General features: G+C 69.3%; 58 protein-coding genes (1 of these 58 only partly in view). 13 read left to right on the top strand and 45 right to left on the bottom strand.

What is annotated here, in order from left to right:
- Positions 1 to 1,065, bottom strand: partial view of a tyrosine--tRNA ligase gene (tyrS, locus tag ASE44_RS16805; protein WP_056012013.1) — the 5' portion only. The gene continues 246 nt to the left of window position 1, outside the view; only the first 1,065 of its 1,311 coding nucleotides appear in the window; the start codon lies at positions 1,063 to 1,065; its stop codon lies beyond the left edge, outside the window.
- A gap of 166 nt (positions 1,066 to 1,231) precedes the next feature.
- Between tyrS and ASE44_RS16800 the strand changes: the two genes are divergently transcribed.
- Together ASE44_RS16800 and ASE44_RS16795 are read left to right on the top strand one after the other, a co-directional pair.
- Positions 1,232 to 1,864, top strand: a complete 633-nt coding sequence (locus ASE44_RS16800) for a hypothetical protein (RefSeq protein ID WP_056781953.1) — start codon at positions 1,232 to 1,234, stop codon at positions 1,862 to 1,864.
- Positions 1,861 to 2,460, top strand: coding sequence for a hypothetical protein (locus ASE44_RS16795; protein WP_056781951.1), 600 nt, complete (start codon positions 1,861 to 1,863; stop codon positions 2,458 to 2,460). The genes ASE44_RS16800 and ASE44_RS16795 overlap by 4 nt, the downstream gene beginning before the upstream one ends.
- Before the next feature lie 8 nt (positions 2,461 to 2,468).
- Here the strand turns inward: ASE44_RS16795 and ASE44_RS16790 are convergent, their stop codons facing one another.
- The 9 genes from ASE44_RS16790 to ASE44_RS16750 form a co-directional block, all read right to left on the bottom strand.
- Positions 2,469 to 3,086 carry a DNA-3-methyladenine glycosylase gene (locus ASE44_RS16790; RefSeq protein ID WP_056012021.1) on the bottom strand — a complete coding sequence of 206 codons (618 nt, stop codon included), beginning with the start codon at positions 3,084 to 3,086 and terminating at the stop codon, positions 2,469 to 2,471.
- Between the two features lie 15 nt (positions 3,087 to 3,101).
- Complete coding sequence (argH, locus tag ASE44_RS16785; RefSeq protein WP_056781949.1) at positions 3,102 to 4,532, bottom strand: argininosuccinate lyase; 1,431 nt, start codon at positions 4,530 to 4,532, stop codon at positions 3,102 to 3,104.
- Positions 4,533 to 4,601: 69 nt separating this feature from the next.
- A complete protein-coding gene (gene argF, locus ASE44_RS16780) occupies positions 4,602 to 5,543 on the bottom strand; it encodes an ornithine carbamoyltransferase (protein ID WP_056781948.1) in 942 nt (313 codons plus the stop codon).
- Positions 5,544 to 5,578: 35 nt separating this feature from the next.
- Positions 5,579 to 6,763 carry an acetylornithine transaminase gene (locus ASE44_RS16775; RefSeq protein ID WP_056781946.1) on the bottom strand — a complete coding sequence of 395 codons (1,185 nt, stop codon included), beginning with the start codon at positions 6,761 to 6,763 and terminating at the stop codon, positions 5,579 to 5,581.
- Positions 6,760 to 7,665 (bottom strand): acetylglutamate kinase, encoded by a 906-nt coding sequence (gene argB, locus ASE44_RS16770; RefSeq protein ID WP_056012032.1) that lies wholly within the window; start codon positions 7,663 to 7,665, stop codon positions 6,760 to 6,762. Before argB ends, ASE44_RS16775 begins: the two co-directional genes overlap by 4 nt.
- Before the next feature lie 2 nt (positions 7,666 to 7,667).
- Positions 7,668 to 8,840 (bottom strand): bifunctional glutamate N-acetyltransferase/amino-acid acetyltransferase ArgJ, encoded by a 1,173-nt coding sequence (gene argJ / locus ASE44_RS16765; RefSeq protein ID WP_056781944.1) that lies wholly within the window; start codon positions 8,838 to 8,840, stop codon positions 7,668 to 7,670.
- Positions 8,837 to 9,880, bottom strand: coding sequence for an N-acetyl-gamma-glutamyl-phosphate reductase (argC, locus tag ASE44_RS16760; protein WP_056012038.1), 1,044 nt, complete (start codon positions 9,878 to 9,880; stop codon positions 8,837 to 8,839). The genes argJ and argC overlap by 4 nt, the downstream gene beginning before the upstream one ends.
- Before the next feature lie 201 nt (positions 9,881 to 10,081).
- On the bottom strand, positions 10,082 to 10,771 hold the full coding sequence (locus tag ASE44_RS16755; RefSeq protein WP_056782047.1) for a response regulator transcription factor: 690 nt from the start codon (positions 10,769 to 10,771) through the stop codon (positions 10,082 to 10,084).
- Positions 10,768 to 12,021 carry a sensor histidine kinase gene (locus ASE44_RS16750; RefSeq protein WP_056012041.1) on the bottom strand — a complete coding sequence of 418 codons (1,254 nt, stop codon included), beginning with the start codon at positions 12,019 to 12,021 and terminating at the stop codon, positions 10,768 to 10,770. Before ASE44_RS16750 ends, ASE44_RS16755 begins: the two co-directional genes overlap by 4 nt.
- Positions 12,022 to 12,192: 171 nt before the next feature.
- Here ASE44_RS16750 and ASE44_RS16745 point away from each other — a divergent pair, with 171 nt between their 5' ends.
- Complete coding sequence (locus ASE44_RS16745; RefSeq protein ID WP_200921139.1) at positions 12,193 to 12,837, top strand: hypothetical protein; 645 nt, start codon at positions 12,193 to 12,195, stop codon at positions 12,835 to 12,837.
- Positions 12,838 to 12,876: 39 nt separating this feature from the next.
- Positions 12,877 to 14,436 (top strand): UDP-N-acetylglucosamine 1-carboxyvinyltransferase, encoded by a 1,560-nt coding sequence (locus ASE44_RS16740; protein ID WP_056781942.1) that lies wholly within the window; start codon positions 12,877 to 12,879, stop codon positions 14,434 to 14,436.
- Positions 14,437 to 14,506: 70 nt separating this feature from the next.
- Here ASE44_RS16740 and pheT read toward each other — a convergent pair whose 3' ends face one another.
- From pheT to infC, 10 genes are all read right to left on the bottom strand, one after another.
- Complete coding sequence (gene pheT, locus ASE44_RS16735; protein WP_056781940.1) at positions 14,507 to 17,020, bottom strand: phenylalanine--tRNA ligase subunit beta; 2,514 nt, start codon at positions 17,018 to 17,020, stop codon at positions 14,507 to 14,509.
- A 2-nt stretch (positions 17,021 to 17,022) separates the two neighbouring features.
- Entirely contained in the window at positions 17,023 to 18,063 is a 1,041-nt protein-coding gene (gene pheS / locus ASE44_RS16730; protein WP_056781939.1) for a phenylalanine--tRNA ligase subunit alpha, read from the bottom strand.
- Positions 18,064 to 18,130: 67 nt separating this feature from the next.
- Entirely contained in the window at positions 18,131 to 19,030 is a 900-nt protein-coding gene (locus ASE44_RS16725; RefSeq protein ID WP_056782043.1) for an amino acid ABC transporter permease, read from the bottom strand.
- A complete protein-coding gene (locus ASE44_RS16720; RefSeq protein ID WP_056013357.1) occupies positions 19,027 to 19,674 on the bottom strand; it encodes an amino acid ABC transporter permease in 648 nt (215 codons plus the stop codon). Before ASE44_RS16720 ends, ASE44_RS16725 begins: the two co-directional genes overlap by 4 nt.
- Positions 19,675 to 19,781: 107 nt before the next feature.
- Positions 19,782 to 20,678: a glutamate ABC transporter substrate-binding protein gene (locus tag ASE44_RS16715; protein WP_056012056.1), complete on the bottom strand. Its 897-nt coding sequence runs from the start codon at positions 20,676 to 20,678 to the stop codon at positions 19,782 to 19,784.
- A 91-nt stretch (positions 20,679 to 20,769) separates the two neighbouring features.
- A complete protein-coding gene (locus tag ASE44_RS16710) occupies positions 20,770 to 21,489 on the bottom strand; it encodes an amino acid ABC transporter ATP-binding protein (protein WP_056781937.1) in 720 nt (239 codons plus the stop codon).
- A 221-nt stretch (positions 21,490 to 21,710) separates the two neighbouring features.
- A complete protein-coding gene (locus ASE44_RS16705) occupies positions 21,711 to 22,511 on the bottom strand; it encodes an RNA methyltransferase (protein ID WP_056012062.1) in 801 nt (266 codons plus the stop codon).
- A 101-nt stretch (positions 22,512 to 22,612) separates the two neighbouring features.
- Positions 22,613 to 22,999, bottom strand: coding sequence for a 50S ribosomal protein L20 (gene rplT / locus ASE44_RS16700; protein WP_056012066.1), 387 nt, complete (start codon positions 22,997 to 22,999; stop codon positions 22,613 to 22,615).
- 27 nt (positions 23,000 to 23,026) lie between these two features.
- Entirely contained in the window at positions 23,027 to 23,221 is a 195-nt protein-coding gene (gene rpmI, locus ASE44_RS16695; RefSeq protein ID WP_056012069.1) for a 50S ribosomal protein L35, read from the bottom strand.
- 15 nt (positions 23,222 to 23,236) lie between these two features.
- A complete protein-coding gene (gene infC / locus ASE44_RS16690) occupies positions 23,237 to 23,863 on the bottom strand; it encodes a translation initiation factor IF-3 (RefSeq protein WP_157580040.1) in 627 nt (208 codons plus the stop codon).
- A gap of 271 nt (positions 23,864 to 24,134) precedes the next feature.
- Between infC and ASE44_RS16685 the strand changes: the two genes are divergently transcribed.
- Positions 24,135 to 24,506, top strand: coding sequence for a DUF1844 domain-containing protein (locus tag ASE44_RS16685; RefSeq protein WP_056781934.1), 372 nt, complete (start codon positions 24,135 to 24,137; stop codon positions 24,504 to 24,506).
- A gap of 47 nt (positions 24,507 to 24,553) precedes the next feature.
- Here ASE44_RS16685 and ASE44_RS16680 read toward each other — a convergent pair whose 3' ends face one another.
- From ASE44_RS16680 to hisB, 4 genes are all read right to left on the bottom strand, one after another.
- A complete protein-coding gene (locus tag ASE44_RS16680; RefSeq protein ID WP_056781932.1) occupies positions 24,554 to 25,363 on the bottom strand; it encodes an SseB family protein in 810 nt (269 codons plus the stop codon).
- Positions 25,347 to 26,093 (bottom strand): bifunctional 1-(5-phosphoribosyl)-5-((5-phosphoribosylamino)methylideneamino)imidazole-4-carboxamide isomerase/phosphoribosylanthranilate isomerase PriA, encoded by a 747-nt coding sequence (priA, locus tag ASE44_RS16675; RefSeq protein ID WP_056781931.1) that lies wholly within the window; start codon positions 26,091 to 26,093, stop codon positions 25,347 to 25,349. Before priA ends, ASE44_RS16680 begins: the two co-directional genes overlap by 17 nt.
- An 86-nt stretch (positions 26,094 to 26,179) precedes the next feature.
- Complete coding sequence (hisH, locus tag ASE44_RS16670) at positions 26,180 to 26,815, bottom strand: imidazole glycerol phosphate synthase subunit HisH (protein WP_056012079.1); 636 nt, start codon at positions 26,813 to 26,815, stop codon at positions 26,180 to 26,182.
- Complete coding sequence (hisB, locus tag ASE44_RS16665) at positions 26,812 to 27,420, bottom strand: imidazoleglycerol-phosphate dehydratase HisB (RefSeq protein ID WP_056012082.1); 609 nt, start codon at positions 27,418 to 27,420, stop codon at positions 26,812 to 26,814. The genes hisH and hisB overlap by 4 nt, the downstream gene beginning before the upstream one ends.
- A gap of 110 nt (positions 27,421 to 27,530) precedes the next feature.
- On the opposite strand from hisB, the gene ASE44_RS16660 reads away from it, so the two are divergent.
- On the top strand, positions 27,531 to 28,838 hold the full coding sequence (locus tag ASE44_RS16660) for a SufS family cysteine desulfurase (protein ID WP_056781930.1): 1,308 nt from the start codon (positions 27,531 to 27,533) through the stop codon (positions 28,836 to 28,838).
- The gene (gene sufU, locus ASE44_RS16655) at positions 28,835 to 29,272 is read left to right on the top strand and encodes a Fe-S cluster assembly sulfur transfer protein SufU (RefSeq protein WP_056012088.1); all 438 of its coding nucleotides are present in this window, start codon (positions 28,835 to 28,837) and stop codon (positions 29,270 to 29,272) included. Before ASE44_RS16660 ends, sufU begins: the two co-directional genes overlap by 4 nt.
- Before the next feature lie 42 nt (positions 29,273 to 29,314).
- Here sufU and ASE44_RS16650 read toward each other — a convergent pair whose 3' ends face one another.
- Both ASE44_RS16650 and ASE44_RS16645 read right to left on the bottom strand, forming a co-directional pair.
- Positions 29,315 to 30,394: a histidinol-phosphate transaminase gene (locus ASE44_RS16650; RefSeq protein WP_056781929.1), complete on the bottom strand. Its 1,080-nt coding sequence runs from the start codon at positions 30,392 to 30,394 to the stop codon at positions 29,315 to 29,317.
- A gap of 71 nt (positions 30,395 to 30,465) precedes the next feature.
- Positions 30,466 to 30,858, bottom strand: a complete 393-nt coding sequence (locus ASE44_RS16645) for a LysM peptidoglycan-binding domain-containing protein (protein ID WP_056781928.1) — start codon at positions 30,856 to 30,858, stop codon at positions 30,466 to 30,468.
- A 271-nt stretch (positions 30,859 to 31,129) separates the two neighbouring features.
- On the opposite strand from ASE44_RS16645, the gene lexA reads away from it, so the two are divergent.
- Both lexA and ASE44_RS16635 read left to right on the top strand, forming a co-directional pair.
- Entirely contained in the window at positions 31,130 to 31,828 is a 699-nt protein-coding gene (gene lexA / locus ASE44_RS16640) for a transcriptional repressor LexA (RefSeq protein WP_056012094.1), read from the top strand.
- 160 nt (positions 31,829 to 31,988) lie between these two features.
- On the top strand, positions 31,989 to 32,897 hold the full coding sequence (locus tag ASE44_RS16635) for a hypothetical protein (RefSeq protein ID WP_056781926.1): 909 nt from the start codon (positions 31,989 to 31,991) through the stop codon (positions 32,895 to 32,897).
- 30 nt (positions 32,898 to 32,927) lie between these two features.
- Here ASE44_RS16635 and hflX read toward each other — a convergent pair whose 3' ends face one another.
- Complete coding sequence (hflX, locus tag ASE44_RS16630; protein ID WP_235522672.1) at positions 32,928 to 34,532, bottom strand: GTPase HflX; 1,605 nt, start codon at positions 34,530 to 34,532, stop codon at positions 32,928 to 32,930.
- Between the two features lie 41 nt (positions 34,533 to 34,573).
- Here hflX and ASE44_RS16625 point away from each other — a divergent pair, with 41 nt between their 5' ends.
- A complete protein-coding gene (locus ASE44_RS16625; protein WP_056781924.1) occupies positions 34,574 to 35,191 on the top strand; it encodes a class I SAM-dependent methyltransferase in 618 nt (205 codons plus the stop codon).
- 9 nt (positions 35,192 to 35,200) lie between these two features.
- Here ASE44_RS16625 and dapF read toward each other — a convergent pair whose 3' ends face one another.
- The 16 genes from dapF to dapA all read right to left on the bottom strand — a co-directional run bounded on the left by dapF (position 35,201) and on the right by dapA (position 52,205).
- Positions 35,201 to 36,082, bottom strand: a complete 882-nt coding sequence (dapF, locus tag ASE44_RS16620) for a diaminopimelate epimerase (RefSeq protein ID WP_056781922.1) — start codon at positions 36,080 to 36,082, stop codon at positions 35,201 to 35,203.
- 9 nt (positions 36,083 to 36,091) lie between these two features.
- Positions 36,092 to 37,006 carry a tRNA (adenosine(37)-N6)-dimethylallyltransferase MiaA gene (gene miaA, locus ASE44_RS16615; protein WP_056781920.1) on the bottom strand — a complete coding sequence of 305 codons (915 nt, stop codon included), beginning with the start codon at positions 37,004 to 37,006 and terminating at the stop codon, positions 36,092 to 36,094.
- Positions 37,003 to 38,604: a tRNA (N6-isopentenyl adenosine(37)-C2)-methylthiotransferase MiaB gene (miaB, locus tag ASE44_RS16610; protein ID WP_056781917.1), complete on the bottom strand. Its 1,602-nt coding sequence runs from the start codon at positions 38,602 to 38,604 to the stop codon at positions 37,003 to 37,005. Before miaB ends, miaA begins: the two co-directional genes overlap by 4 nt.
- A 35-nt stretch (positions 38,605 to 38,639) precedes the next feature.
- Positions 38,640 to 39,506: a regulatory protein RecX gene (locus tag ASE44_RS16605; RefSeq protein WP_056781915.1), complete on the bottom strand. Its 867-nt coding sequence runs from the start codon at positions 39,504 to 39,506 to the stop codon at positions 38,640 to 38,642.
- A gap of 24 nt (positions 39,507 to 39,530) precedes the next feature.
- Positions 39,531 to 40,673 (bottom strand): recombinase RecA, encoded by a 1,143-nt coding sequence (gene recA, locus ASE44_RS16600; protein ID WP_082456166.1) that lies wholly within the window; start codon positions 40,671 to 40,673, stop codon positions 39,531 to 39,533.
- Positions 40,674 to 40,972: 299 nt separating this feature from the next.
- The gene (locus tag ASE44_RS16595; protein ID WP_056781914.1) at positions 40,973 to 41,197 is read right to left on the bottom strand and encodes a DUF3046 domain-containing protein; all 225 of its coding nucleotides are present in this window, start codon (positions 41,195 to 41,197) and stop codon (positions 40,973 to 40,975) included.
- Between the two features lie 85 nt (positions 41,198 to 41,282).
- Complete coding sequence (locus ASE44_RS16590) at positions 41,283 to 41,591, bottom strand: helix-turn-helix domain-containing protein (protein ID WP_056012120.1); 309 nt, start codon at positions 41,589 to 41,591, stop codon at positions 41,283 to 41,285.
- 219 nt (positions 41,592 to 41,810) lie between these two features.
- The gene (locus ASE44_RS16585; RefSeq protein ID WP_056781912.1) at positions 41,811 to 42,326 is read right to left on the bottom strand and encodes a CinA family protein; all 516 of its coding nucleotides are present in this window, start codon (positions 42,324 to 42,326) and stop codon (positions 41,811 to 41,813) included.
- Positions 42,323 to 42,931 carry a CDP-diacylglycerol--glycerol-3-phosphate 3-phosphatidyltransferase gene (gene pgsA, locus ASE44_RS16580; RefSeq protein ID WP_056012127.1) on the bottom strand — a complete coding sequence of 203 codons (609 nt, stop codon included), beginning with the start codon at positions 42,929 to 42,931 and terminating at the stop codon, positions 42,323 to 42,325. Before pgsA ends, ASE44_RS16585 begins: the two co-directional genes overlap by 4 nt.
- A gap of 2 nt (positions 42,932 to 42,933) precedes the next feature.
- Positions 42,934 to 45,828, bottom strand: a complete 2,895-nt coding sequence (locus ASE44_RS16575) for a DNA translocase FtsK (RefSeq protein ID WP_056781910.1) — start codon at positions 45,826 to 45,828, stop codon at positions 42,934 to 42,936.
- A 77-nt stretch (positions 45,829 to 45,905) separates the two neighbouring features.
- On the bottom strand, positions 45,906 to 46,397 hold the full coding sequence (locus tag ASE44_RS16570) for a GNAT family N-acetyltransferase (RefSeq protein WP_056782039.1): 492 nt from the start codon (positions 46,395 to 46,397) through the stop codon (positions 45,906 to 45,908).
- Between the two features lie 61 nt (positions 46,398 to 46,458).
- On the bottom strand, positions 46,459 to 47,697 hold the full coding sequence (locus ASE44_RS16565; RefSeq protein ID WP_056781908.1) for an ABC transporter permease: 1,239 nt from the start codon (positions 47,695 to 47,697) through the stop codon (positions 46,459 to 46,461).
- Positions 47,690 to 48,394, bottom strand: a complete 705-nt coding sequence (locus tag ASE44_RS16560; RefSeq protein WP_056781906.1) for an ABC transporter ATP-binding protein — start codon at positions 48,392 to 48,394, stop codon at positions 47,690 to 47,692. The genes ASE44_RS16565 and ASE44_RS16560 overlap by 8 nt, the downstream gene beginning before the upstream one ends.
- Positions 48,391 to 49,383 (bottom strand): efflux RND transporter periplasmic adaptor subunit, encoded by a 993-nt coding sequence (locus tag ASE44_RS16555; RefSeq protein WP_056781904.1) that lies wholly within the window; start codon positions 49,381 to 49,383, stop codon positions 48,391 to 48,393. The genes ASE44_RS16560 and ASE44_RS16555 overlap by 4 nt, the downstream gene beginning before the upstream one ends.
- A gap of 147 nt (positions 49,384 to 49,530) precedes the next feature.
- Positions 49,531 to 51,207: a ribonuclease J gene (locus ASE44_RS16550; protein ID WP_056012144.1), complete on the bottom strand. Its 1,677-nt coding sequence runs from the start codon at positions 51,205 to 51,207 to the stop codon at positions 49,531 to 49,533.
- Between the two features lie 20 nt (positions 51,208 to 51,227).
- Complete coding sequence (dapA, locus tag ASE44_RS16545; protein WP_056012147.1) at positions 51,228 to 52,205, bottom strand: 4-hydroxy-tetrahydrodipicolinate synthase; 978 nt, start codon at positions 52,203 to 52,205, stop codon at positions 51,228 to 51,230.
- 183 nt (positions 52,206 to 52,388) lie between these two features.
- Here dapA and ASE44_RS16540 point away from each other — a divergent pair, with 183 nt between their 5' ends.
- Positions 52,389 to 52,814, top strand: coding sequence for an OsmC family peroxiredoxin (locus ASE44_RS16540; protein WP_056781902.1), 426 nt, complete (start codon positions 52,389 to 52,391; stop codon positions 52,812 to 52,814).
- A 38-nt stretch (positions 52,815 to 52,852) separates the two neighbouring features.
- A complete protein-coding gene (locus ASE44_RS16535) occupies positions 52,853 to 53,743 on the top strand; it encodes a TIGR01777 family oxidoreductase (protein WP_056012153.1) in 891 nt (296 codons plus the stop codon).
- A 6-nt stretch (positions 53,744 to 53,749) separates the two neighbouring features.
- On the opposite strand, the gene ASE44_RS16530 is transcribed toward ASE44_RS16535, so the two are convergent.
- Positions 53,750 to 54,172 (bottom strand): hypothetical protein, encoded by a 423-nt coding sequence (locus tag ASE44_RS16530; RefSeq protein WP_369796507.1) that lies wholly within the window; start codon positions 54,170 to 54,172, stop codon positions 53,750 to 53,752.
- Positions 54,173 to 54,183: 11 nt separating this feature from the next.
- Positions 54,184 to 55,002 (bottom strand): 4-hydroxy-tetrahydrodipicolinate reductase, encoded by an 819-nt coding sequence (gene dapB, locus ASE44_RS16525; RefSeq protein WP_056781900.1) that lies wholly within the window; start codon positions 55,000 to 55,002, stop codon positions 54,184 to 54,186.
- 47 nt (positions 55,003 to 55,049) lie between these two features.
- Here dapB and ASE44_RS16520 point away from each other — a divergent pair, with 47 nt between their 5' ends.
- Complete coding sequence (locus ASE44_RS16520) at positions 55,050 to 55,517, top strand: GNAT family N-acetyltransferase (RefSeq protein WP_056781898.1); 468 nt, start codon at positions 55,050 to 55,052, stop codon at positions 55,515 to 55,517.
- Positions 55,518 to 55,587: the final 70 nt, after the last annotated feature.

Below are 55,587 nucleotides of genomic sequence, written 5' to 3'. Positions count from 1 at the left end.
TGCGACGGCGGAGCGGAGTGTGTCCACGTCCAGTGCCTCGAGCTCGCCCTGCCCGAACAGCGCGGCGGACGCGGCGATGGCGGCGTCCGTGGCCGTCGTCCCGTGGACGAGCGCGGTGACGGCGTAGGCGAGCGTCTTCTGCGCCTCACGCCTGAACGGTTCGGCCTCGGTCGCGGCCGCCAATCGCTCGATCTCGGATCGGTCGAGGAAGGTGAAGACCTTCAAGCGCGCGACGACGTCCGCGTCGTCGGTGTTCACCCAGAACTGGTAGAACGCGTACGGACTCGTCATGCTCGGGTCGAGCCAGACCGCGTTGCCCTCGCTCTTGCCGAACTTCGTGCCGTCGGAGTTCGTGATGAGCGGGGTCCCGATCGCGTGGACGTTCGCCCGCTCAACCCGGTGGATGAGGTCGGTGCCGCTCGTGAGGTTGCCCCACTGGTCGCTTCCGCCGGTCTGCAGCACGCACCCGTACTCGCGGTAGAGCTCGAGGTAGTCCATGCCCTGGAGGATCTGGTAGCTGAACTCGGTGTAGCTGATGCCCGCCTCGGAGTTGAGCCGCGCACTCACCGCATCCTTCTTGATCATCGTGCCGACGCGGTAGTGCTTCCCGATCTCGCGCAGGAAGTCGATCGCGGACAACGGCGCCGTCCAGTCGAGGTTGTTGACCATACGAGCGGCGTTGTCGCCCTCGAAACTCAGGAAGCGTTCGATCTGGGCGCGCAACGACTGCACCCATTCGGCGACCGTGTCGGGGGTGTTCAAGGTGCGTTCGGCGGTGGGCCGAGGATCGCCGATGAGCCCCGTCGACCCGCCGACGAGTCCGAGCGGCCGGTGACCGGCCAGCTGGAGGCGACGCATGACGAGGAGCTGGACGAGGTTGCCGAGGTGCAGGCTCGCCGCGGTGGGGTCGAACCCGCAGTAGTAGGTGATGGGGTCTCCCGCGAGCAGGGCCTTCAGCTCCTGCTGGTCGGTCGACACGTGGACGAGCCCGCGCCACACGAGTTCGTCCCAGATGTCCTCGAAGGCTGGATCGTTGCGCTGTTCAGGGAGAGCGAGGTTCGACACGCGTGCAAGGCTATCAGCGCCGGATCGACCGCCCGATCGATCGAAGGCGGCGCCGTGCCAGGACCCGCTCGTCGACTTGCGGTATTTTCTCTCAGTCGTGCGAGTTGTTGAAATTCCTGCATGGAGGGTCTACGGTGAGCGTGAACCGACTGACGGGAGGAATGCCGTGTTCGTCCTCACCGTCGACCAGATCGCCAGCCGGACCGGCCCGGACCGCGCCGGAACCGTCATCGACGCCGTCAACGAGCGGTTCCGGGACCGTCTCCTCCTCCCCGCGGAACGGACGGCGGGCGACGAGTTCCAGCTCGCCACCGAGGACGCCGAGCTGGCGCTCACGATCGCCCTCGACCTGCTGCGTGACCGGGGATGGAGCGTGGGCGTCGGTCAAGGAGACGTCCGCCGACCGCTTCCCGAGTCGACCCGCGCGGCCACCGGGCAGGCCTTCTATGCCGCGAGGGACGCCGTCACCCGCGCCAAGCGCGCGCCCTTCCGATTCGCGCTGGACGCCGCCGACCGGGAACGAGGCGCCGACCTCGAAGCACTCATCGTCCTCCTGTTGCACCTCCGGGACCGCCGCACCGCCGGCGGCTGGGAGGTGGCCGACCTCCTCGCCTCGGGTGCGACGCAGACGGAGGCGGCGGAACGGCTCGGGATCACCGAGAGTTCCGTGAGCCGCCGAGTGGCCGCGGCCGGCATCCGGGCCGAAGCCGCGGCGACCACCGCGCTCGTCCGACTCCTGGTCGAGCTCGACCAGCACTCGGACACCTCCCATTCCGTCGATCGAAAGGACGAGCGATGAACCTCTTCGTGCTCACCCCGCTCACCTGGCCGACCATCGTCGGCCTCCTCGGGAGCGCCCTGCTCTTCCTCCTGCTCGGGCGGCTGCTCGCCGCGCGGCTGGCGAACCGGCTCATGGTCGCCCTCGCCGTCCTGATGGCGACCGGCGCGCTCGCGACGGCCCTCGTCCCCGCCACCCCGCCGAGCGGCCCGGCCCTCCTGCTCCTCGGCACCTTCGTCCTCGCCGTGGCGGTCGCGGGCGGCGGGCCGGTCGCGTCGTTGGTGCTCTCGCTCGCGACGAAGGGCACCGTGGCACCCGGTGTCCATGGCGGCATCCTCGTGGGCGAACGGCACACGGGCGAGTCGCAGGTCGTCGGCCGTCCGATCGAAGTCCTCCGCGGCGGGATGGCCATCGGCGTCCTCGAACGGCTCGCCCTCGTGGCCGCCCTGTTCTCCGGCTATCCGGAGGCGATCGCCGTCATCGTTGCGGTCAAGGGCGTCGGCCGTTTCAGCGAACTGGACTCGGCCGAGGCACGCGAACGGTTCATCATCGGCTCGCTGGCCAGCCTCCTCTGGGCGGCAGGCGTGGCGTCGATCCTCGTCATCGCTCGGGGCTGAGCCGCTCGTCAGTCGGCGGCCCGGGGCGACCGACGATAGGGCGAGACGGTCGCCTCCCCGGGAAGGACGAACCGCCACGGATACGCCGCTCCACCGCCGACCCCGCTGACACCGGTCCTCGGCCCGCTCACCGGGTCCGACACCCGCTGCGGCAAGGCGAGGTCGAACGGCGGAGCGGCGAGGTCGTCGCCGGACTGGGCGAGCGTCACGCCGAGGGCGACCGTCAGCCGTGCCGGCCCTCGGGCGAGATCACGGGCGGACACGCGCTCGCCTCGACGCCGTCGGGCGAGCTCCTCGCCTCCGACGACCTCTCCGGCTCGCAGCAGCACCGCCGACGCGGTTCCGACCGGCGAGCACACCACGTTGATGCACACGTGCATGCCGTAGCTGAAGTACGCGTACAGGTGGCCGGGCGCACCGAACATCGGACCCGTCCGAGGTGTGGGTCCGCGATGGGCGTGCGAGCCGGGATCCTCACCGACGCCGAGATAGGCCTCGACCTCGGTCAGCCTGACCGACACGGTGCCCTCCGGCGTCGTGTGGGACAGCACCGCGCCGAGCAGCGCCGGCGCGACCTCCAAGGCCGACGCCGAGGTCAACGCGTGCAACGCACCGGCCGCCGTCATGAGACCCGGCGCCACCTACAGTGTGAGGGCCTGCGACAACGCGCCGACCCGGCCGACGAGCGTGACGAGCTGGTCCTGCACCCGTTCCGGCGCCGTGCCACCAGCACCGAGTCGGCTGCCGATCGAGCCGTCCACCGTCAGGACGCTCCGGACCTCAGGGGTGAGGTGCTCGGACACGCCGGCGAGCGCGGCGTCGTCGGGTTCGTGCAGGGCCAAGCCCCGCTCCTCGCAGTACTTGACGAGGGACCCGCTGATCTCGTGCGCGTCCCGGAAGGCGACCCCCTGCTTCACCAGCCACTCGGCCACGTCCGTCGCGAGCGAGAAGCCCTCAGGCGCGAGCTCGCGCAGACGCGCCGTGTCGAACCGCAGTGTCGCGACCATCCCGGTGAACGCCGGGAGCAGGACCTCCAACTGGTTCACGGAGTCGAAGACCGGCTCCTTGTCCTCCTGCAGGTCGCGGTTGTACGCGAGCGGCAGTGCCTTGAGCGTCGCCAGCAGCCCCGTCAGATTGCCGATCAGGCGGCCGGACTTCCCTCGGGCGAGTTCGGCGATGTCGGGGTTCTTCTTCTGCGGCATGATGCTCGAGCCGGTCGAATAGGCGTCGTCGAGGGTCACGAAGCCGAACTCGCGGGTGTTCCACACGATGATCTCTTCGGCGAACCGCGACAGGTTGATCCCGATCAGCGAGGTGATGAACGCGAACTCGGCGACGACGTCGCGACTCGCCGTCGCGTCGATCGAGTTCTCGGTGGGGCGGTCGAGGCCCAGCTCCCGAGCGACGAGCACGGGGTCGAGGCCGAGCGAACTCCCGGCGAGTGCTCCGGATCCGTAGGGTGACGCACTCGCTCGGGCCAGCCAGTCACGGAGCCGTTCCAGGTCCCTGGTCAGCGGCCAGGCGTGCGCGAGCAACTGGTGCGCGAGCAGCACCGGCTGGGCGTGCTGCAGGTGTGTCCGGCCGGGCATCGCCGCATCGGGGTGTGCCTCCGCCTGGGAGACGATCGCATCGATCAGGTGGACGACCTCGCGGGCGATCGCCCGGCCGTGATCGATCAGGTAGAGCCGGACGAGCGTGGCGATCTGGTCGTTGCGGCTGCGGCCGGCGCGCAGCTTCCCGCCGAGTTCCTTCCCCGCCCGCTCGACGAGGCCACGTTCCAGCGCGGAGTGCACGTCCTCGTCACTCTCCGCGGCGACGAAGACGCCCTCGGCGACATCCGCGTCCAGTCGGTCGAGCGCGGCGAGCATGTCGCGGAGTTCGGCGTCGTCCAGGTAGCCCGCCGCGGCCAGTGCCTTCGCGTGGGCGCGGGAGCCGGCGATGTCGTAGGCGGCGAGGACCCAATCGAACTGCGTCGACTTGCTCAACCTCGCGAGCTCCGGCGACGGTCCGCTCGCGAACCGTCCTCCCCAGAGGGCTCCCGATTCGCCTGCACGGTTCTGCTGTTCTGCCACGATGGGCCTCCTGTACTGCTCGCGTCCGAAGCGCTCCGGACGGGTCGATGTGGCTGAAGCGGTGGTGGGTCAGGCCGCGGAACCGGTGTGCTGCTGTTCCAGCAGCCAGACGAGCAGGGCCTTCTGCGCGTGGAGGCGGTTCTCCGCCTCGTCCCAGATGATGCTCTGCTCGCCGTCGATCACCTCGGCCTCGACCTCGAAGCCGCGATCGGCCGGCAGACAGTGCATGAACACGGCGTCGGCGGCGGCCAGCCCCATGAGTCTCCGGTCGACCCGGTAGCCGCCGAAGATCGCCACACGCTGTGCCTTCTCGTCCTCTTTGCCCATCGACACCCAGGTGTCGGTGATCATGACGTCGGCGCCCGCTGCGGCCTCGTCCGGGTCGGTCGTCACGAGGATCGACCCGCCCGTCGTCTCGGCGATGCGTTCCGCGTCCGCGACGACATCCGGCGACGGAGCGAACTCCGCGGGCGCCGCGACCCGCACGTGCATGCCGGCGGTCGCGCCGGCGAGCAGGTAGGAGTGCGCCATGTTGCTCGCGCCGTCTCCGAAGAACGACATCGTCAGCCCCGCCAGACCGCCTTTGTGCTCACGGATGGTGAGGAGGTCGGCGAGCAGCTGGCACGGGTGGAAGTCGTCGGACAGGGCATTGACCACGGGCACGGTCGTTCCAGCGGAGATCTCCTCCAAGCCGGACTGCGCGTAGGTGCGCCAGACGATCGCCGCGACCTGGCGTTCCAGCACCCGAGCGGTGTCCGCCGCCGTCTCCTTGCCGCCGAGCTGGCTGTTCGCCGTCGAGATGATGAGCGGGGACCCACCCAGGTCGGCGATGCCGACGGCGAAGGACACCCGCGTGCGCGTGGAGGACTTGTCGAAGATGACCGCGACGGTCTGCGGGCCGGCCAACGGCTGACGGGACCAGCGGTCCCGCTTGAGCTCGGTGGCGAGATCGAGGATCTGGGCCTGCTCGGCCGGGCTGAGGTCGTCGTCGCGGAGGAAGTGACGGGTCATGACTGAGAGTCCTGTTCGTGAGGGTCGGTGGCCGGTCAGGCCTGGACGGCGTCGAGCGCGGCGCGGAAACGCGTGGTGAACTCGTCGATCTCGGCGTCGCCGATGATCAGCGGGGGTGCGATGCGGATGCTCGTCGCGTTCGGTGCGTTGATGATGAGGCCTCGCTCGAACGCCGCGGCGGACAGCTCCGCCGCCACGGGTGCGCTGAGGCCGATGCCGATGAGGAGGCCGTGTCCGCGGACCTCCTCGATCAGGGGTGATCCGATGGCCGTGATCACCGCCCGGAGCTGCTCGCCGCGGACGGCCGCGTTCTCGACGAGACCGGCACGCTCGATCTCCTCGAGCACCGCGTTGGCCGTCGCCGTGGCGAGCGGGTTGCCGCCGAAGGTGCTGCCGTGTTGGCCGGGTCCGAACAGCTCGGACGCCGCACCGAAGGTCACCAGCGCGCCGATCGGCATACCACCACCGATGCCCTTCGCGACGGTGATCGCATCCGGGATGATGCCGGCGCGCTGGAAGGCGAACCACTCCCCCGTGCGGCCGGCGCCGGTCTGGATCTCGTCGATGATCAGCAGCACCCCGTGCGCCTCGGTGAGCGCGCGGGCTCGGGCGAGGTAACCGTCCGGGAGGTCGACGACGCCGGCCTCGCCCTTGATCGGCTCGACGATCAGCGCGGCCACCCGATCATCGAGTTCCGCTTCCAGCGCCTCGATCGTCGTCGGGATGTGTTCGACTCCCCCGGGAAGCGGGTGGAACGCCTCCTGCAGGGCGGGCTTGCCCGTCAACGCGAGCGCGCCGAAGGTACGCCCGTGGAAGGAGTTCTCCAGGGTCAGCACCCGAGTCCGGGAACCGTCGCCGACATTCAGGCGCGCGAGCTTGAACGCCGCCTCGTTCGCCTCGGCACCCGAGTTCGCGAAGTACACCCGACCGCCGTCGTCGGCACCCGCCAGCCGCTTCAACCGGGCGGCGAGCTCGAGTTGCGGCGGAGTCGAGAAGTAGTTCGAGACGTGCGCGAGCGTGCTCGCCTGCCGGGTGACGGCGCCGACGAAGGCCGGGTGCGCGTGTCCGAGCGCGTTGACCGCGATCCCGGCGAGGAAGTCGAGGTAGCGGTTGCCCTCGGCATCCCAGACGTGACAGCCCTCGCCTCGGGTCAACATCGCGATCGGCGTGTTGAACGTACGCATCATGTCCCGTTCGACGCGGGACTTCCAGTCGCTCATGAGTCCTCCGGGACGACCTCGGTGCCGGAGCCGTTCTGGGTGAACACCTCGAGCAGGATGGAGTGCGGCACGCGGCCGTCGATGATGGCCGCCTTCGCGACGCCACCGTCGACGGCGTCGAGGCAGGCGGTCATCTTGGGGATCATGCCGGATTCGAGGCTCGGAAGCATCTGCCGCAGCTCCGTGGTCGTGATCCGCGAGACGAGCGAGTCACGGTCGGGCCAGTCGCTGTACAGACCGGCCACATCGGTCAGGATGACGAGCTTCGCCGCGCCGAGTGACACGGCGAGCGCAGCGGCGGCGGCGTCCGCGTTGACGTTGAGCGTCTGTCCGGGGTGGTCGAGGTCTGGAGCGATCGAGGACACCACCGGGATGTTGCCCGCGTCCAGGTAGGCCTGCACGGACGAGGGTTCGACGGTCACGACGTCGCCGACGAGGCCGATGTCGACGGGCTCCCCGTCGACGACGACGGAACGACGGCGTCCGCCGAACAGGCCGGCGTCCTCACCGGAGAGGCCGGCCGCGAGTGGACCGTGCTCGTTGATACGGCCGACGAGCTCAGGGTTGACCTGGCCGGTGAGCACCATCCGGACGACGTCCATGGCCTCCGGCGTGGTGACCCGGTATCCGCCGCGGAACTCGCTGTGGATGTCGAGGCGTTCCAGCATGGCGGAGATCTGGGGTCCTCCACCGTGGACGACGACGGGCTTGAGCCCCGCATAGCGCAGGTAGACCATGTCCTCGGCGAAGGCCTGGGCGAGTTCGTCGCTCACCATGGCGTTGCCGCCGAACTTCACGACGATCGTCTGGTCGCGGAAGGCCTTCAGCCAGGGCAGGGATTCGATGAGGGTGGCCGCCTTGATGGCAGCCTCCTCGGGCGAGTTGTCTCGGTACTCCGTCATCGTCAACTCGCGTACGCGCTGTTCTCGTGCACGTAGTCGTGCGTGAGGTCGTTCGTCCAGATGGTCGCGCCCGCCTCGCCGGCGTGGAGGTCGATGAGGACGTGCACGGCACGGGGAGCGAGGTCGACGAGTTCACGCGGCTGATCGGGCTCTCCCGCCGTACACACCTGGACACCGTTCATCGCCACGTCGATCCCGTAGGGGTCGAATGCGGCGCCCGTGGTCCCGACGGCCGCGAGCACGCGACCCCAGTTCGGATCGTTGCCGAAGACGGCGGCCTTGAACAGGTTGCTCCGTGAGACGGCACGAGCGACCTCGACGGCGTCGTCCTCTGAGGACGCCCCGATGACCTCGATGGCGACGTCGTGGGCCGCGCCCTCGGCGTCGGCCTGCAGCTGCAGGGTGAGATCGCGGCAGACCTCGGTGAGTGCCGCGATGAAGTCGGGCAGGTCCGGGGTCGCTCCGCTCGCCCCGGAGGCGAGCAATGAGACGGTGTCGTTGGTGGACATGCAGCCGTCGGAGTCGAGACGGTCGAAGGTGACCCGCGTCGCGCTCCGGAGGGCGCGGTCGAGTTCCGCCGGCTCGAGGACCGCGTCGGTCGTGATGACGACGAGCATGGTGGCGAGCCCTGGCGCGAGCATGCCGGCGCCCTTGGCCATCCCGCCGATGGTCCACCCGTCGGCCGATCGATGCGTCGCCTGCTTCGGCTTCGTGTCGGTCGTCATGATCGCGGTCGCGGCATCGAGGCCGGCCGCCTCACCGGCGCCACCCTCCATCGTGATCGCCCGGGTCGCATCCCAGACGCCGGCGGTCAGCTTGTCGAGGTCGAGCTGCTCGCCGATCAGTCCCGTGGAGCAGACGAGGACGTCGCCCGCGGAGACCTCGAGGCGCTCCGCGACCGACTCCGCCGTCGCATGCGTGGTCTGGAACCCGCGCGAGCCCGTGTAGCAGTTCGCGCCACCGGAGTTCAGGACGATGGCCGAGACGATGCCGTCCTCCATGACCTGCTCGCTCCAGAGGACGGGGTTCGCTTTGCACCGGTTGCTCGTGAACACCGTCGCCGCATGCTGCAGCGGTCCGACGTTCTGGACGATGGCGAGGTCGAGCCCGCCCGAGGTCTTGAGGCCGCAAGCGACCCCCGCCGCCACGAATCCTGCTGCTGCTGTCACACTCACGGTGCCACTCCGTTCACACTGAGGCCGGTCGACTCGGGGAGTCCGAGTGCGAGGTTCGCCGATTGGATCGCCGCTCCGGCGGTCCCCTTCACCAGGTTGTCGACGGCGGTCACGACGACCACGCGTCCGACGGCCTCGTCGACCGCCAGCCCGATGAGCGCGGTGTTCGCACCGAGCACGTCCGCCGTCCGCGGGAAGGCCCCCTCCGGCAGGACCTGCACGAAGGGTTCGCCCTCGTAGGCCGACTCCCACGCGGCGCGCACCTGCGCGGCCGTGGTGCCCGGGACGATCCGCGCCGTCGAGGTCGCCAGGATGCCCCGCGACATCGGCACGATGACCGGGGTGAAGGAGATGGTCGCCACGTCCGCTCCCGCGGCTCTCAGGCTCTGCGTGATCTCGGGGATGTGGCGGTGGGTCCCGCCGATCGCGTACGGGTTCGCAGAGCCGAGCACCTCGCTCGCCAGCAGGTTGAGCTTCAGGCTCTTGCCGGCGCCGGACGGGCCGACCGCGAGCACGGACACGAGGTCGAGCGGCTCGATGACGCCGGCGGCGATGCCCGGCGCGAGGGACAGGGCGACCGTGCTCGCGTTGCACCCGGGGGCGGCGATCCGCTTGGCGCCGACGAGTGCGTCGCGGCCCCGGCCGGTGGTGGTCTGCAGTTCGGGCACGCCGTACGCCCAGGCACCGAAGTAGTCGCCGCCGTAGAACGCGTCCCAGTCGCCCTCATCGACGAGCCGGTGGTCGGCTCCGCAGTCGACGACCAGCGTCTCGGGCGGGAGCGAGGCGGTGACCTCCCCCGACTTGCCGTGCGGCAGGGCCAGGAAGACGACGTCGTGCCCGGCCAGGACCTCGGGCGTCGTCGCCTCGAGGACCAGATGCCGGAGCGATCGGAGGTGTGGCTGGTGGTCGATGAGTGGTTGACCGGCGTTCGCGTGCGCGGTCACCGTCGTGACCTCGAAGTCGGGATGGTCGGCGAGCAGCCGAAGCAGCTCGCCTCCTGCGTAACCGGATGCGCCGGCGACGGCGACAGAGAAGGACATGGCTCTACCTTATTGAGTGGACGCTCGGGTGGCGGAGGCGGCGACTCCTGGACGACTGCACCGTCTCGTGGACCGTGCGGGCATCGGGGTCGCCTAGCGTCGCTCTGCGGTGGAGCGCGTGGACACGCGACGGCGGAGGGCGCGGAGCGTGATCGCCCGCGAAGAACCCTGTGCCTGGAAACGTGCCATGCCGAGAGCGTACTACGGCGACGAGGATGCGGACGAATCCGGACCGGCCGCCGCGCGCTCCGCGATGAGCGCCGCCTGGACCCGGGACCGGGCATCCAGCTTCACGAGGATCCGCGACACGTGTGTGCGCGCCGTCGCCTCCGACAGGCTCAGTGCGGCGGCGATCCCCGCGTTGCTCAGTCCCGCTCGGAGCTGCGCGAGCACCTCCCGCTCCCGCGGTGTGAGGGCGGCCAGTCCCGGGTGGACGGTGACCGGACCGGTGACGACGGGAGGGCTCGATGCCGCCAGACGGTCGAGTACCCGGCGCGTCACCTCCGGAGCGAGGACCGCCTCCCCCGCATGGACACGACGGATGGCATCGACGAGGCCGGCGGCCGAGACCGTCTTGACGAGGAAGGCGTTCGCCCCGGCGGCGAGCGCGTCGTCGACGTAGCGGTCGATCGCGAAGGTCGTGAGCACGATGATCGCCGGCGGCGGGTCGACCGCGGCGAAGATGGCCGGGATCGCGTCGATGCCGGAGGCCCGCGGCATCTGCACGTCGAGGAGGACGACGTCCGGCCGGTAGCGGGTGGCCTGGGTGACGACGGACTCCCCGTCCACCGCCTCGGCGACCACCAGGATGTCGTCCGGCTCGGCGAGCAGGGCACCCAACCCGGCCCTGACGGCCGCGTGGTCGTCCGCGATCAGGACGGAGATCGTCATGTCGTCACCCCCGCGGTGACCCGGGCCGGCGGCGTTCGAAGCATCCCGGTCGGCACCGTCACCGACATCCGCCACTCGGCACCGTGAGGGCCCGCGGTGAGGTCCCCTCCCACCAGCCGCGCCCGCTCCGCCAGGCCGACGAGGCCGACGCCGCCGGAACCGACGAGGGCCGATGCGACCGGCGACGACGGCAGCGGATTGCTGAGCACGACCGAGAGTGCGCCCGGCGGCAGCGAGATCTCGACCCGCACCCGCGCGCCCGGCGCGTGCTTCGCGGCGTTCGTCAGCCCCTCGACGAGGGTCCGCAGTCCGACGATCGACGTCTGCGCCGGGACCTCGGCGAGCGCTGCGTCCCCCGGCATCCGGAGGTCGATCTCGACACCGCTGGCGCGGGCGACGTCGACCGCACGGGCGATCTGCTCGCCGGTGAGACGGTCGGGCGCCGATACCGGCACGTCTGCGGAGGGGTCCCCACGCAACACGTCGATCATCGTGCGCATGTCCGCCAAGGCTTCCAGACTGCCGGCTCGGACGAGTTCCACGGTGTGACGGAGGGTCGCCTCGTCGGCAGGCGTCCGTCGTTCCAGCGCCGCGGTCGACTGCATGGCGATCGCCGACAGGTGTCCGGCGATGACGTCGTGGAGTTCGCGGCTGAGTTCGAGCCGTTCCCGGGTGACGGCGTCCTGGCGGAGGGCGGTGGCGGCCTGCGCGATCGTGTCGGCACGCTCCCGTTGACGTTCCGCCTCGAGGCGCGGGTACCGCACCATCCTGCCGAACCAGATCGAACTGGCCAGGATCACGGGGACGGTGATGAGCGAACCCAACAGGACGCCTCCGTCCAGACGCGCGGCCGCGACGACGTCGTCGGTGAACCAGAAGACCGCGAAGACGCTGACCGCTGCGACCGCGATCGCCGTGCACACGAAGGCGGCGATGTCGACGAGGCGCGACCGTGAGTAGAGGGCGGCGGCGTAGGCGAGGTCTGACAGCACGACGAGGACCCCGACGCTGCTGCTGCCCGTCGACAGCGCTTCTGCGAGGGTGATCAGCGCCCCCAGCAGGAGCATGGTCAGCGGGCGGCGTCGCCGGAACACGTGCACGACCAGGACGGCGGCGAGGAAGACCAGCATCACCGGCGCCGTCGACGGGGTCGCCGCCATACTCCAGGGGATCTGGAATCCGATCAGCGCGAACAGGAGCCCGACGACGGCGCAGACGACGGTGACGACCGGTTCCCGGTGTCGACTCACCCATGAGCGAGGTCCTTCAAGCGCAGCCATGCGTCCATCAGACCAGTTCCCGGCGGCAGACGCGAGCGCCGGAGGGACGACGCGCCCGTACGCAGTTCCGCTGACGACGCCGGCGCAGGATCCGTAGCTCGGTCGATGTGGGGCAGCACGCCGCTGCGGGAGCATCGGGACATGGACAGCTTCACGGAACTCTTCGGGACCAGCCCGCTCATCTGGGCCATCCTCGGCGCGGAGGGCGCGTTCTGGATCCTCCTCTTCGGCGGCTTGGCGGTCCGCTACCTGCTGCGGCGGCGGCTGCTCAGTTCGATCATGCTGATCGGGGTGCCGCTCGTCGACCTCGTCCTCCTCGTCCTCACCGCGATCGATCTGGCCGGCGGCGAGGAACCGAACCTCACACACCTCCTGGCGACCATCTACCTGGGATTCACCGTGGCCTTCGGACACGCGCTCATCACGAAGGCCGACGGCTGGTTCGCCCACCGGTTCGCCGGGGGCCCGGCACCGCAGGCGAAGCCGAAGTCCGGGCCCGCGTACGTTCGGGCCGCGTGGCTCGAATGGCGTCGGGTGCTGCTCGCCGTGAGCATCGCCATCGGCGGACTCCTCGCGATGCAGGCCATGGTGGGGTGGTCCGTGCCCTCCTCGTTCGCGGAGGCGAACGACGACGTCATCTGGGGCATGATCGTCAAGCTGCTCGCCATCACGGCGATCTGGCTCGTCGCAGGGCCGGTGTACGCGGTCCTGTTCCGGAGCGCCGCAGCACAGCCCGACACCACGGAGCGGGTATCCGATCCGATTCGGTCGCACTCAAGGCCCTAACGGGGGTGCGCTATCTCATATCTGAGATAGCATGACGCCATGGAAGAAACGGCAACGTCTGAACGAACTGATCCCGCTGCGCCGCTCCGGCAGGTCGGAGCACTCATCCGCGGGGCACGACAGGGACGCAAACTCACCCAGGCCCAACTGGCTGAACGCGTCGGCACGAGCCAGAGCGCGATCAACCGGATCGAGCAGGGCAGCCAGAACATCAGCATCGACCTCCTGAGCCGGATCAGCACCGCGCTCGAGAGCGAGATCGTCAGTTTCGGCGAGCAGAAGAAGAACTCGCACCTCCGCGTCCAGGGCGGACGCAGACTCCACGGGAGCATCGAGGTCCGCTCGAGCAAGAACGCCTCGGTCGCCCTGCTCTGCGCGGCGCTCATGAACCGAGGCCGCACCACGCTCCACGGCATCGCCCGCATCGTCGAGGTCGACCGCATCATCGACGTCCTGCGCAGTCTTGGCGTCTCCGTCGTGTGGTCGCCCGACGGCCAGGACGTGGAGATCCACGTGCCCGACGACCTCTCGCTCGCGAGCATCGACGAGGACGCCGGACGACGCACCCGCAGCGTGCTCATGTTCCTCGGCCCGTTGCTCGGCCGATACGACACCTTCGCCCTGCCCTACGCCGGCGGCTGCGACCTCGGAACGCGCACGGTCGAACCCCACCTCATCGCCCTGCGGCCCTTCGGCCTCTCCATCGAGGCGACGGCCGGGTGGTACCAGGCCACCGTCGCTCCCGATGTGCCCGAGGAACTGACCGTCGTGCTGACCGAACGCGGCGACACGGTCACCGAGAACGCGATCATGGCCGCAGCCGTCCGGGACGGGGTCACGACCATCCGCAACGCCAGCCCGAACTACATGGTGCAGGACCTCTGCTTCTACCTCGAGCTCCTCGGCATCACCATCGACGGCATCGGCAGCACGACCCTTCGGATCACGGGCCGCAGCGTCATCAACGAAGACGTGGACTACTGGCCGAGCGAGGACCCGGTGGAAGCGATGAGCCTGCTGACTGCAGGCATCGTCACCGATTCGGAGATCACCGTCACACGGGTCCCGATCGAGTTCATGGAGATCGAACTCGCGACGCTCGGGGAAATGGGCCTGCGTCACACCCGTTCCCCCGAGTACCCGGCGGCGAACGGTCGCACCCGGCTCGTGGACGTCACCGTGCACCCGTCGAAGCTGCACGCACCGATCGACAAGATCCACCCAATGCCGTTCCCCGGACTGAACATCGACAACCTGCCGTTCTTCGCCGTGATCGCCGCGTGCGCCGAGGGCGACACCCTCATCCACGACTGGGTCTACGAGGGCCGGGCGATCCACCTCACCGACCTCACGCGCCTCGGCGCGAACGTCCGCTTGCGCGACCCGCACCGCATCGACGTCTCCGGTCCGACGCACTGGTCCGGAGCCGAGGTGAGCTGCCCGCCGGCACTCCGACCCGCCGTCGTCATCCTGCTGGCCATGCTCGCGGCGAAGGGCACGAGTGTCCTGCGGAACGTCGACATCATTGCCCGTGGGTACGAGCAACTGCAGGAACGACTCATCACCCTCGGCGCCTCGATCGAGACCTTCCGCGACTGAGCGCACCGACGACGGACGCGGCCCCGCAGATCATCGATCCGCGGGGCCGCTTCGTCTGTCCTGGACCGACTCAGTCGCGGATGCTCGCGCCGAAGCGCTCCGCGGCCGCCGCCGCTCCGGCGAGCTTCGCGTCGCTCGCCTCCGCAGCCGTCAGCGTGCGATCCGACGCCCGGAAGCGCAAGGCGAAGGTGAGACTCTTGCTCCCGACCGGCACCCCCGTGCCCCGGTAGTCATCGACGAGGCGGATCTGTTCGAGCAGCGAACCGGCCCCGTTCCGCACGGTCTCGAGCACGGCACCTGCGGCGACCGTCTCGGGCACGAGCAGTGACAGATCCTGCGTCGCCGCCGGTAGCGTCCGGACGCCGACCGCCTCGGGCACCGCGTCGCCGAGGGCGATGATGCGGTCGAGGTCGAGTTCCGCGACGGCCACGACGCGGGGCAGGTTGGCCGCCTCGGCGACCTGCGGGTGCAGTTCACCCGCATATCCGACCAGCACGTCACCGACGTGCAGGGCCGCAGCACGACCGGGGTGCATCGCCTGGTGCGCGCCCTGGGACACCGTGATCTCAACACCGGTCGCGACGGCCACGGCCTGGACGGCCTCCAGCGCCTCGGCGATCCCCGCGGCGACCGCCGGCTGCCCCGGTTGCTTCGGCACACTGTTGCCGACGGCGAGGAAGCCGAGGTGACGCGGCTGTGCCGGGACGCCCGCTTCGAGTTCGTCGAGCTGCTCGTCCGATGGTCGGGCTGCCCCCTCCGGCAACACCGACTGACCGAACGCGCCGTGCCGTGCAGGACGGAACACCGCCCCTAGCTCGAAGATCGCCAGGTCGGTCAGCCCACGCGACACGTTGCGGTGGGCGACGGTGAGGAGACCGGGCACCATGGACGCCCGGAGATACGGAGCTTTGGCGTCGAGGGGGTTCGCGAGCTTCACCGACGGGAGTTCCCCCGGCTGGGCGGTACCGAAGCGGGCGTTCTCCTCGGCTGAGACGAACGGGTACGACAGGACCTCGGTGGCACCGCCGTAGGCGAGCGCGTCGGCGACGCCTCGGCGGAGTCGCTGCGAACGGGTGAGCCCGCGGCCCGGAGGGGCGACCGGGAGCACGGACGGGATGCGGTCGTAACCGAGGATACGAGCGACCTCCTCCGCGAGATCCTCCTTGCCGGTGATGTCGTGGCGCCAGCTGGGCGGAGTCACGAGGAGGCCGTCGTCGGTGGCGGCGACGACCGCTCCGATCTCCGCGAGGGCCGACCGGGTCTCGTCGGCGCCGAAATCGACCCCGACCAGTCCGTTGATGTACCCGTCGGGCAGCAGGATCGCCTCGCGATCGGCAGCGTCGGCGACGGTCGATCCGAGCGCATCCGGGCGACCACCCGCGAGGTCGACGAGCAACTGCGCGACCCGGCCGGCTGCTGCGATCGCGACCTGTGGGTCGACGCCGCGTTCGAAGCGCTTGGACGCCTCGCTCGGCAGCTTGTGGCGACGGGCGCTCCTGGCGATGGACACCTGATCGAAGTTCGCCGCCTCGATGAGGACGTTCCGGGTCGCGTCGGTGATCTCCGTGTGGAGGCCGCCCATGACGCCCGCCAGACCGATCGGACCGGAGTCGTCGGTGATCAGGAGGTCCTCGTCGTGCAGCTTCCGTTCCTGACCGTCGAGGGTGACGAAGGTCTCCCCCGTCCGCGCACGTCTGACGACGATGCCGCCGGTGAGCGTGTCGAGGTCGTAGCCGTGGATCGGCTGGCCGAGCTCGAGCATGACGTAGTTCGTGATGTCGACGACGAGCGACACGGAGCGGATGCCCGCGAGCTTCAGCCTGGCGACCATCCAGGGCGGCGTCGGCCGGCTCGGGTCGACCTCGCGCACCACGCGCGTCACGAACACGGTCGAACCGACGCGGCCCCGGATCGGAGCCTTGTCGTCGATGGTGACCGGGAACCCGTCGAGTTCGGTCGTGAAGGCGTCGGGCACACTGGACGCCGGATCGCGGAACGGAGCGCCCGTCGCGTGCGAGTACTCGCGAGCCACCCCGCGGATGGAGAACGCGTAGCCGCGGTCCGGCGTGACGTTCAATTCGACCGCCGCGTCGTCCAGACCGAGCAGCGCGATGGCGTCGGTACCGACGGGTGCTTCCACACCGATCGTCGAGAGCCGCAGGATGCCGTCGTGGTCCTCACCGAGGCCGAGCTCGCGGGCGGAGGCGATCATGCCGTCGGACACGTGACCATAGGTCTTCCGCGCGGCGATCGGGAACGGGCCGGGGAGCACGGCTCCGGGCAGGGTGACGACGACCTGGTCGCCGACGAAGAAGTTGCCGGCGCCGCAGACGATGCCGCGCACGGCACCCTCGTCATCGCCCTCGGCGACACGCACCTGGCACCAGCGGATGGTCTTCCCGTTCGACTGGGGCTCCTCGACGAACTCGAGCACCTCGCCGACCACGATGGGGCCGGTCAGCTCGAAGACGTGGATGTCCTCCTCCTCGAGCCCGACACGGACGAGGGCCGCGTGGACGTCTTCGGGGGTGGTCCCCGGGGCGAGTTCGACGAACTCCCCGAGCCAGCTCAATGGAACACGCACGACTACACCACCATCCCGAACTGCTGGGAGAAGCGGACATCGCCCTCCACCATCTCTCGCATGTCCTGCACACCGTCGCGGAGCATCAGCCCGCGCTCGACGCCCATCCCGAAGGCGAAGCCCGAATAGACGTCGGGGTCGATCCCCGCCGAGCGGAGCACGTTCGGGTTGATCATCCCGCACCCACCCCACTCGATCCAGCGCGGGCCGTCCTTGAAGGTCGGGTGCCAGAAGTCGAGCTCGGCGCTCGGCTCGGTGAAGGGGAAGTAGCTGGGGCGCAGTCGCACCTTCGCGTCGTCGCCGAAGACACTCTTCACGAAGTGGTCGAGGGTGCCGCGGAGATGCGCCATCGTGAGCCCCTTGTCGACGGCGAGGCCCTCGAACTGCATGAAGACGGGCGTGTGGGTGGCGTCGAGTTCATCCGTGCGGTACACCCGGCCCGGCGCCAGGACGTAGACCGGGAGCTCGCGCTCGAGCAGCGAGCGGACCTGGACCGGCGAGGTGTGGGTGCGCAGGACGAGGTGGGACTCGAGCGGCTCGACGAAGAAGGTGTCCTGCATGGCACGCGCCGGGTGGTCGGCGTCGAAGTTCAGGGCGTCGAAGTTGAACCACTCGCTCTCGACCTCCGGCCCCTCGGCGATCTCCCACCCCATGCCGACGAAGATGTCCGACACCCGGTCCTGCAGCAGGGTGAGCGGGTGCCTCGCGCCGACCGTGCGCCGCAGGGGCACCGCGGTGACGTCGATCGTCTCGGCCGCGAGGCGTGCCTCCGTCTCGGCTGCGAGGATCTCGTCCTCGCGAGCACTCAAGGCCTTGGCGACCCGACCACGCGCCTGGCCGACGAGCTTGCCGAGAGCGGCCTTCTGGTCGTTCGGCACACTACGGAGCGAGCCGTTGAGGGCGGCGAGCGGTGAAGCCTCGCCGGCGTGGGCTGATCGGACCGCTTTGAGGGCGGCCGAGTCGGTGGCGGCGGCGATGGCTTCGAGAGCGGCATCGACCGCGGCGTTCACCGCTGGTTCGGAGATTGGGGATGCGTCGGACACGAGAGCCAAGTCTACCCAGGCGCCCGCCCCGCGGCGCGACCGGCTGCAACGCACCCGGTCGCCGCCGTCAGGGTGTGGGGCGTCCCGTCTGGTCCCCGAACTGCACGCCGATCAGCTGGGTCGTCGTCACCTCGGGAGCGGCCTGCTCCTTCGGCGTCCGAGGGGACCGACGCGTGCGTACCTCGACGATCTTCGCGACCCCGGACAGGATGAGGCAGAGCACGATGTAGATCGACCCCATGACGATGATGGACGGGATGATCGGACTGCCGTACAGCGCCTGCGACCCGAACTGCTTCGCCAGGTAGAGGAGCTCCTGGTAGGTGATGAGGAAGCCGAGCGCCGTGTCCTTCAACGCGACCACGAGCTGCGCGATGATGACGGGCAGCATCGCCCGGATCGCCTGTGGGAACAGGATCAGGCGGAGGACGGCGGACTTGCGCAGCCCGATCGCGTACGCGGCCTCGCCCTGACCCTTCGGCAGCGACTCGATGCCCGCTCGGAAGATCTCGGAGAAGACCGCGCCGTTGTACAGCGTCAGCGCGATGGCGACGGCGACGAACGGCGTCACGAAGGTGAAGCCGACGGGCGGCAGCCCGTAGTACATGAGCATCATGAGGATGAGGACCGGGACGGCCCGGAAGAACTCGATGAAGATCGTGAAGGGGACGCTGATGATCTTGTGGTCCGACAGCCGACCGATCGCCAGCACCAGTCCGAGGACGACGCTGCAGACGGCGGCGACCGCGAAGGCGGACAGGGTCGCGCCCGTCGCTTGGAGGATCTGCTCCCACACGCGGGGGAAGGTGAAGAGCTTCCACTTCGAAGCGGTGAACTGCCCGGTCTCGATGAACCGGAAGACGATGAAGGCGAGGATGCCGGCGACGACGAGGACGGTCGCGACCCCGATCCACCGGTAGCGGACGACGGCCTTCGGGCCGGGGGTGTCGAACAGGACGGAGCTCATCGCGCGATCCTCCACTTCTTCTCGAAGGCCCGTTGGGCGAGGGACAGGAGCGACACGAGGGCGACGAAGATGAGCGCCACCCACAGCAGTCCGATGAGGAGCGGTTCACCGCGTTCGGACAGGTTCGCACGGATGGCACCGGCTTCGGCGACGGAGAAGCCCGCTGCGACGGTGGTGTTCTTCAGCAGGGCGATCAGCACGCTGAACAGCGGCGGGAGCACCGCACGGAACGCCTGCGGGAGGATGACGAGTGTCATGGTCTGCCCGAACGGCAGGCCGATCGCACGAGCGGCCTCGGCCTGGCCGATCGGCACCGTGTTGACGCCCGATCGCAGGACCTCGGCGACGTAGGTCGCGGTGTAGAGGCTCAGTCCGATGATCGCGAGCGTGGTGTAGCTCACTTCCGGAAGCCCGAGTTTGGGGTAGCCGAAGGCGAAGAAGAAGAGGATGAGGGTGAGCGGGGTGTTGCGCACCGTGTTGACGTAGACGGTGCCGAACAGGCGCATGGCGGGCACCGGCGAGACCCGCATCGCACCGACGATGGTGCCGAGCACGAGCGCGAAGAACCCCGACACCACGAACAACAGCAGGGTGTTGCGGAAGCCGGTGACGAAGAGGTCGAGATTGTCGAGCAGGACGTTCATGTCGCGCACGCCTTTCGGGAGGGGGACGCCCGTGGCGGGCGCCTGGGCGGAGTCGACGGGACAGCTCCCCCGGACGGCCACTGGTGCGTGGCCGCCCGGGGCGCTGCTTAGTAGTCGTCGACCGCCGGCTGGGTCACCTTGGTGCCCGAGGCGCCGAGGGTGGCGTCGTAGATCTTGGTCCAGGTGTCGCCGCCATCGGTGAACATCGTGTTGATGAAGTGGCGGAGCGCGTCGTCACCCTTCGGGAGACCGATGCCGTAGAGCTCGGTGCTGAACGGTTCGCCGACGACCTTGAGGGTGTCGGGGAACTGCGCCGCGTATCCGATGAGGATGGCCTGGTCGGTCGTGACCGCGTCGACCTTGCCGTCGTTCAGCGCCTCGACACACTGCGAGTAGGTGTCGAACTCCTCCGTCTTGGTGTCGGGGAAGTTGTCCTTGATGTTCTGGATGGGCGTGGAACCGGTCGCCGAGCAGACGGTCTTGCCGGCGAGGTCGTCCTCGCCCTTGATGTCGTCGTTGTCAGCGGCGACGAGCAGGCCCTGGCCGGTCTCGAAGTACGGGCCGGCGAAGTCGATCTGCTCCTTGCGCTTGTCGGTGATCGAGTAGGTCCCGACGTAGTAGTCGATGTCGCCGTTCACGATCGCGGACTCGCGGTTCGCGCTCGGGATCGCCTTGAACTCGATCTTGTCGGCGTCGAAGCCGAGCGATGCGGCGATCCATGTCGCCATCTCGACGTCGAAGCCGGAGCGTTCGCCGGTGGCCGCGTCGAGGTACCCGAGACCGGGCTGGTCCTCCTTCACGCCGATGCGGACCTTGTCGGCCTTCACCATCGCGTCGTAGGTGGGGCTGCCTTCGAGCTGGACGTCGGAGGCGACCTCGAAGAGGGCGCCGCCGTCGGACGCGCCGTCGGTCGATCCGGTGCCGGCGTCGCCGCCGCTGCACCCGCTGAGCGCGAGCGCTGCTGCAGCGACTCCCGCGGTGATGAACATGAGCCTCTTGCGCATGTTGTCCTTCCTTCCTTGGTGCCCGGGACGGGCCGATCGGTTGGTCAGTTCCGGGTCGCCGCGCGGGGAGCGCGATCCGGAGTCGGATGGGTCAGTGGGTGAGGAGCTTCGACAGGAAGTCCTTCGCGCGATCCGACTGCGGGTTCGTGAAGAACGACTCCGGGTCGGTGTCCTCGAGGATCTCCCCGTCGGCCATGAAGACCACACGGTCGGCGGCCTTCCTGGCGAAGCCCATCTCGTGGGTGACGACGATCATCGTCATGCCTTCGCTCGCGAGCTGCACCATGACGTCGAGCACCTCGTTGATCATCTCGGGGTCGAGCGCCGAGGTGGGCTCGTCGAAGAGCATGACCTTGGGCTTCATGGCGAGGGCTCGGGCGATGGCGACGCGCTGCTGCTGTCCGCCGGACAACTGCGCGGGCAGCTTGTCGGCCTGCACGCCGATACCGACGCGTTCGAGGAGCACCTTGGCCGCGTCGTCGGCGTCACGCTTCTTCTGCTTGCGCACCTTGATCGGTCCGAGCGTGACGTTCTCGCGGATGGTCTTGTGCGCGAACAGGTTGAAGGACTGGAAGACCATGCCGACGTCGGCCCGGAGCTCGGCGAGTTGCTTGCCCTCCTCGGGGAGGCGCTTGCCGTCGATCCGGATCTCCCCCGAGGTGATCGTCTCGAGTCGGTTGATGGTGCGGCACAGGGTCGACTTGCCGGAACCGGACGGTCCGATCACGACGACGACCTCACCCTTGTTGACGGTGAGGTTGATGCGCTTCAGGGCGTGGAAGTCGCCGTAGTGCTTCTCGACGTTTTCCATGACAACGAGCGGCTCGCCCCTGCCCGCCTGAATGGGATTACTGGTGGTCTCGTATGCTCCTGCGGCTCCGTGCGCTGACGCGGCTTCGGGTTCCGTCGGGCCGGAGTTCGGGGACGCTGTTGGCTCCATGTAACCCAAACTAGGTGACCGTGTGTTTCGTGCGCATGACGGAAGCGCTACGGTTACCGTTTCGTAACCTCGACGGCCGACGCCTCAGGCGCTCAGGCGTGCTGCGCGAACGCGCTCTCGAAGACGCACACCGATGCTGCCGTGGCCAGGTTCATGCTCTCCGCGCGGCCGTAGATCGGTACCGTAACCGCACGGTCGACCAGCGCCAGATGCTCGTCGGTGAGTCCTCTGGCCTCGTTGCCGAAGACCCAGGCGGTGGGCTGTGCGAGCACGCCCTCGGACCGCGCCACCAGCAGGTCCTCACCCTTGATGTCCGCCGCGAGCGTCTGCAGACCCGCGGCACGGGCCCGTTCCAGCACGGCGGGCAACTCGACACCGACGGCGACGGGCAGGTGGAACAGCGAACCGGTCGTGGACCGCACGACCTTGGGGTTGTACAGGTCGACGGTCCGTCCGCTGAGGACGACCGCGTCGGCTCCGGCGGCGTCGGCCGCGCGGATGATCGTCCCGAGGTTGCCCGGGTCGCGGACCTCCTCCAGGATGACGACGAGCTGCGGCTGCCCGGCGAAGATGTCCTTGATGGAGGTCGGGAACTGCTGCGCGACCGCGATGAAGCCCTGCGGCGTGACGGTGTCCGCCATCGACTCGAGGACCTGCTCCGTGACGAACTCGATCTCGAGGCCGGCGGCGGACGCGGCGGCGGCGATCTCGGTGTACCGCTCGAGCGCCGTCGGCGTGGCGTACAGCTCGAGGATCAGGTCGGGCCGGAACTGCAGGGCCTCAGACACCGCCTGTGGTCCTTCGAGGAGGAACAGGCCGGTCTCCTGTCTCGCCGGACGCTTGGCGAGCTTGGCGACGGATCGGACGCGCGGGGACCGCGGATTGTCAAGCACGCACCCATCCTAGGGCGCGGGCTCCGGACAGACGAAACGGCCCGATCCCCTGAGGGATCGGGCCGTTCGAACACGTCCGAGGACGAGCGCAGGGCTTCCGACTAGGCGGAGACCTTCGGCGCCGAGGTGTCGGCGGGCAGCGCGGCCTTGGCCGAGGCGACGAGCGCCGCGAACGTGGCGGGCTCGTGCACGGCGAGCTCGGCGAGCATGCGACGGTCGACCTCGATACCGGCGAGGCCGAGACCCTGGATGAAGCGGTTGTACGTCATGCCGTTGGCGCGCGACGCAGCGTTGATGCGCTGGATCCAGAGGCGACGGAAGTCACCCTTGCGCGCACGACGGTCACGGTACGAGTAGACGAGGGAGTGAGTGACCTGCTCCTTGGCCTTGCGGTACAGACGCGAACGCTGACCGCGGTAACCGGCGGCGCGCTCGAGGATGACGCGACGCTTCTTGTGAGCGTTGACCGCCCTTTTGACTCTTGCCATGTTCCTAGTTCCTTACGGGTAAACGGTCTAGCGACCGAGCAGCTTCTTCATGACCTTGGCGTCGGCGGGCGCCAGCACCTGGTCCTGGTTCAGGCGACGGGTGCGACGGCTGGACTTGCTCTCCAGGTTGTGTCGCATACCGGCCTGCTGCTTCATCAGCTTGCCGCTGCCGGTGACCTTGAATCGCTTCTTGGCCCCGGAGTGGGTCTTCTGCTTCGGCATGGGATTCCTCGTTTCTTATCGGTTCTCGTCGGTGGATGACTCCACCGGAGCAGCCTCGGAGGCTTCGTCGGCTTCAGCCGGACGTGCCTTCGATGCCGCACGTTGTGCGTTGGCTTCGGCCTTGGCCTCGGACTTGTTCTTGAGTGGCCCGACGACCATCACCATGTTGCGGCCGTCGACCATCGGGGTGGACTCGACGGTGCCCCACTCGGACACGTCCTCGGCGAACTTCTGGAGCAGGCGGACGCCCTGCTCTGGGCGGGACTGCTCGCGGCCGCGGAACTGGATCATGGCTTTCACCTTGTCGCCGGCCTTGAGGAAGCCCTCAGCGCGCTTGCGCTTGGTCTCGTAGTCGTGCTGATCGATCTTGAGGCGGAACCGGACCTCTTTGAGGATGGTGTTCGCCTGGTTGCGCCGGGCCTCTTTGGCCTTCTGCGCAGCCTCGTACTTGAACTTGCCGTAGTCCATGATCTTCGCGACGGGCGGCTTGGAGTTGGGTGCGACCTCGACGAGGTCGAGATCCGCTTCCTGCGCGAGGCGAAGGGCGACCTCGATTTTGACGACGCCGACCTGTTCTCCGCCGGGACCGACGAGTCGGACCTCCGGGACGCGGATACGGTCATTGGTACGGGGATCGCTGATGCGGAGCTCCTCTGACTGGGTGGGATGCCACACGGCAGGTCCGATACCTGCGACGCGACGAATTCGGTTCACCACACACCCGTACCCCCGAACGGTGTCCGTGAACACCGTGCCGGAAGGCACCACGCCCTTGCTACCCGAAGCCGTGAAGCGTCGGGCGGAGCGTGACAACCCGGTAACCTAATGAAGCGGTCAAGCGCGGGTGGGAGAATCTCCTCTTTCGTACCGAGACATGTCTCGGAGCACCGCACGAGTCTAACAGAGGATCCACGTGAACAACACCACCAGCCCCTACGACCACGACGACGAGTCGGGAGGAGCCGATCAGGCCACCCGCGACATCGCGGACGTCCCAGCCGTCGAGGTCATCACCACCGCCGCCGTGCACCTCATGAGCGCCGCAGCGGTCAAGTGCGGCCTCGCCGACGCCCCCGACGCCCAGACCGACCTCGACGAGGCGCGGAAGCTCATCAACGCCCTCGCCGGCCTCATCACCGCGGGAGCGTCGGAGATCAGCGACATGCACGCCCGTTCGCTGCGCGACGGCCTGCGTTCGCTGCAGCTCGCCTTCCGGGAGGCCTCGACCATCCAGGACCCCATCGGCAAGGGGCCCGGCGAGAAGTGGACCGGCCCGGTCACCTGATCCGGTTCCCGCCTCGCCGGCCGGAGGACGGTCGGCGAGCGGGACGGTCAGTCTGCGGGACGGAGTGAAACGGCGAGTGAATCCACCCGGGTGGCGATCGTCTCGTCGGCGGCCCACCGCTGGGCGAGACGGGCGAGCACCGCGTCGAGTTCCTGCTGGGTCAGGCCCTGCAGCAGTCCGAGTTCGACCACGAGCTCGGATCCGGCCAGCTTCGCGTCGGGATCACCGGCACGCAGCCGCACGGTCACGACCGCGAGTTCCGGTTCGATCGACCGCTCGAACGCCTGCCGCACCGCCGCATCGCTGAAGCTGGGCGTCCACGGCTGTGACTGCGCGATCGCCCAGAGCGCCGGCCGCCGGATGGCGAACTCCGTCGTCGACGTCGGATCGAGCACCACGACGTCGGTCTGCTCACTGGCCGCGGCCAGCGCGACCCGGACGCCATCGGCGGGGATCGGCCGGGCCGTGCCGTTCCAGGCTGACATGGCACCCACCGAGCTGAACACCGGGAGGACGGTCCGACCGTCAGGTCCGGTCACGGTCACGATCGACAGCTCCTGCGACTTGTCCACCAACTGCCCCTGCTCGTTGCTCCCGGCTTCGCCGAGGTGCGCCACGAGCGGGATGAGCAGTCGTGAGTCCCGGAAGGCGTCGACGACCTCCGCCTCACCGACCTCGCCGGCGCGGAACCGCCGCAGGGACTCGATCAGGCGTTCCGGCGCGCTGCCGTCGTCGCCCGAGCTCGCGTTCTGCTGGAACCGTCGACCGGCCCAGGGCTGGCCCGCGGAATCGGCGCCACCCGGCGTCGGGTGGTGGTGACGGTCGGGCGCAGGACCGTCTTCAGCTGCCGGAGACATCCAGCGCCTCGGCCAGGGTGAAGGCACCGTTGTACAGCGCCTTGCCGATGATCGCCCCTTCGAGGCCGAACGGGACGAGCTCGCGCAGGGCGACCAGGTCGTCGAGGCTCGAGATCCCGCCGGAGGCCACGACCGGACGGTCGGTGCGGTCGATCACCTGTCGGAGCAGCTCGATGTTCGGGCCCTGCATCGTCCCGTCCTTGGTCACGTCGGTCACGACGTACCTGGCGCAACCCGCCTCCTCGAGGCGGTCGAGCACGGTCCAGAGGTCGCCGGCGTCCTGCGTCCAACCACGGGCCGCGAGGGTCGTCCCCCGGACGTCGAGACCGACGGCGATCGCCTCGCCGTACTGGGCGATCACACTCGCCGCCCATTCGGGGTTCTCGAGCGCCGCGGTTCCGAGGTTCACGCGCTTGACGCCCGTCTCCAGCGCCTGCTCCAGGGAGGCGTCGTCGCGGATGCCACCGGAGAGTTCGATGTTCACCCCGCGCGCCTTCGAGATCACCTTCCGGATGATCGCACGGTTGTCGCCCCGGCCGAACGCGGCGTCGAGGTCGACGAGGTGGATCCACTCAGCGCCCTGACGGGCCCAGTCCAGAGCCGCATCGACGGGTTCCCCGTAGTTGGTCTCGGAGCCGGCCTCGCCGCGCGTCAAGCGGACGGCCTTCCCGTCCACGATGTCGATCGCCGGCAGCAGGGTGAGGCCGGCCGTCGTGTTGAACTCGTTCATGATCCACCGTCTCTTCGGAAGCTGCGAGCCCGTCGGGCGTCGGCGCACAGGATGCCTCGTGGCACAAACACCTGATCCTAGTCGGGCTACAGGGTGCCGAGCCAGTTGGACAGGAGGCGGATGCCGGCGGCGCCCGACTTCTCGGGGTGGAACTGCGTCGCCGACAGCGGACCGTTCTCGACGGCGGCCAGGAAGGGCGCCCCGTGGGTCGCCCAGGTCAGACGCGGCTCGGGGAACGGCGGCATGACCTCCAGGGTCCACGACTGGGCCGCGTAGGAGTGGACGAAGTAGAACCGCTCGTCGGCGAGGCCGTCGAAGAGGACCGAGCCGGCGTCGGGCGCGACCGTGTTCCAGCCCATGTGGGGCAGCACCGGTGCGGTGAGTTCGGTGACGGCGCCCGGCCACTCGCCGAGCCCCTCGGCCTCGGAACCGCGCTCCACCCCGCGCTCGAACATGACCTGCATGCCCACGCAGATGCCGAGGACCGGTCGGCCTCCGGCGAGACGGCGGTCGATGACCTCGTCGCCGTGCGAGGAACGCAGTGCGCCGATGACCGCGTCGAAGGCGCCGACACCCGGAACGACGAGGCCGTCGGCGGCCTGGGCGGCCTTGCGGTCCCCCGTCAGGACGACGTCGGCGCCGGCGAGCTCGAGCGCCTTCACGGCGGAGTGGACGTTGCCGGAACCGTAGTCGAGGACGACCACCGAGGGGCGGGCCGTCACAGGGAGCCCTTCGTCGAGGGGATGCCCTGCACCAACGGGTCCAGGGCCTTCGCCTGGCGGAACGCACGCGCGAAGGCCTTGAACTCCGCCTCGGCGATGTGGTGCGGGTCGCGGCCGGCGAGCACGTTGACGTGCACCGTGAGACCGGCGTTGAAGGTGATCGCCTCGAAGACGTGACGCACCATCGACCCGGTGAAGTGTCCGCCGATCAGGTGGAACTCGAACCCGGCCGGCTCACCCCCGTGGACGAGGTACGGGCGGCCGGAGATGTCGACGACAGCCTGGACGAGCGCCTCGTCGAGCGGCACGAGTGCGTCCCCGTAGCGCGAGATCCCCGACTTGTCGCCGAGCGCCTGGCGGATCGCCTGCCCGAGGGCGATGCCGACGTCCTCGACCGTGTGGTGGACGTCGATGTCGACGTCGCCGGTCGCGCGCACGGTCAGGTCCGTCAGCGAGTGCTTCGCGAACGCCGTGAGCAGGTGGTTGTAGAACGGGACGGAGGTCTCGATGCTGCTGGTACCGGTGCCGTCGAGGTCCAGTTCCAGCTCGATGCTGGATTCGCTCGTCGAGCGCTGGATCCGGGCCGTTCGCTGCTGCGTGGTCATGCGTTCCAGTGTATCGACGGTGCGAGCGCAGCACGCCGTGTGTCGGACGACGGTGGTCGTCGCGTCATCCGGGAGCAGCCGTCCGACACGACGCCTATCGTTGAGAGGTCATGACTTCCTCACTCAGCACCACGCCGGCCGCCGCTCTCGACCAGGCGGAGATCGCCGCACTCCGGGAGCGGTTCCCGATCCTCGCCCGCGAGATGAACGGGCACCCGCTCGTGTACCTGGACTCGGGCGCCACCTCCCAGCGCCCGACCGAGGTCCTCGACGCCGAACGGCACTTCGCGACCCACGAGAACGCGGCGGTCCACCGAGGCGCCCATCTCCTGGCCGCGGAGGCGACCGAATCCTTCGAGGACGCCCGGGCGACCGTCGCCGGATTCATCGGTGCGGACGAGCGCGAACTCGTGTGGACATCCGGTGCCACAGCGGCCCTCAACATCATCGCCGGGGCCATCGGGAACGCGAGCGCCGGACTCGGCGGCGCAGCGGCCGAGCGGTTCCGCCTCGGGCCCGGCGACGAGATCGTCGTCACGGAACTCGAACACCACGCGAACCTCATCCCCTGGCAGCAACTCGCCGCACGGACGGGCGCCACCCTCCGTCATCTGCCCGTCGACGACGACGGCGTCCTCTCCACGGACCACGCCGCCGCCGTCATCGGCGAACGCACGCGGATCCTCGCCTTCGCGCACGTGTCCAACGTGACCGGCGCGATCGCCCCCGTCGCGGAGCTCGTCGCCCTCGCCCAGCGCGTCGGCGCGCTCACGGTGCTCGACGCCTGCCAGTCGGTGCCGCACCTCCCGGTCGACGTCACGGCGCTCGGCGTCGACTTCCTGGTGTTCTCCGGCCACAAGATGCTGGGGCCGAACGGCATCGGAGCCCTCTGGGGCCGCCGTGCGTTGCTCGACGCGCTTCCCCCCTTCCTCACCGGCGGGTCGATGATCACGACCGTCACCCTCGAAGGTGCCGAGTTCCTGCCGGCGCCCCAGCGGTTCGAGGCCGGGACCCAGCCGGTCTCGCAGGCGATCGCCCTCGCGAGCGCGGTCCGGTTCCTGCAGGACGTCGGCATGGACCGCATCCACGCCACCGAGGCCGCGTACGGCCGCCGGCTCGCGGCCGGACTCGCCGCCGTCCCCGGGGTCCGTCTGATCGGCCCTCCTCCGGGCTCTCCCCGTGCCGGTCTCGCGAGTTTCGAGGTCGCGGGTGTGCACGCGCACGACGTCGGGCAGTTCTTCGACGATCGCGGGATCGCCGTGCGCGTGGGGCACCACTGTGCCCAGCCGCTGCACCGCAGGCTCGGCCTGACGGCTTCGACGCGCGCCAGCAGCTACCTCTACACGCTCGAGTCCGAGATCGACGCGTTCCTGGACGCCGCCGCACTCGTCGGTCCGTTCTTCGGAGTTAGCCGATGAGCGGTCTCGAGAGTCTGTACCAGGAGCTCATCCTCGACCACGCCCGACAGCGGCACGGGTTCGGGCTGCAGGACGCGCCCGCAGCCGAATCGCATCAGCTCAACCCCACCTGCGGCGACGAGGTGACCCTGCAGCTCCACCTCGAGTCCGACGGCAGCCTCCGGGCGATCGCCTGGGAAGGGCACGGCTGCTCGATCTCCCAGGCGTCCAGTTCCTGCCTGAGCGACCTCGCGCCCGGCCTCACCCCCGGCGAGCTGCAGACGCTCATCGACGAGTTCCGCACGGTCATCCGCTCGCGCGGCACCCTGCAGTTCGACGAGGAACGCTTCGGCGACGCCGCGGCGTTCGGAGGCGTCTCGCGCTACATCGCACGCGTCAAGTGCGCGATGCTGCCCTGGGTCGCCGCCGAGGAGGCCGTCTCGCGGCTTCCGTGAGCGGAGCCGGCGCGCGGGACACCCGCACGCCGGTCGAGGGCACTACGCCGGACTGATGGCGGCCAGCGCCTCCAGGAACGCGGTCGTCTCCGCCTCCGTACCGGCGGTGACCCGCAGGTGGTTCGGGATGCCGACGTCGCGGATGAGGACGCCCCTCGCCAGCAGCGCCTCGAAGGCGGCGTGGGGGTCGGCGACACCGCCGAAGAGGACGAAGTTCGAGCCGCTCCGCTTCGGGTCGTAGCCGAGGCGCGTCAGTTCCACCACGAGGCGATCCCGCTGGGTGCGGATGTCGTCGACCATCGCCAGCATCTCGTCGGCGTGCCGCAGCGCGGCGGTTGCGGCGGCCTGCGTCAGCGCACTCAGGTGATACGGCAGCCGCACGAGTCGGAGCGCGTCCACGACGGCCGGGTCTGCGGCCAGGTAGCCGAGCCGGACACCCGCGAAGGCGAACGCCTTGCTCATCGTCCGCGACACGATGAGCCGGGGCCGACCCTCGAGCAGGCGCAGGGCGCTCGCCTCGTCATCGTGGGCGAACTCCGCGTACGCCTCGTCGACGACGACCATGCCGCGCGACGCCTCGTACACCGCGGCGACGGTCTCGAGCGAGAGCGGCGTGCCGGTCGGGTTGTTCGGCGAGCACAGGAACACGAGGTCGGGATCAGCCGCCTTCACCTGCCGGGCGGCCGTCTCCGGTGAGAGTTCGAACTCCGGGTCGCGTTCCGCCGGGATCCACGTCGTGCCGACGCCCGCTGCGAGCAACGGGTACATCGAATACGTCGGGACGAATCCGAGCAGCGAACGACCCGGTCCGCCGAACGCCTGCAGGATGTGCTGCAGGACCTCGTTCGAACCGTTGCCCGCCCAGATCTGCTCCGGCGCGACGCCGTGACCCAGATACCCGGCCAAGGCCTCCCTGAGGACCGTGAACTCGCGGTCCGGGTAGCGGTTGACGGTGAGGACAGCGGAGGCCAGGGAGGCGACGATGTCGTGCGCCACGGCCTCGGGGATGGGATGCGTGTTCTCGTTGACGTTCAGCGCCACGGGCACCTGCGCCTGGGGGGCCCCGTACGGACGCTGTCCTCGGAGGTCGTCGCGGATGGGGAGGTCGTCGAGAGCAGTCACCCGACAATCGTAGCCAGTCGTACCCCGCCGTCGACGCGCTCAGGGCCACTCACGAGCAGCTCGCGCCTGCCTTACTCCGCTGCGTATCGCTGCGGGATGGCCAGACGCTGCCCGGGCTCGATGCCGGCGGTGCTCAGCTGGTTCAGGTTCATGATCTCCGCGATCACGTCGCGAGGGTCCGCATCCGGGGCGATGGACTCGGCGAGCTGCCAGAGCGACTCACCCGGGTCGACCGTGATGTAGCTGAACGTCGTACCCGCCGCTGCGGTGTTGGCTGCCGCGCCACCGGCTGACAAGCCGACGACCGCGACGCCGATCACGAGTGGGATGGCGGCGAGCGTGGTGAAGACGACCCGCCCGCGTCGCGTCAGACGGAGCCGACGCGCTGGCCGCGCGTCCGACGTCGGTGCCTGCGCGGTGCGCGTGGAAACCGTTGCGTGTGACCCGATCAGTGCTGCGCTCATGTCAACCCTCCAAGTGTGTGCTCATCGTGCGATGAGGACTCGTATCCGACCCTCGGCCGAGAGGGCCGGATACGAACCTGTGTTCCGAATATATCTTCGATTGTTCGAATACTCAACCCTGTGTTCGCACCTTCGCGCCGGGAAATCGACGACACGCTCGAACAGATGTTTGTCTGGTCGAGCTGGTGCGGATACAGTTTCGAGTGTTGGAAGCAGTACACCACCACCCACCGACATCGGTCACCGACAGCCGATCAGGGCAGGAGCGAAGATGGCAGCGAACACGGCGGGCGACGGCGCAAGGGAGCGTCAGGTCGGCGGCACTCGGCGGCGGAAGAGCCTCAGCGACAAGCAGCTGGCGATCCTCGACGTCATCCAGCGCTCTGTCTCGCAGCGGGGCTACCCGCCGAGCATGCGTGAGATCGGGGACGCCGTCGGGCTCGCCTCCCTCTCGAGCGTGACGCACCAACTCGGCCAGCTCGAACTGAGCGGGTACCTCCGGCGCGACCCCAACCGCCCCCGCGCCATCGAGGTCCTCATCGACCTTCCGAGCGCCGTGGAGGGCAGCGACCCCGACACTGCTCCCCCGGTCGGTGACGCGGCGATGGTGCCGCTCGTCGGGCGGATCGCGGCCGGCATCCCCATCACGGCCGAGCAGCAGGTCGAAGAGATCTTCCCCCTGCCACGCCAACTGGTCGGGAAGGGCAGTCTCTTCATGCTGAAGGTCGTCGGCGACTCCATGGTCGACGCCGCCATCTGCGACGGTGACTGGGTCGTCATCCGTGAACAGAAGACCGCGGAGAACGGTGAGATCGTCGCCGCCATGCTCGACGAGGAGGCGACGGTGAAGGTGTTCCGTCAGCGCGACGGTCACACCTGGCTCCTCCCCCGCAACTCGGCGTTCGAGCCCATCCTCGGCGACCACGCCGAGGTGCTGGGCAAGGTCGTCGCGGTACTCCGGACCGTCTGACGTCACCCCACTCGACGGACACGGGCCGGGACGATCAGACGGTCGCCCCGGCCCGTGTCCGTCTGTGCCGTGACGCTCGGTTCAGCGCTGCCGAACTCGGCCTGAGTGCGGCGCACAGTGAGGTGTTCCCAATCCCGCGCCCTGGTCCTACGCTGAACGCATGGACGCCGGCCTGAATGCTCGCGCCAGCCGGTCGTCCCGTCGCGTGGGCGTCCTGAGCGCGTCCTCGCTCCTGTGCATCGCCATTCTGGCGGGATGCTCGCCTGCACCCGACGGCACCTCGACGACGACGGCCGTTCCGACCGGCGTCTCCGTGCAGCTGGGTCAGAACCGCGATCAGTACGCCGGCCGTTCCGCGATCGTCCGGATTGAGAACGGGAGCGAGGACGACCTCGTCATCGTCGGCCTGGAGGTCTCGGGGTCCGCCTTCACGGCGACCACCGACCGGGACCGGGCCTCAGCCGTGCCAGCGGGGCAGACGAAGGATCTGTCCGTCGAGCTTCCCCCGGCTGCCTGCGGCACGGCTGCGTCAGATCTTCGGGCCGACGTCACCCTGCACCTCGAGGACGGTGCTGTGATCGCGATCACGGCAGTGGCCGACCCCACCGCGGTCCTGCCCCGTCTGCACGGAGCCGAGTGCACCGTGGTGGGCGTCGACCGCATCGCGGACGTCACCGCAGAGTCCTCCGTGCGACTCGAGGGCTCCGGGCCGTCGACCGTCGCGGTCCTGACGATCAGCGTCACGCCCACCGGCCGGCGCGGACGCCTCGACCTGGTCGAGCTGCGGTCCACGGTGCTCCTCAAACCGGCACCCGACGCGTCGACGCCGACCGACGCTTCGGCGTGGCCGCTCGACCGCACCGTCGATGCGACCAGTGGTCCTAAGTCGATCGACGTCCGCATCGTGCCGACGCGATGCGACCCGCACGCCCTCGCGGAGGACAAGGTCGGGACACGCTTCCCGCTCGTGGTGCGCATCGACGGTGGACCGGAAGCGGTCATGACGCTCCCGTTGCCTGCAGCCACCGCCACCGCACTCAAGGACGCCGTCCGGATCCGCTGCGGCTGAATCCCAGCCGACACGGCGGACGGCCGGGCCTCAGGAGGTGACGGCCGGCGCCGGGAGGATCTCGGCGAACGGCGCGAGCGCGGCTGCGACCTCGGCACCGACGAGGGCGTGCACGATGGTCCCGCGCTCGTCGTAGTCCGTCGACAACACCTTGCCGCGTTCGTGCAGCAAGGTGACCAGGTCGCCCCGGTCGAACGGGACGAGCACGTTGACCTCGTTGCTCGGCGACGGGATCAGCGCCTCGATGCGCTCCATCAGTTCGTCGATCCCGACGCCCGTCCTCGCGGAGACGAACACGGCGTCCGGGACCAGACCGCGCAGGACGAGGAGCTGTCCGTCATCGACGAGGTCGGCCTTGTTGAACACGACCAGTTCCGGGATGTGGCGCGCGCCGACCTCACCGATCACGTCGCGGACGGTGGCGATCTGACCCGCCGGGTCGGGATGCGCGGCATCCACGACGTGCACGATGACGTCGCTGTCGGCGACCTCCTCGAGCGTCGACCGGAAGGCCTCGACCAGCTGGTGCGGCAGGTTGCGGACGAAGCCGACGGTGTCGGCGAGCGTGTACTCGCGCCCGTCGGCGGTCTCGTTGCGTCGGACGGTCGCGTCGAGCGTCGCGAACAGGGAGTTCTCGACGAGGACGCCGGCCTTCGTGATGCGGTTGAGCAGACTGGACTTCCCGGCGTTCGTGTACCCCGCGATCGCGACCGACGGCACGGTGTTGCGTCGTCGGTTCGCCCGCTTCGCCTCGCGCGCCGGCTTCATCGCGGTGATCGACTTGCGCAGCTTCGCCATGCGGGTGTGGATGCGCCGGCGGTCGAGCTCGATCTTCGTCTCACCCGGCCCCCTCGATCCCATACCGGCGCCGGCACCACCGACCTGTCCACCGGCCTGACGGCTCATGGACTCACCCCAACCACGCAGGCGCGGGAGGAGGTACTCGAGTTGGGCCAGTTCGACCTGCGCCTTGCCCTCACGGCTCTTCGCGTGCTGGCTGAAGATGTCGAGGATGACGGCCGTGCGATCGATCACCTTGACGGCCACGGCGTCCTCGAGCGCTCGTCGCTGGCTCGGTGCGAGTTCGGTGTCGGCGATGACCGTGTCGGCGCCGAGCGCCTGCACGATCGCCTTCAGCTCCTGCGCCTTGCCGCGCCCGAGATAGGTGCTCGGGTCGGGGTGTGGCTTGCGCTGGAGCAATCCGTCGAGCACGACGGCCCCGGCGGTCTCGGCGAGAGCGGCGAGCTCGCGCAGCGAATTCTCCGCGTCGTGCAGCGCACCCTGTGGGTAGACACCGATGATCACGACGTTCTCGAGGCGGAGCTGGCGGTACTCGACCTCCGTGACATCCTCGAGCTCCGTCGAGAGCCCCGCGACGCGACGGAGGGCCTGGCGGTCCTCGCGGTCGAACTGCTCGCCGTCGTCGGACGAGCCACCCGTGGTGTCCGAGGTCTGCAGCGCGGCGGCACCGCTGCCGAACAGGGTGTGCCCGCTCGAGCGGGACGCGGCGCTCGTGAGCACCCGCGCCACCACGTCGTCGGGATCGGCCACCGAGACGTCGTCCGATCCGGCTCCTGGGTCGACATCGGCGTCGTCTGCGGGGTCGTGGGCTGCATCCATCGGTGGTCTACTCATCACGTTAACCCTACTTCCTCCTGGTCCGGTACCGTTCCTGTATGTCGAACGAGCACTACTTCACCGCCGAACCCGCGAGCGAGTTGCAGCTCAGACCGATCACCGCGAAGCTCGGCGGAGTCGACCGATCCCTGGTCTCGGCGAGCGGCATCTTCAGCCCCGGGCACCTCGACCAGGGCACGCTGGTGCTCCTCGCGAACACACCACCGCCCCCGGCGACAGGCGACCTCCTCGACATCGGATGCGGTTGGGGTCCGATCGCCCTGTCGCTCGCGCTCGCGTCACCGGAGGCGACCGTCTGGGCGGTCGACGTGAACCAGCGGGCGCTCCAGCTCACCCGCATCAACGCGGAGCGTCTCGGACTCGACAACATCCGCGCCGTCCTGCCGGAAGACGTGCCGGACGACATCCGGTTCGCGACCGTCTGGTCCAACCCACCGATCCGGGTCGGCAAGGACGAACTCCACCGACTGCTCATGCACTGGCTTCCACGACTCCAGGACGACGGTGACGCGTGGCTCGTCGTCCAGAAGAACCTCGGTTCCGACTCCCTGCAGAAGTGGCTCCAGGAGCAGCTGCCGGCGTCGTTCCACGTGGGCCGAGCGGCGATGGCCAAGGGCTTCCGGGTGCTGCACGCCAGACGGCGCGAACACCGCTGAGCGGCGTCGTCAGGCGAGCGTGATCGTGCCCGAGTAGACGAGCGTCGCGGGGCCGGCCAGCACGACGTGCTCGCCGTCCTCGCGCTGCACCATGCGGACCCCGAGCACACCGCCCGGGACCTCCACCCGCCAATCGTCGGGAGCTGCTGAGCCGGCCCAGTGCCGGAAGGCGAGCGCCGCGGCCGCGGTCCCGGTGCCGCAGCTCAGTGTCTCGCCGCTGCCCCGCTCGTGCACGCGCATCCGGATCCGTGCCACGCCGTCGGCGATGAGCGGCTCTCCGGGGAGCACCAGCTCGACGTTCGCACCCTGCGGCGGCGTGGGCTCGAGCTGGGGGACGTATTCCAGCTCCGCTCCATCGAGTTCCGCGGCGTCCGCCACCGCGACGACGATGTGCGGATTGCCGACGTCGATCCCGATGCCGGGTCGGGCGACGGGAAGCCCCTTCACCCGGACGAGCGTGTCCCGTTCGTCGAGGGACCAGCGGCCGAGGTCGACGGCGTACCCGAGCGGGTCGTACCCGATGGTCCGGACACCCGCGCGGGTGCCGATGGCGAGCTCCTCACCGCGGGCCAGGGTCACCAGACCGCGCTCGAGCAGGTAGTGCAGGAACACTCGGATCCCGTTGCCGCACATCTCGGCGACAGAGCCGTCCGCGTTGTGGTAATCCATGAACCACTCCGCTGAGGGATCGGCTGCCAGCGCTGCTGCGCCGACGTCGAGGTGCTCCGACCGCACTGCGCGGATCACGCCGTCGGCGCCGATCCCGAAGTGTCGGTCGCAGAGCGCCGCGATCTGTTGCGGGTCGAGCGGCTCTCGGCCGTCGGGATCGGAGTACAGCACGAAATCGTTGCCCGTACCGTGGCCCTTCGTGAAGGAGAGTGTCGACGCCATCCGACCAGTCTACGGGCGAGTCCGGCCGACGAACTCGTCCGCTTCGGCGCTCCCGCCCTCCACCCACTCGATGTCGGGATACCGCTTGAACCAGCTGACCTGCCGCCTGGCATAGCGTCTCGTGAGCCGCTGGGTCTCGGCGATCGCCTCCGGCTCGGTGAGTTCCGACCGGAGCTGCGCCGCCGCCTGGGCGTACCCGATGGCCCGGGCAGCGGTCACACCGCGCTCCAGCCCCTGCTCGAGGAGCGAGGCGGTCTCGTCGACGAGACCCGACGCCCACATCGCCTCGACGCGCCGGTCGAGCCTCGAGACCAGTTCCTCTCGCGGCGTGGAGACGCCGACGACCTCGACCGGTCGCCAGGGCGTCGGGCGTTCGGGCAGCGCCGCGCCGTGACCTCGCTCGGCGAGCTCATGTACCTCGAGCGCCCGGATGACGCGTCTGGCGTTCGCCACGTCGACCCGCTCCGCCGTCTCGGGGTCCGCTCGCCGAAGCCGCTCGACGAGTACCGCGATCCCCTCTCGTTCGAGGTCGTGCTCCAGCCGCTCCCGGACGCCCCGGTCGCGAGGGGGGAACCGGAAGTCGTGGATGACGCTGGACACGTACAGCCCCGAGCCACCCACCAGGATCGGCGTCACCCCACGGGCCAGGAGTCCGTCGATCACCGCGCGAGCCGTCGGCTGATACCAGGCGACGGACGCTTCCTCGGTGACGTCGAGCACGTCGAACAGGTGATGCGGGATCCCCCGGCGCTCGGCGAGCGGCAGCTTGGCAGTACCGATGTCCATGCCGCGGTAGAACTGCATGGCGTCGGCGTTCACGATCTCAGCGGGTCGACCGGCGTCCCGGAAGGCCGTCGCCAGATCGAGCGACAGCGCGGACTTCCCCGTCCCGGTCGCTCCGACGACCGCGAGGAAACCGGTCACCGACGTTCGCCGTCACTCGGGTCGTAGATGGGCGAGGTGGTCACCCCGGCGACCGGGGCCCCGACGCGGAGTCCGGGAAGTCCGAGCGACACCCGCCCGGGTTCACTCACCCCAGGGGTGGCCGGCACGCCGCAGGAGTCGGCCTGAGCGCGATCCCAGGCGTCTCCGGCCCGCGTGCGGCGGACGCGCAGCGGTGCGCCGGCCGGGGCGTCGGCGAGGAGATGGAACGATGCGGCTTCGGTGATGGTGACCGTGACGACGTCGCCCGGGCGCGGGACCTCGGATCCAGCTGGCACATCGAAGTGGACGAGCCGTGAATCCTCGGCCCGGCCGCTCAGCCGATGCGTCGTGTCGTTCTTGCGACCTTCACCGACGGCGACGAGCAATTCGACCTGTCGGCCCACCTGCCGCTGGTTCTCCTCCAAGCTGATCCGGTCCTGCAGCGCGACGAGTCGTTCGTACCGCTCCTGCACGACGGCCTTCGGCACCTGGTCGGGCATGGTTGCCGCGGGTGTCCCCGCCCGGATGGAGTACTGGAACGTGAACGCACTCGCGAAGCGTGCGGCCTCCACCACCCGCAGCGTCTCCAGGAAGTCCGCTTCGGTCTCGCCGGGGAACCCGACGATGATGTCGGTGGAGATCGTCGCGTGCGGGATCCGTGCGCGGACCCGGTCGAGGATGCCGAGGAACCGTTCGGACCGGTACGAGCGACGCATGGCTTTGAGGATGCGGTCGGATCCCGACTGGAGGGGCATGTGCAGCTGCGGCATGACGTTCGCCGTCTCCGCCATCGCGTCGATGACGTCGTCGGTGAACGCCGCGGGGTGCGGACTGGTGAAGCGGACCCGTTCGAGCCCCTCGATCGTCCCCGCCGCGCGCAGCAGCTTTCCGAACGCCTGTCGATCGCCGAATTCGACCCCGTAGGAGTTCACGTTCTGGCCGAGGAGGGTGACCTCGATCGCGCCGTCGTCGACGAGGGCCCGCAGCTCGCCGAGGATCTCCCCCGGACGTCGGTCCTTCTCCTTGCCTCGGAGGGACGGCACGATGCAGAAGGTGCATGTGTTGTTGCAGCCGACGGAGATCGACACCCAGCCGCTGTAACTGGAGTCCCGCTTCGTGGGGAGCGTGGACGGGAAGGTGTCGAGGGACTCGAGGATCTCCAGCTGGGCTTCGTCGTTGTGTCGAGCCCGTTCGAGCAGGCTCGGAAGCGACCCCATGTTGTGGGTGCCGAAGACGACGTCCACCCACGGTGCCTTCTTGAGGATGACGTCTTTGTCCTTCTGCGCCAGACATCCACCGACGGCGATCTGCATGCCGTCGCGCTGCTTCTTGATGGACGCCAGGTGCCCGAGATTGCCGTACAACTTGTTGTCGGCGTTCTCACGCACAGCACAGGTGTTGATGACGACGATGTCGGCCTGCTCACCATCGGCCTTGACGTATCCGGCCGCTTCGAGGGAGCCACTCAACCGTTCGGAATCGTGCACGTTCATCTGGCAGCCGTACGTGCGGACCTCGTAACTCCGCTGCCGACCGGCTTCGTCGAACGCTGCGGGAGAGGCGCTGATGACCGTGGGGGTCTCGACGATGCTGCTCATACCAGCAGTCTACGCGCGGGCTGGAGCACGACCCGTCAGCGGAAACTCACGCCCGAACGCTTCGAACCGGAGAGCGCACGCGAGCAGGCCTCACGGATGATCGCCGAACCGTAGCCGCGTCGTGCCAGGTAGGCCGACAGCCGCCGCTCGGCGGTCGCCTGGTCGAGCGACCGGAGTTGGCCGGCACGCTTCTCCGCGACGACCAACGCGCGCCGGAGCTCGTCGTCGTCGTCGATCGCCTCGAGGGCTTCCGCCGCGATCGACGGGTCGATCCGTCGTGAGGAGAGCTCGCGCCCGATCACCGCTCGGGACTGCCCCTTCCGGGTGTGCAGGCTCTCGACGAGCTGGCGCGCGAGTTCCGCATCGTCGAGATAACCGCGGCGACGGAGCTCGCCCAGGACATGCTCGACCTCATCCGGCTCCGCCTCATGACCCCGGAGGAGTTCCGCGATCTCCCACTCCGAAGAACCACGACGGGCGAGCCGCCGCACGGCCAACAGGTCGAGCTCGGCCAACCGCACCTCGGGGTCGACCGGAACCTCCGGGTCCTCGGCCGCCTCGTCGTCACCGGGCGCCTCGGCATCCGTGTCGGAAGCCCAGGAGACGCTTCGAGTGGCGGGTGCGGTCCGGTCGGTTGGGGATGACGTGGCCTGCGACCGGCTCTGAGCCCTGCCGTGTTCGACCGTGTCCTCGGTGGTCCGGCGGCGGAGTGGGGCGACCGGGCGACCGGGCGAGGCTCCCTCGCCCTCGGGTGCCGAGGGATCCTCGGTCTGGCCGACGAACCAGCCGTCGGGCTCAGGAGTCGCTTCGGCGGCCGGCCGGCGGCCGAACAGCGAGGTCACGGGAGCCAGCGTCTCCGACGACTCGTCGGCCGGACCGGCGGGAGGGAAGGAGACGACCATGATGACCTCGCTGTTCGGGTGGGGTTAGGCGCTGCGCTTGGCAGCGGACTTCGAAGCGCCGGCCGATGCGAGCTGCGGTGCCCCGCCCGTCGCCGCTTCGAGTGCGGCGGCCTCAGCGGCTGCCACCTCGGCGGCAGCGGCGTCGGCCGCCTTCTTGGTGGCGGCACCTTCGGCTCCGACACCGAGTTTGCCGAGGATGCGGCGCTCGATCTCAGCGGCGATGTCGGGGTTCTTCAGCAGGAAGTTCCGGGCGTTCTCCTTGCCCTGCCCCAGCTGGTCGCCCTCGTAGGTGTACCAGGCGCCGGCCTTCTTCACGATGGCGTGCTCGACGCCAAAATCGATCAACGAGCCCTCACGGGAGATGCCGACGCCGTACAGGATGTCGAACTCGGCCTGACGGAACGGCGGTGCCATCTTGTTCTTGACGACCTTGACGCGGGTACGGTTACCGACGGCCTCGGTACCGTCCTTCAGCGTCTCGATCCGGCGGATGTCGAGGCGCACGGAGGCGTAGAACTTGAGCGCCTTGCCGCCGGCGGTCGTCTCGGGGCTACCGAACATCACGCCGATCTTCTCGCGCAGCTGGTTGATGAAGATCATGGTCGTGTTCGTCTGGTTCAGTCCACCGGTCAGCTTGCGCAGTGCCTGCGACATGAGGCGGGCCTGGAGACCGACGTGCGAGTCGCCCATGTCGCCCTCGATCTCAGCACGGGGCACGAGTGCCGCGACGGAGTCGATCACGATGAGGTCGATGGACCCGGAGCGCACGAGCATGTCGGCGATCTCGAGCGCCTGCTCACCCGTGTCGGGCTGGGAGACGAGGAGCGAATCGATGTCGACACCGAGCTTCTTCGCGTACTCGGGGTCGAGTGCGTGCTCGGCGTCGATGAAGGCTGCGATGCCCCCGGCACGCTGGGCGTTCGCGATGGCGTGGAGCGTGAGGGTCGTCTTACCCGAGGACTCCGGACCGTAGATCTCGACGATGCGACCGCGAGGGAGTCCTCCGATCCCGAGCGCGACATCGAGCGCGATCGATCCGGTGGAGACCACTTCGACCGGCGCGCGCTCGTCGCTGCCGAGACGCATCACCGAGCCCTTGCCGAACTGACGGTCGATCTGGGCGAGTGCGGTTTCGAGGGACTTCTCGCGTTCAGCTGGGCTTGGCATGGTGTGCTTCTCTCTGCTCGGTGTCGGATGCCTATAGGCTGTCGCCGCGTGTTCCGAGACCCGCTTCTCCTGAAGGTCGGGGCCCGGAGGCGACAAGGCGTCGATCGTTCCTGGTGTCTTCGACGGTACGCGCCACCACCGACACCGGTCGGTGGACGACTCGATCCGTACAGAACGCACTCACGAATGATCCTGTGGAGGACACTAGCAGCACTAGAACGGATGTTCGATACCGTTCGAACGGCGTGTCGGGCATCGCCCCAGCGTCAGGACGACGTCCGGACGACGCGCGTTGCGGACTACGACCCCGGCTGCAAACGACCGACGCCGTGTCGTCGGTCGTCGGGGACGTCGGTCGCCGCGCAGAGCGCGATCCACACGTCACGTGGCGGGACACCGGCGCGGAGGGCCTCCTCCGCCGTCTTCGACCCGAACTCCGTCAGACCGAGATCGCCGGTGAGCACCGCCCCGTAGGCGGCACCGAACTCGTCGGCGACGGCCGTCCTGAACTGACTCAGCTTCATCCCTGCGCCTCCTTGTTCGCCCTCGGGACACGGAAACGCCCCGGGAGAGGGATCCCGGGGCGTCTCGACGAGGTACTCGACCCGCTCAGCGGGAGACGAGCTCGTCCAGCTCGTTGACCAATTCGTCCGGAACGGTGTCCGGGATGTTCGGTGAGAGTCCTTCGATGACCGCGAGGCGGTCGCCGACCTCTCGCATGATGACGGAGATCGGGGTGTCGAGGGCGTCTGCGACGGACGCGAGGATCTCGCTCGACGCTTCCTTCTGACCCCGCTCGACCTCGCTCAGGTATCCGAGTGCGACGCTCGCCTTGCTGGCCACCTGGCGCAGCGTGCGGCCCTTCTGCAACCGGAAGTCCCTCAGCACGTCGCCGATCTCTTGACGGACTAGAACCACGTGACCCTCCCTCTGTGCTCTACGACTCCATGTCGTACAGCGCTCTGCTTCTGCAACGCGGATTCACGTCGTCCCAGCTGATCGCCGTGTCGTTCGTGGATGGCCAACATTACAACCACCGTGTGCCGAACACTAACCAGAATCACTGGGCTTTTCTTGTGAATCACTGATCTGTAACGCGATGGAAACGGTAGCTATTCCAAGGATCGACGCCGGGTTTCACGCCAGGCGGCCGAGCTCGTGGACGAGCGCCTCGAGTGCCGACGCGACCGTCTGCCGACGGATCTCCTGGCGGCCGCCGTCGAGGGTGAGTGGGACCACTCTGCCGCCCGCTCTGGTGACGATCCCGACGAAGACCGTCCCGACCGGTTGACCGTCCTGTGGATCCGGCCCGGCCACCCCGGTCGTCGCGATCCCGACGTCGGCCGGCAACCCGTCGACAGCCAATGCCCGACGGACGCCGTCGGCCATCTGCAGGGCCACCTCCGGGTGCACCGCGCCATGGAGCGCGAGGAGACCCGCGTCCACCCCCAGCACCGAGTGCTTGAGGCGGGTGTCGTATGCCACGACCGCACCGCGGACCGCCGCAGAGGCTCCGGGGACACCGACGAGCTCCGCGGCCAGCAGGCCGCCCGTGAGCGACTCGGCGACCGCTATGGTCAGGCGTGATTCGATGAGCGATGCGATGGCCTCGGCCGCTCGGGGAGCCGGTTCGTCACCCGAGGCGGTCGTCATCGCTTCACCTGACGATCGAGCCGCGCACCACGGGCGGCCGTGATCACGTAGTCGATACCGCTCGCGATCGTGAGGAGGACGGCGATGGTCATGAACACCGCGTTCACCCAGAGGACCCAGTCGCCCAACAGGACCCAGAACGGCGCGAGGGCGAGCGAGATGGCGACGGCCTGCGCGACCGTCTTGAGCTTGCCCATCCACGCCGCGGCGACGACGTGGTCGGAGATGACGATGAACCGGTGGACGGTGATGCCGACCTCGCGGACGAGCACGACGATCGTGACCCACCAGGGCAGCTCGCCGAGGATCGAGAGCGCGACGAGTGCCCCGCCCGTCAGGACCTTGTCGGCGATCGGGTCGAGGATCTTGCCGAGGTCGGTGACGAGGTTGCGGCTCCGCGCGATGTGTCCGTCGATCCCGTCGCTCGCGATCGCGACGACGAAGAGCAGAGCCGCCCACCAGCGGAGGGCGCCGTCCGTGCCGTCGTCGGCGAGGAGCATCCACATGAAGACGGGCGCGAGCACGATCCTCGCCACGGTGATGCCGTTCGGGAGGTTCCAGTTCGAGATGCGGGGCTCAGCGGCCGCCGCGTCCGATGCCGTCATGTCTACTCCCGACCGGTGAGACTCCAGGCGTCGTCGTCAGAACCGCCCTCGACCTCAGGATAGTCCTGGAACTGCGCCTCGACGGCGTCCGGCCCGTAGGGGTCGGCCGCCGTCGCCGGAGCCGCCGCCGCCGTGGCGGGCGCTGCCGCTGCAGCCACCGCAGGGGCGGACACGGGGGCCGCCGCTGAACCGTCGTCCTCACCACGGAGGCGCGCCAGGACGCCCGGAAGCTGCTCCGCGGTCACGAGCACGTCGCGAGCCTTCGAGCCCTCCGAGGGGCCGACGATCTCCCGCGACTCCATGAGGTCCATCAGCCGGCCGGCCTTCGCGAAGCCGACCCGCAACTTCCGCTGCAGCATCGACGTCGAACCGAACTGGGTCGAGACCACGAGCTCCGCGGCCGCGAGCAGCAGCTCCAGATCGTCGCCGATGTCCGCGTCGATCTCCTTGCGCTCGGCGACGGCCTGGACGTCCTTGCGGTACTCGGGTCGCGCCTGATTGGTGACGTGCTCGACGACCCGCTGGATCTCGTTCTCGCCGACCCAGGCGCCCTGCACGCGGATCGACTTGTTCGCGCCCATCGGGAGGAACAGGGCGTCGCCCTGACCGATCAGTTTGTCGGCACCCGGCTGATCGAGGATGACCCGGGAGTCGGTGACGCTCGTGACGGCGAACGCGAGCCGGGACGGGACGTTGGCCTTGATGAGCCCCGTGACGACGTCGACCGAGGGTCGCTGCGTCGCGAGGACGAGGTGGATTCCCGAGGCACGGGCCAGCTGGGTGATCCGGACGATGGAGTCCTCGACGTCGCGAGGGGCGACCATCATGAGGTCGGCGAGCTCGTCGACGACGACCAACAGGTACGGGTACGGCTTGAGCACGCGTTCGCTCCCCGCGGGAAGCACGATCTCGTTGGCGACGACCGCCTTGTTGAAGTCGTCGATGTGCCGGTACCCGAAGCTTGCGAGGTCGTCGTAGCGCATGTCCATCTCCTTCACGACCCACTGCAGCGCTTCCGCCGCCTTCTTCGGGTTCGTGATGATGGGCGTGATGAGGTGCGGGACGCCTGCGTACGGGGCGAGCTCCACACGCTTCGGGTCGATGAGGACCATCCGGACCTCGCTCGGCTTCGCGCGCATGAGCAGGGAGGTGATCATGGAGTTCACGAACACGGACTTGCCCGAACCGGTCGACCCGGCCACCAGGAGGTGGGGCATTTTCGCGAGGTTCGCGACCACGTACCCGCCGCCGACGTCCTTGCCGACGCCGATGGTCATGGGGTGGTTGCTGTTCGTCGCGGCCGTCGAGCGGAGGATGTCGCCGAGGGTGACGATCTCGCGGTCGGTGTTCGGGATCTCGATGCCGATGGCGCTCTTGCCCGGGATCGGGGAGAGGATGCGCACCTCGTTCGAGGCGACGGCGTAGGAGAGGTTCTTGCTGAGCGCCGTCACGCGCTCGACCTTCACGCCCGGGCCGAGCTCGATCTCGTACTGGGTGACCGTCGGGCCGCGGGAGAAGCCGGTGACCTTCGCGTCGACACCGAACTGGTCGAGGACGCTCGTGATCGCGGCGACCGCCTCATCGTTCGCGGCGCTGTGCGTCTTGGCGGGCTCCCCCGCCGCGAGCGTTCCGGCGGACGGCAGGCGGTACGGCGTCTCGTCGTGACTCTGCGCGAGCGGACGTGCCGAGAAGTCGATCTGGTCGGGTGCGCCGAGCAGGGCCGGGTCGAGGTCTTCGATGACCTCCGTCGCGCCGGGGATGCTGTCGTCGTGCAGGCCGGTCTGCGGCTTGATCTCACCCGTGTTGAACCGCTTGACGGCGCTCTCCGCCGCCTCGAGGTCGCCGAGCAGTTCCGAGCCGAACGCGTCGTGGACCGGCGCGGACTTCGGCGACGGCGCAGGCGTGGCGACCGGTTCGATCGGCGAGTCGAAGCCGCCACTCGGCTTGTCGAGGCCGAGGAGCTCGGTCATGTTGTCGCCCATGAGCGGATCCTCGAAGGTCGGATCGTCTTCGCGACGGCTCGTGTTCCGGCGCCACCAGGGCAGGGCCGCCGGCTCGTCCGGCTCCTCGTCGAGGTCGTCCAGACGCTTCGTGCGCGAGCGCTTCGTCTCGGCCGGGGTCTCCTCCTGCTCGGCCTCCGGCTGCTCGCCGAACATCCACGCGGAGAACTGCCGGAACCGCGCACCGACGCGGTTCGGCGGCGTCTTCGTGACGATGAACAGGCTGAGGAGGATGAGGAGGGAGATCAGGACCGTCGCACCGATGGGCGTGATGACGGCGGCGAGCGGCGCACCGAGGATCCAGCCGAGGAGGCCACCGGCCTGCGCGAGCGCCGGGAGGCCCTGGCTGGGGTTCGGTTGCCCTCCGTGGATGTGGCACAGCGCCGAGATGCTGATGAGGAGGAGCCCGAGGCCGATGCTGATCCGCCCGTTGTCGTCGACCGACGCCGGGTGCCGGAACAGCCACACGGCGAACACGATCATGATGACCGGGAGCACGAAGGCGAGTCGGCCGAACAGCCCACCGAAGGACCAGGCGTCGAACGTCTGCGCGATCGGGTCGGCCGCACCGAACCACTCGACCACGGCACCGGTGACCGCCAGCAGGAAGAGCAGGAAGGGGAAGCCGTCGCGGCGGTCCTCCTTGGCGATGCGCTCGGGACCGAGCGCCCTGACGGCACCACCCACGCCGTGCGCGAGGCCGAGCCACACCGAGGTGACGATGCTGCGCTGCTCCTCCGCGGCCGGGTAGGCGACCGTCTTCTGCTGCTTCGTGGCCGACGCACCCGACTTCGGAGTGGCCTTCGTGGCGGACTTCGTGCTGGTGGTGCGCGACGAGGCGCCACTCGGCGGCGAAGCGCTGCGCGAACGGCTGGTCGAGTTGGAACGTGCGGCCATGGGTTCACGGTACTCGTCGCCATCGACGCAGCCCGGCAAGCTGTCGGGGTGTCCACGATCCGCGCGGCCCCTGGCGGTCAGCGGAGATTCAGGACCATCGTGTCGCGCGTGCCCCGGCGGTCGAGGGTCGTGAACCCCTCGGAGCGGTACAGGGCCACGGCGTGGTTGGCGCGCTCGACACTGAGGCTGATGCGCTGATACCCGGCGGCCCTGGCGAGCAGGACCGTCGCCTGCAGGAGCTGGCGGCCGAGGCCCTGGGCCCGGTGGATCGGACTGACCCCGAGGATGAGCTCCGGGACACCGGGGGCCACATAACCGAACCCGGGGGTGTCGGCGGGGAACAACCGGAACCACGACGCACCGACGACCGCGCCCTCCTGCGTCTCGGCGATGACGCCGGCATCGCCGGGGCGGCGCCAGCCGTGCACGTACCGGGTGTGCTGCGTGTCGGCGAGGACGGCCGCCCTGGTCCGGAACCCGGCGGCGCTCCAGTTCGCCGCCTCGACCATCATGTCGGTGAGCACGCGCACATCTTCCGCCGCGGCGTCGCGGATCGAGTAGACCGCCATGGACGGATGGTACGCCACCGGTGTTTCGAGCAGATGTCGGCGAGGGAGCCAGCAGCCGTCGTCAGTACCGGATCGCGTCGATCACTTTCACCCGGACGGCGACGAGCGCCGGGAGGAGGCCGGCGATGGCACCGACGGCGGTGGCGCTGACGAGCCCGAGCACCGCGGCCTCGACCGGGAACGGCGGGAAGTCCGTCACGAGCCCCTGCCCGATGAACTGCTCGACGATCGGGCTCTTCACGACGGCCACCGCCACCATCACGCCGATGACGCCCGCGACGAAGGTGGCGACGACGCTCTCCATCATCACCGCGAAGAAGACACGTGGCGCCGTGGCGCCGAAGCTGCGACGGATGCCGATCTCGCGGATCCGCTGGCGGACGGTGACGAGCGAGAGGTTGATGAGCCCGAGCGCACCGAGCAACAGGATGAGCCCCGCGACCGCGCCCACCACGAGCTTGAGCGACAACAGCGGGTCCTCCCCCGTCTGCCCGAAGTCGTTGCGGAAGACGTCGACCCCGTACGCGTCACCGAGCTCGGCGCGCAGGTCGGACTGGATCCGCTGGGTGAACGCTTCGGCGTCGGCGTTCGGGACCCAGAACTCGAACTGGGGAAGCTGGCCGGACTGGCCGGCCGCCTCGTCGGCGCCAGACACCGGTCCGATCGCCGTGACGCCGGCCGGCAGGATCGACAGCTGCGGTTCGGTGTCCCACTCGTTGCTCGCGTACACCCCGACGACGACGGCCGTGATCGCGCGCTCCCCGTGGATCGTGACCGTCGGGTGCGACTCGATGGGCGGCGAGCCGAGGCGCTGCCAGAACGCGGGGTTGACGACGACCGCCGGCGCGAGGCGTTCGCCGTCGTCCGCCTGGAACCAGGTGCCCTCGTCGAGCCTGATGCGGTGCATCTCGCCATACGGGACGTCGACCACGGTCGACGTCACCGGCACGGTGCCGTCGGCGAACTGCACGTTCAGCTGCAGGCTGCCGGACTGCGAGACGTACTCGATGTCGTAGCGGTCGGCCAGCTCGTGGACCGCGGTGACGAGTGCCTCCGGGTCGGGTTGTCCGGTGCCGGTGCTGTAGGCGGACGCCATGAGCGTGGCCGGCCGTCCGCCGTAGCGTTCCTGCGACTCGGTCTGCGCCTGAGCGGCGAGCGACGACATGCCGACCATGCTCGTGAGGGCGCACACGGCGACGCCGACACCGATGAGCGACAGGATGACGCGACCGCGATGGATGCGCAGTTCCTGCGCCGCCTCGACGACGGCTCCGACGATCGAGGTGAGGATCCTAGACATCCGCCGCCTCCAACTCCTCGTCCGGCGTGAGGACGCCGTGGTCGAGGCGGTGATGCGTCGTCGCGAGCCTCGCGATCGCGCGGTCGTGGGTGATCGTCACGAGTGCGGCCCCTGTCGACGTGGCCACCTCGTCGAGCAGCGACATGACGGAGGTGCCGGTCTCGACGTCGAGGGCTCCGGTCGGCTCGTCCGCCAGGATCAGGCGGGGGCCGCGGACGAGCGACCGCGCGATCGCGACACGCTGCTGCTCACCGCCGGACAGCTTCGTGGGCATCGCGTCGAGTCGGTCGCCGAGCCCGACCCGTTCGAGCATCGCCGCCGCGATCTCCCGGCGACGCCAGAAGGACCGCCCGCTCGCGTACAGCAACGGTGTCGTGACGTTCTCGAGCGCCGTCCGGCCGGGCAGGAGGTTGAACTGTTGGAAGACGAAGCCGATCTGGGCACCGCGAAGGCGGTCCCGCGCTCCGGAACCGAGCCGCTCGGCTGGACGACCGTCGAAGACCAGGGAGCCCGAGTTCGGCTTGTCGAGCAGGCCGAGCAGGTTCAGCAGCGTGGACTTCCCCGAACCCGAGCGCCCGACGATCGAGACCCGATCCCCCTCGTGCACCTCGAGGTCGACGCCGTCGAGGATGGTCAAGGGCGGGGCGTCGGGGATCTGGACGACCCTGGTGACCCCGCGGAGTTCGAGGAGGGTCACCCGACCGACCCTTCGCAGCTCATGCTGCCGTCCGGGAGCGTCGTGCACCCCTCGGGGACGGGGGCGACGGCACCGGGCACGAACTGCAACACGGAGTCGCCCTCGGCGAGGCCGTCGACGATCTGGACCTGCTGCCCGTCGTTCAGGCCGAGCGTGACGGGACGTTCCTCCTGCGCGCCGTCCGCGCCGACGACCCACACGGTCCCGGTGCCCGCGGAACCCTTGACCGCGGTCGTCGGGAGGACGAGGACGTTCTCCGCGGTCCCGCCCGCGAGTTCGATCGTCGCTGCGAGTCCGGCGAAGACCCGGACGTCACCGGGCACGGCGCACGTGACCGAGGTGCCAGCGGCCCCCGGAGTCTGTCCCGTGCCGCCGCCAGCGGCCGGCTCCTCGTCATCTCCACCGGTGGTCGGTGTCGTGACGCGGACCGCCGGGCAGACGAACGGGGCCGGGCCACCGTTGATCGTGACCGTCGCCTCACCCGGGATGGTGAGCAGGCGGTACTGCTTGTCGGCGCTCAGGGAACCCGTGATCGAGAACGTCGCCGGCGAGACCTGGGCGACGGCGTCGCCGATCTGCACGGACTGGCCGTGGATCAGCTTGACGTTGCCGAGGGTCCCGGCGACGGGGGCCGTGACCCGCACGAACCGTTCCTTGCCCTCCTCGTCGATGGTCTTGACGTCGAGGATGGGGTCGCCCTCGGCGAGGACGGCACCCTTGGCGGCGAACACCTCGTCGACCGTGCCGGCGACCGTCGACTTGGCGGTGCTGGCCGGATCGGCGACGACCTGACCCTCCACCGAGACGGTGTTGACCACGGTGCCGAGCGCCGCCTGCACCTCCGGCTCCACGAGACTCCCGGTCGGCTGCGTCGGCCCCTCCTCGGCGGGCGCGTCCGGGAAGAACGCGACCTTCACGAGGGCGACCGCGATCGCGGCGAAGACGAGCAGTTTCAGAATGGGGAACACCCAGGTGCGGACAACGCCCACGCCGACCTCCGGAATCCACCGCAGTCGGAGTGACGAGCGGCCATAGGAGCTTCCACGGTAGCAACGCGGAAGGCGGCCGGCATCACCCTCGCGAATGATGTCCGACCGCCTCCTGGCGGGTTGCGTCGGGTGGACCCGACGGACCGATCAGGCCTCGATGACCAGCGGCACGATCATCGGACGGCGCCGGAACGAGGTGTTGACCCAGCGTCCGACGGTCCGACGGATGACCTGCGACAACGCGTGCGTGTCGCGGACGCCGTTCTCTGCGGCTTCGGCGAGGGCCTTCGCCACCTTCGGCTTGATGTCGGCGAAGACCTTGTCGTCCTCGGCGAACCCCTTGGCGTGGACCTCGGGACCGGAGATGATGTGACCCGTCTTCGAGTCGACGACGACGATGACCGAGATGAAGCCCTCCTCGGCGAGGATGCGGCGGTCCTTGAGGTCGGCGTCCGTGATCTCGCCGACCGTCGAGCCGTCGACGTAGACGAGGCCGACGTCGAGCTGGCCGACGACCTTCGCGACGCCGTCCTTCAGGTCGATGACGATCCCGTCCTCACCGATGAAGGTGTTCTGGGCGGGGACGCCGCTGTCGATGGCGAGCTTCTGGTTGGCGACGAGGTGACGGTACTCGCCGTGGACCGGGAGCACGTTCTTCGGCTGCAGGATGTTGTAGCAGTAGAGCAGCTCGCCGGCGGCGGCGTGCCCGGACACGTGCACCTTCGCGTTGCCCTTGTGGACGACGTTGGCGCCGAGCTTCGTCAGGCCGTCGATGACCCGGTAGACCGCGTTCTCGTTGCCCGGGATCAGGCTCGAGGCGAGGATGACGGTGTCGCCCGGGCCCGGCTCGATCGCGTGGTCGAGGTTCGCCATCCGGCTGAGGACGGCCATGGGCTCACCCTGCGACCCGGTCGACATGTAGACGATCTTGTCCTCGGGGAGGTCCTTCGCCTTCTTGTAGTCGATGAGCAGCCCCTCCGGGACGTTGAGGTACCCGAGGTCGGCGGCGATGCCCATGTTGCGCACCATCGAACGACCGAGGAACGCGACCCGGCGACCGTGGGCGTGCGCCGCGTCGAGGACCTGCTGGACACGGTGGACGTGGCTCGAGAAGCTCGCGACGATGACGCGTCGCTCGGACTTCGCGATGACCTGGTCGAGGACCGGGCCGATCGAGCGCTCGAGCGGGGTGAACCCGGGGACGTCCGCGTTCGTGGAGTCGACGAGGAAGAGGTCGACACCCTCCTCGCCGAGGCGTGCGAAGGCACGGAGGTCGGTGAGGCGGCCGTCGAGCGGCAGCTGGTCCATCTTGAAGTCGCCCGTGACGAGCACCGTTCCGGCGTCGGTGTCGATGAAGACCGCGAGGGCGTCGGGGATCGAGTGGTTGACCGCGACGAATTCGAGGTCGAACGGACCGAGTGCCTCGATCTGCCCCTCCTTCACGGGAAGGGTGTAGGGCACGATGCGGTGTTCCTTGAGCTTCGCCTCGATGAGCGCGAGCGTCAGCCCGGAGCCGATCAGCGGGATGTCCTTGCGGAGCTTCAGGAGGTACGGGACGGCACCGATGTGGTCCTCGTGACCGTGCGTGAGGACGACGCCGACGATGTCGTCGAGCCGGTCCTTGATGGAGGTGAAGTCGGGCAGGATCAGGTCGACGCCCGGCTGGTGCTCCTCGGGGAAGAGCACGCCGCAGTCGACGATCAGGATCTTGCCGTCGATCTCGAAGCAGGTCATGTTCCTGCCGATCTCGCCGAGTCCTCCGATGGGGATGACGCGGAGCGTCCCCGGTTCGAGGACTGGCGGATCGATGATGGTATTGGGCATGTAGCCCCCCTCTGGTTTGTCTAGCGAGTCGTACCGGCGACCTTGGGCAGCGCGCCACCGGCGGCGGCGTTGCGGTCTGGCCGGAAGTTGCGGAAGTCGACGCCTGGGATGTCCTTCACCAGGTCGATCTCATCCTCGATCTGCGCGGCCTCCCACTCTTCCGGACCGACCAGCGGAAGACGCACCCGCGGGCTCTGGATCCGGCCGAGGCCGTGCAAGATGTATTTGGCGGCGACAGTGCCGGGTACGTGGGTCATGACCGCGCGCACGAGGGGCTCGAGCTGCCGGTGCGCCGCGGTGGCCGCGGTGAGGTCGCCGGCGTTCACGGCGTCGATCATGTGTCGGTAGGGCGTCGGGGCGATGTTCGCCGTGACGCCGATGAGGCCGGTGCCGCCGATGGCGAGTGTCGGCAACGCGTTGGCGTCGTCTCCGGCGAAGTACATGAGGTCCGTCTGGTTCATCACGCGGCTGACCTCGCTGAGGTCGCCCTTGGCGTCTTTGACGGCGAGGATGTTCGGGTGCTTCGCGGCGCGGAGGATCGTCTCGTAGGTGATGGGGATCCCGGTGCGCCCGGGGATGTCGTAGAGGATGACCGGCAGATCGGTGGAATCCGCGATCATGCGGAAGTGCGTGAGCACACCGGCCTGGGTCGGCTTGTTGTAGTACGGGGTGACGATCATGTTGCCGTCGGCGCCAGCCTGCGCGCTCTTCTTCGCGAGTTCGATCGCGTGCGCCGTCTCGTTCGATCCGCCACCCGTGATGATCTTCGCGCGCCCGCCTGCGACGTCCTTGCCGACCTCGACGAGCTTGATCTTCTCCGGGTCCGTCAGCGTGGACGTCTCGCCGGTGGTGCCGGTGACGACGATGCCGTCGGCACCCGCGGTCACGACGTCGTCGATGTGTCGTTCGACGGCCTTCCAGTCCACCTCGCCGTCGGCGGTGAACGGCGTCACCAGGGCGACGAGGACTTGACCGAAGGGGTTCTCTGCACGCGACACGGTCTCAGGCTACCGGGTTTCCCCCTCCGGGGTCACCACCGGAGGGGTCCCGACGCGGGGCTGGGAGCACACCTGGAGCGTCCCGTCGACCGGGTGTCCGCGCGGGTCGATCCGGTTAGGCTGACCCACGAGTACCCGCGCCGATGCACTCCTGCACGGCCCGACGACGATGGAGGTCACACCATGGCGGTAACGAGCGAAGCGACGACGGTCTGGAACGGCACGCTGTTCGAAGGTTCAGGGCACACGAGTCTCGACACCTCGGAGGCCGCGGAGTTCGCCGTGGACTGGAAGGCCCGCTCCGAGGGCTCCAACACGACCACCACCCCGGAGGAGCTGCTGGGAGCGGCGCACGCCTCCTGCTACTCGATGGCCTTCGCGAACGAGCTCACCACCGCCGGGTTCCCGCCGGAGCGCATCCAGGCGACCGCTGCCGTCTCCTTCATCCCCGGCACCGGGATCACCGGCAGCCACCTCCTCGTCAGCGCGGTCGTCCCCGGTATCTCGGAGGCGGACTTCGAGCGCATCGCCGCAGCGGCGAAGGACGGCTGCCCCGTGTCGCAGGCGCTCGCCGGCATCCCGATCACCCTCGAGGCCAGCCTCGCGTAACCTCCCCTCCCCGCAGCACGACCAGGAAGGCGACGCGCATGCGCATCGTGATCGGCGGAGCCTCCGGGCTCATCGGAACCGCACTCGGCGGCTCACTCGAGTCGGACGGCCATGAGGTCGTCCGACTCGTCCGGCGTCCTGCCCGCGGGCCGGGCGAGGCCCAGTGGGATCCGCTCGCGGGCTCCCTGGACCCCTCGGTGCTGAACGGCGCCGACGCGGTGGTGAACCTGTCCGGCGCCTCGCTCGGCAAGCTCCCGTGGACGCGCGCCTATCAGTCGACGATCCTGTGGTCGCGCCTCAGCGCCACCCGCACCCTCGTCGACGCGATGCACCGGGCCGATCAGCCGCCCGCGGCCTTCCTCAGCGGTTCGGCGGTCGGTTACTACGGCGACCGCCCGGGCGAGACGCTGACGGAGGAGTCCACCCGCGGGTCCGGGTTCCTCGCCGACGTCGTCGTGGCCTGGGAGGAGTCGGCCCTCGCTGCACCGGAGTCCGTCCGCACGGTGTTGTTGCGCAACGGCATCGTCGTCGACCTCGACGGGGTCCTCAAGCCACTCGCGCCCCTCACCCGGTTCGGGCTCGCCGGCCCGCTGGGCAGCGGTCGTCAGTACTGGCCGTGGATCGGCTTGGCGGACGAGGTCAGGGCGATCACCCACCTCGTGACCTCCTCGCTCAGCGGACCCGTGAACCTGTGCGGGCCACAGGCGGCCAGAGCGGACGACCTCATGTTCGAACTCGCACGACGGATGAACCGGCCCTACCTTTTGCGGGCTCCGACATTCGCCCTCAAGGCGTTGCTCGGTGACGCCGCGGACGGTCTCCTGCTCAGCGATCAGCGCGTCGAGCCCCGCAGACTCCTGCAGGACGGGTTCACGTTCAGCACGCCGACCGTCGAGGACGCCCTGGCCGAGGCACTCGCGCGGAGCTGAACGCCGTCAGTCGCGTGCGAGCCGGATCGCCTGCCGGATGGCGGCCCTGGCTCGTCGACGGTCACCCGCCCCGTCGTAGACGAGGCCGAGCCGGTACCAGCTGCGCCAGTCGTCCGGTGCAGCCTCGGCTGCGTCGCGGTACTTCGGGAACAGCTCGTCAGCGGCGTCCCGCAACGGCCGCCCGCTCTCACGGGTCTCGACCCGCTCGGGTGGGAGCCCTCCTTCGGTCTCGAGCCTGACGCCGAGCCGCTCGGCGCCCACCCCGAAGGCGATCTCACGCCAGAGCGCCCAGACGCCGACGACGGGGAGCACGATGAGCGCCGCGCCCATCGCGATGCCGACGGGCTCGCCCGTGCCGAGGAGGACGACGGCACGGAACCCGACGAGGACGATGTAGAGGACGAGCAGGATCGCGAGGATCGCGACCATCACGCGGGTCTTCACAGGGTGCTGGCCGCCGCGGCCTGGCCGGACACCTGCTCGGGAGCGCCGGCTGCCGCGCGCCCGCCCGCCGGCGCTGGACGGTCGATCCCGAGGTCAAGGAGGCTGTCGAGACCGACGGTGACGCCACGGGCGTCGCGTGCCGCCGCGAGGGCGAGTCTGATGCCGCGCTCGTACGAGGCCGGCGAGATGGTGTCGTGCGTGATCGTGACGAGCTCGTCGACGCCTCCGAACACGACCTGCTGGCGCGCGACGACGCCCTGGAGCCGCAGGCTGTGGATCGGGATGCTCGAGACCTGCTGCCCTCGGGCGCGCTGGTCGGTGTGCGGCGCGGCGACCGGTCCGCGGTCGCCCCGGGCGTCCATCATCAGCTCGGCGGTCCGCACCGCGGTGCCGGAGGGCGAGTCGACCTTGGTGTCGCGATGGGACTCGATGATCTCGATCGAGTCGAAGAACCGCGCGGCGACGGTCGCGAGGCTCGTCGACAGCACGGACCCCAGGGAGAAGTTCGGGATGATCACGACCCCCTGGTCCGGCAGCTCGGCGAGTCGACGCCCGAGGCGGTGGACGCGGTCGGCGGACCATCCGCTCGTGCCGACGAGGACGTTGATGCCCTGGGAGAGGGCGTGGTCGACGATGCGTTGACTGACGCCGGGGACCGTGACGTCGACGACGAGGTCTGCGCCGTCCATCTCGCTCAGCTCGCTGGAGGATCCGAGCGAGGCGACGAGCTCGAAGTCGTCGAGTGAAGCGATGATGCTCGTGAACAGTCGGCCCATCTTGCCGCTCGCGCCGGCCAGCGCCACTCGTGTCGTCATGCCCTCAGCTTACGTGCTGCCCGAAGGCGTCGTCCTAGGCTGGAGGCATGCTGACCTTCTCCCCCGCCGCCGTCGACACGGAGCCCGCCGCCACCCTCCTCGGTGAGTACTTCACCTCCCGCGAGCTCGGGTTCACCGGCGGGAAGTACCGGGTCTTCACCCCGGATCCGGCGATGTTCACCCCGCCCGCCGGCGTCTTCCTCGTCGCACGAGCAGACGACGAGGCCGTCGGGTGCGGAGGCGTCCGCCGCATCGCCGACGCCGAGGACGGCGCCGTCCGGTTCGAGATCAAGCACCTCTGGTTGCGCCCGTCGACGAGGGGCAAGGGCTACGGACGCTCGATGCTGGCGGCACTCGAGGAGCGCGCGGTGGAGCTCGGCGCGACCCGGCTGGTGCTCGACACGAACGCGACCCTGGCCGCCGCCGGGGCCCTCTACCGCTCGAGCGGGTACGTCGACGTCCCGGCCTACAACGACAACCCGAACGCGACGAACTGGTACGCGAAGGACGTCTGAGCGCCTCGACAGGCTCGGCGACCGGGTGCGGCCCGGAGACCGGGACCGCCCGCTGCGTCGGTCGGTCAGA

It is taken from the genome of Plantibacter sp. Leaf1 (genome assembly GCF_001421315.1).
Classification (GTDB): Bacteria; Actinomycetota; Actinomycetes; order Actinomycetales; family Microbacteriaceae; genus Plantibacter.
Note: the sequence above shows the minus strand (reverse complement) of the source record. Positions and strands in the feature narration are given on the sequence as shown.

Bases quoted from the DNA above. Each gene is read 5' to 3' on its own strand.
- ASE44_RS16575 (WP_056781910.1), bottom strand. From the start codon at position 45,828: ATGGCCGCACGTTCCAACTCGACCAGCCGTTCGCGCAGCGCTTCGCCG.
- ASE44_RS16565 (WP_056781908.1), bottom strand. From the start codon at position 47,697: ATGTCTAGGATCCTCACCTCGATCGTCGGAGCCGTCGTCGAGGCGGCG.
- miaB (WP_056781917.1), bottom strand. From the start codon at position 38,604: ATGAGCAGCATCGTCGAGACCCCCACGGTCATCAGCGCCTCTCCCGCA.
- ASE44_RS16530 (WP_369796507.1), bottom strand. From the start codon at position 54,172: ATGGTCGCGATCCTCGCGATCCTGCTCGTCCTCTACATCGTCCTCGTC.
- ASE44_RS16540 (WP_056781902.1), top strand. From the start codon at position 52,389: ATGGCGGTAACGAGCGAAGCGACGACGGTCTGGAACGGCACGCTGTTC.
- ASE44_RS16775 (WP_056781946.1), bottom strand. From the start codon at position 6,763: ATGAGCGACTGGAAGTCCCGCGTCGAACGGGACATGATGCGTACGTTC.
- sufU (WP_056012088.1), top strand. From the start codon at position 28,835: ATGAGCGGTCTCGAGAGTCTGTACCAGGAGCTCATCCTCGACCACGCC.
- ASE44_RS16680 (WP_056781932.1), bottom strand. From the start codon at position 25,363: ATGTCTCCGGCAGCTGAAGACGGTCCTGCGCCCGACCGTCACCACCAC.
- ASE44_RS16720 (WP_056013357.1), bottom strand. From the start codon at position 19,674: ATGAACGTCCTGCTCGACAATCTCGACCTCTTCGTCACCGGCTTCCGC.
- ASE44_RS16660 (WP_056781930.1), top strand. From the start codon at position 27,531: ATGACTTCCTCACTCAGCACCACGCCGGCCGCCGCTCTCGACCAGGCG.
- lexA (WP_056012094.1), top strand. From the start codon at position 31,130: ATGGCAGCGAACACGGCGGGCGACGGCGCAAGGGAGCGTCAGGTCGGC.
- ASE44_RS16745 (WP_200921139.1), top strand. From the start codon at position 12,193: ATGGACAGCTTCACGGAACTCTTCGGGACCAGCCCGCTCATCTGGGCC.
- ASE44_RS16635 (WP_056781926.1), top strand. From the start codon at position 31,989: ATGGACGCCGGCCTGAATGCTCGCGCCAGCCGGTCGTCCCGTCGCGTG.
- argC (WP_056012038.1), bottom strand. From the start codon at position 9,880: ATGTCCTTCTCTGTCGCCGTCGCCGGCGCATCCGGTTACGCAGGAGGC.
- priA (WP_056781931.1), bottom strand. From the start codon at position 26,093: ATGAACGAGTTCAACACGACGGCCGGCCTCACCCTGCTGCCGGCGATC.
- ASE44_RS16570 (WP_056782039.1), bottom strand. From the start codon at position 46,397: ATGGCGGTCTACTCGATCCGCGACGCCGCGGCGGAAGATGTGCGCGTG.
- ASE44_RS16790 (WP_056012021.1), bottom strand. From the start codon at position 3,086: ATGACGGCGGCCGGTGCGTTGCACGCGTTGACCTCGGCGTCGGCCTTG.
- ASE44_RS16535 (WP_056012153.1), top strand. From the start codon at position 52,853: ATGCGCATCGTGATCGGCGGAGCCTCCGGGCTCATCGGAACCGCACTC.
- argF (WP_056781948.1), bottom strand. From the start codon at position 5,543: ATGACCCGTCACTTCCTCCGCGACGACGACCTCAGCCCGGCCGAGCAG.
- ASE44_RS16715 (WP_056012056.1), bottom strand. From the start codon at position 20,678: ATGCGCAAGAGGCTCATGTTCATCACCGCGGGAGTCGCTGCAGCAGCG.
- recA (WP_082456166.1), bottom strand. From the start codon at position 40,673: ATGCCAAGCCCAGCTGAACGCGAGAAGTCCCTCGAAACCGCACTCGCC.
- ASE44_RS16725 (WP_056782043.1), bottom strand. From the start codon at position 19,030: ATGAGCTCCGTCCTGTTCGACACCCCCGGCCCGAAGGCCGTCGTCCGC.
- ASE44_RS16710 (WP_056781937.1), bottom strand. From the start codon at position 21,489: ATGGAAAACGTCGAGAAGCACTACGGCGACTTCCACGCCCTGAAGCGC.
- pgsA (WP_056012127.1), bottom strand. From the start codon at position 42,931: ATGACGGCATCGGACGCGGCGGCCGCTGAGCCCCGCATCTCGAACTGG.
- ASE44_RS16595 (WP_056781914.1), bottom strand. From the start codon at position 41,197: ATGAAGCTGAGTCAGTTCAGGACGGCCGTCGCCGACGAGTTCGGTGCC.
- rpmI (WP_056012069.1), bottom strand. From the start codon at position 23,221: ATGCCGAAGCAGAAGACCCACTCCGGGGCCAAGAAGCGATTCAAGGTC.
- dapF (WP_056781922.1), bottom strand. From the start codon at position 36,082: ATGGCGTCGACACTCTCCTTCACGAAGGGCCACGGTACGGGCAACGAT.
- argB (WP_056012032.1), bottom strand. From the start codon at position 7,665: ATGACGGAGTACCGAGACAACTCGCCCGAGGAGGCTGCCATCAAGGCG.
- ASE44_RS16645 (WP_056781928.1), bottom strand. From the start codon at position 30,858: ATGAGCGCAGCACTGATCGGGTCACACGCAACGGTTTCCACGCGCACC.
- ASE44_RS16605 (WP_056781915.1), bottom strand. From the start codon at position 39,506: ATGGTCGTCTCCTTCCCTCCCGCCGGTCCGGCCGACGAGTCGTCGGAG.
- ASE44_RS16795 (WP_056781951.1), top strand. From the start codon at position 1,861: ATGAACCTCTTCGTGCTCACCCCGCTCACCTGGCCGACCATCGTCGGC.
- ASE44_RS16585 (WP_056781912.1), bottom strand. From the start codon at position 42,326: ATGACGACCGCCTCGGGTGACGAACCGGCTCCCCGAGCGGCCGAGGCC.
- dapB (WP_056781900.1), bottom strand. From the start codon at position 55,002: ATGACGACACGAGTGGCGCTGGCCGGCGCGAGCGGCAAGATGGGCCGA.
- rplT (WP_056012066.1), bottom strand. From the start codon at position 22,999: ATGGCAAGAGTCAAAAGGGCGGTCAACGCTCACAAGAAGCGTCGCGTC.
- ASE44_RS16520 (WP_056781898.1), top strand. From the start codon at position 55,050: ATGCTGACCTTCTCCCCCGCCGCCGTCGACACGGAGCCCGCCGCCACC.
- ASE44_RS16740 (WP_056781942.1), top strand. From the start codon at position 12,877: ATGGAAGAAACGGCAACGTCTGAACGAACTGATCCCGCTGCGCCGCTC.
- ASE44_RS16550 (WP_056012144.1), bottom strand. From the start codon at position 51,207: ATGCCCAATACCATCATCGATCCGCCAGTCCTCGAACCGGGGACGCTC.
- ASE44_RS16625 (WP_056781924.1), top strand. From the start codon at position 34,574: ATGTCGAACGAGCACTACTTCACCGCCGAACCCGCGAGCGAGTTGCAG.
- hisB (WP_056012082.1), bottom strand. From the start codon at position 27,420: ATGACCACGCAGCAGCGAACGGCCCGGATCCAGCGCTCGACGAGCGAA.
- ASE44_RS16755 (WP_056782047.1), bottom strand. From the start codon at position 10,771: ATGACGATCTCCGTCCTGATCGCGGACGACCACGCGGCCGTCAGGGCC.
- hflX (WP_235522672.1), bottom strand. From the start codon at position 34,532: ATGAGTAGACCACCGATGGATGCAGCCCACGACCCCGCAGACGACGCC.